Consider the following 54051-nt stretch of genomic DNA (forward strand, 5'->3'; position numbering starts at 1 on the left):
GCGTTGATCTCGGCCACGGGCTGGCCGAAATACAGGTTCGCGGCCGGCTGGATCGTGTCGGCGAGCCAGGCCTCGGCCTCGGTCAGCGCCGGGCAGGCCAGGGTGACGCGCTGCTTCAGGGCGACGGTGCCCTTGCCGAGGCGGGTGACGCGGTAGGGTTGCAGCATGCCGCAGACGCCCGGCCCGCTGATCTCCTTCGACGGGGTGACGAACTCGGTCGTCTCCACGAGGCGCTTGGCGTTGCAGGCCTGCTCGGTCTGATCACGCCATGCCTCGCGCTGCTCAAACTTGTTGAGTGCACAGCCGGTGAGGCCCGCGCCGAACAGCGTGAGGGCCGAGAACGCGAATACGCTACGCCACATGACCGCGAAGATGCGCAGGGTTACGTAAACGATGCGTCAACGATGCGGTGCGGGCCCGCCGCCTGTGGACGGGTGTTGACAGGAGCCGGCCGAGACCGGACCAAGCCTCCATGCTCTCCCTCGTCGATCTCCGCACCCGCATCATTGCCGGCACCCTCGACCCCGCCGGCGCCATCCGCCTCGCCGAGGCCGCCATCGCGGCCCGCGACCCCGGCATCGGGGCGATCGTCAGCCGAAATCCCGCACCCGCGATCGCCGGCTCGGGGCCGCTGGCGGGCATCGCCGTCGGGGTCAAGGACATCATCGACACCGCCGACCTGCCCACGCAGATGGGTTCGCCGATCTATGCCGGCTGGCAGCCCAAGGCGGATGCCGCCATCGTGGCGCGCCTGCGGGCGCTGGGCGCCGTGCCCCTGATCAAGACCACGACCTCGCCCTTCGCGAGCCACGACCCCACCGCGACGGTGAACCCGCGCGACCCCGGCCACACGCCGGGCGGCTCCTCGGCGGGCTCGGCCGCGGCCGTCGCCGCCGGGATGGTGCCTCTGGCCCTCGGTACCCAGACCGGCGGCTCGGTGATCCGGCCGGCGGCCTTCTGCGGGGTGGCGGCGATCAAGCCGTCCTTCCGCCTCCTGCCGACGGTCGGCGTGAAGACCTTCTCCTGGGCGCTCGACACCGTCGGGCTGTTCGGGGCCGGCATCCGCGACATCGCCCAGGGCCTGAGCCTGATCGCCGACCGGCCCGCCCTCGACCTCGATCTCGACGTAGCCCCGCAGGCCCCGCGCATCGGCCTCTGCCTCCAGGGATTCGCGGATGCCCCCGATGCGGACGCCCTCGCCGCCTTGACCCGGGCCGCCCGCGCGGCGGAGGCCGCCGGCGCGCGGGTCGTCGACCTCGTCCTGCCGTCGCCGCTGCCGGAGGCCTGGGCGTGCCACGCGATCATCCAGGATTACGAGGCCCGTCAGGCGCTGGCCTGGGAATACGCGCACCATCGGGCGCAGCTCAGCCCGGAACTCGGCGCGCAGCTCGACGCGGCGCAGGATCTCGTGGCCGCCCAGTACGACGCGGCGCGCCGCTCCGCCCACCGGGCTCGGCGCGTCCTCAAGGATCTGTTCGGGGAGTTCGACGCGATCCTCACCCTGTCGGCCCCGGGCCGCGCGCCGGCCAGCCTCGGCACCACGGGCGACGCGCGCTTCAACCGCCTCTGGACCCTGATGGGCGTGCCCTGCGTCACCGTCCCGGTCCCCGGCGACGGCCTGCCGCTGGGCGTCCAGGTCGTCGCCCGCTTCGGCGACGACGGACGCGCGCTCGCCGTGGCGGGGATGATCGAGCGGGCCCTGGCGGCGTAGCGCTCGGAACACCTTGAGCCGACGAGACCCAGGGGCTATCGCCCCGCTCGTCCCCAACCCGTGCCACCGACGGTCGCCCCGATGCATCCCTGGAAACAGGCCGTGGCCCGGGCCTTCGACGGGGCCGAGGGCTATGACGGGGCGGCGGCGATCCAGGCCGCGGTGGCGGACCGTCTCGCGCGTCGGATCGGCGGCGAGGTCCTTGCGCCGGCGCCGCGCATCCTCGAGGTCGGCTGCGGCACCGGATTGCTGACCGAGGCTCTGCGCCGTCGCGTCCCGGACGGCGACGTCGTCGCTTCCGACATCGCCCCCGCCATGGTGCGGCGCTGCCGTGCCCGCTTCACCGGGGCCGCCAGCCCGACCTTCGTCGTCATGGATGCGGAGCGGCCCGCCCTGGCGCCCGGCTTCGACCTGATCGCATCGAGCCTCGCCGCGCAATGGTTCGAGGATCTACCCGGAACCCTGGCGGCTCTCGCCGCCCTCCTGGCCCCCGGCGGCTTGCTCGCGGTGGCGACCCTCGGCGCGGGCACCTTCGCCGAGTGGCGGGCGGCGCACGCGGCGCTCGGCTTGGAGGCGGCCACACCGACCTATCCGACCCTGGGGGAGCTTGCCGCGCTGACGGTCCCGGGCTGCACCCTCGCGGTCTCCGCCGAGCCCCTGGTCGAGACTCATGCGGACGGCCGCGCCTTCCTCAACGCGCTGCGGGCCATCGGCGCCGGGACGCCCGGCACGTCCGAACCCCTCTCGCCCGGCGCGATGCGGCGCGTGCTGCGGGGTTTCGAGGTGGGGGGCTCGCGGGTGACCTACGAGGTTGCGACCCTGCTCATCCGACGCGCCGAACAGGGTTAAGAGTTTTCACGTGCAACAGGCCGAACCGGACCCTGCTCAGGGGGCAGACCCGGCCGCACCCCGGCGCAGCAGGAACACACCCTGCGCGCCCATCAGGTTCCAGACCCACCAGGGCATCGCGAAGCGCATCGGCCGGCCGCTGGCATCCAGGGCGGTGGCCTTCTCGATCTCGGCGTTCACCGTCCGGCACAGGCCGACGAAGTCGCGGATCGTGCAATGGTGGATGTTCTGGGTCTCGTACCATTCCTCCGGCATCAGGGCCGTGACCGGCATGCGCCCGCGCAAAGCGAGTTCCGAGCGCACACGCCAATGGCCGAAATTCGGGAACGAGATGATGACCTGCCGGCCGATGCGCAGAAGATGCTCCAGCACGATGCGCGGGTTGCGGGTCGCCTGAATGGTCTGGGACAGGACCACCACGTCGAAGGCGTCGTCGGGATAGTTCGCCAGATCGGTGTCGGCATCGCCCTGGATCACCGGCAGGCCGCGAGCGAGGCAGGCGTTCACCCCCTCCCGCGACAGCTCGATGCCGCGCCCGTCGACGCCGCGCCGGTCGCGCAGCAGGGCCAGCAGAGCGCCGTCGCCGCAGCCGATATCGAGGACCCGGGCATTGGCCGGCACCAGGTCGAGCACCACGAGGTGGTCGACGCGGGTGTCGCCCGCTTCCGCGCGCGGCAGCGTCTCCGCCGTCTCCCAGGGCCTGTGGGCCTGCGCCACGGGTCCCGTCACAGGCCGCGGGCCCGGGCGGCGGCGTCGATGAAGCCGCGGGCGGCGGCGAACATCGCCGGCTCGTCGAGGAGGAAGGCGTCGTGGCCCTTGTCGCTCTCGACCTCCACGAACGCCACCGGGGCCGAGGCCGCGTTCAGGGCGTGGACGATGGCGCGGGATTCGGAGGTCGGGAACAGCCAGTCGGAAGTGAAGGACATCACGCAGAACCGGGTCTTGGTGCCCTTGAAGGCGTTGGCGAGTACGCCGCCCTGGTCGGCGGCGAGGTCGAAGTAGTCCATCGCCCGGGTGAGGTAGAGATAGGCGTTGGCGTCGAAGCGCTCGACGAAGCTGAGGCCCTGGTGGCGCAGGTAGCTCTCGATCTGAAAGTCGGCGTTGAACGAGAAGGTCGGCGCCGAGCCGCCCTGGAAGCGGCGCCCGAACTTGCGGTGCAGGGCCGGCTCCGACAGGTAGGTGATGTGCGCGCCCATGCGGGCCACACCCAGGCCCTTGGCCGGGCGGGTGCCGGCCTCGAGGTAGCGCCCCTCGGCCCAGGCCGGATCGGCCATGATCGCCTGCCGGCCGACCTCGTGGAAGGCGATGTTCTGCGCCGAGTGGCGCGGACCGGTGGCGATCGGCATCGCGGCGAAGACCCGCTCGGGGTAGCTCGCCGCCCATTGCAGCACCTGCATGCCGCCCATGGAGCCGCCGATACAGAGGAACAGATCGCGGATGCCGAGCCGGTCGAGCAGCATCGCCTGGGCGCGGACCATGTCGCGGATGGTCACCAGGGGGAAGTCGAGTCCGTAGGCGCGGCCTGTCGCCGGATCGATCGAAGCCGGGCCGGTGGAGCCCATGCACGAGCCGACGACGTTCGAACACACGACGAAGTAGCGGTCGGTGTCCACGGGCTTGCCCGGCCCCACCAGGGTCTCCCACCAGCCGCGCTTGCCCGTCACCGGATGCGTGTGGGCGAAGTGCTGGTCGCCGGTGAGCGCGTGGCAGATCAGCACGGCGTTGGAGCGGTCCGCGTTGAGGGTGCCGGCGGTCTGGTAGGCGATCTGGAACGGCGCGAGCTGCACGCCGGCATCCATCGCCAGGGGCTCGTCCGGCCCGAACCGCGCCACGAGGCCCTTCGGCTCGTGGGCCTGGGAAACCTCGGCACCCGGCGCGTCGGCGCGGGCCGATACGTCTTCGGGCGTGCCGACTTTCAGGGCGGTATCCAGCGACATGGTGATGAAACGGGTTGGAGGAGACGGCGCGTCGGTCCGGGGCGGGACGGCTCGGCGTGCCATCCGAGGATCAGGACCATGCGTCCGTGAGGCGTTGAGGTAGTGTGCGCTTCCTCACGCGTCAACGAAAGGGCGCGGCTGCAACGCGGTGCTCTGGCCCTTCGGCCCGCGCGATCGTAGACCGTTCGGCGGCGGCGGGGAGGCGAGACCCCGGCGACGGCCCTTCCCTTAACCACCGCACCCTCGCGAGCCCCCGATGCGCTTCACGACGAGACCCGCGCCGCCCCTCGACAACCTCGGCGACCTGCGCGCCGAGATCGACCGGATCGACGCCGAGATGCACGCCCTGCTGATCCAGCGCGGGTCGATCATCGACCGGCTGATCGCGGTCAAGCGCACCTCGGCCAGCGGCTCGGCCTTCCGCCCCGGGCGCGAGGCCTCGATGATGCGGCGCGTGGCCGAGCGCCATCGCGGGCTCCTGCCCCTCGACACCGTGGAGGGCATCTGGCGGGTCATCATCGCGACCTTCACCTACGTGCAGGCACCGTTCTCGGTGCATGCCGACATCTCGGGCGGGGATGCGCCGATGCGCGATTCCGCCCGCTTCCACTTCGGCTTCACGGTGCCCTACCGGCCGCACCCCACCTGCCTCGCGGTGATCGAGGCGGTGGCCGCCTCCCGCGGCGACCTCGGCATCTTCCGCCTCGATCCGGACGGCTCGGGTCCCTCCACCGACGCGGCGCCCTGGTGGGAAGGGCTCGTCGGCGAGGGCCGCCCCAAGGTCATCGCGCGCCTGCCCTTCATCGAGCGCCCGACCCACCCGGCCGGCACACCCGTCTTCGTGGTCTCGAATCCGCTGGACGATCCGGCCGCCGCCCAGCGCGACTGGGTGCTGCACGCCACCCGCGTCGCGGCCTGGGAGCCGGAGGCCATGCGCGCCCTGCAGGACCTCTACGGCGAGGTCGTCGCCCGCGCGCCCGGGCCGGGCGGGCACGGCCTCCTCCTCGCCGTCCCGGGCGGTGTCAGCGCCCGGCAGCTGCACGAGGCCCTGACCCGGGCCGGCGCCGCGCCCGAGACCCTCGACGAGATCGGCAGCCACGCCGCCCGCTTCCGGGTCTGAAGCAAGAGGCTTCGGAGCATGGGGTCGGCTCGCAAAGCCGAGCGAGCTTTGTTAGACGGGCGCTTCGCCGACGAACCGGCGGCCTCCAGGTCTCCTCCTCATGTCCTCTGCCCCCCTCGCCCCCTCGCGCCCGGTGCCCCGCCCCGGTGTTCTCGCCATCGAGGCCTACGTGCCCGGCAAGAGCGGGGCGCCCGGCCTGGCCAAGGTCCACAAGCTCTCCTCGAACGAGACGCCGCTGGGCCCGAGCCCGAAGGCGGTAGCGGCGATGCGGGCGGAAGCCGCCAAGCTCGAACTCTATCCGGACGGCACCGCGACCCGCCTGCGCGAGGCGATCGCGACCCGCTACGGCCTCGATCCGGCGCGGATCGTCTGCGGCGCCGGCTCGGACGAGCTGCTGTCCTTCCTGGCCTACGCCTATCTCGGCCCCGGCGACGAGGGGATCTTCACCGAGCACGGCTTCCTGGTCTACCGGATCGCCATCCTGGCCGCGGGCGGCACCCCGGTGGTAGTGAAGGAGCGGGATCTCCGCGCCGACGTCGACGCGCTGCTCGCCGCCGTCACAGCCCGCACCAAGATCGTCTACCTCGCCAACCCCAACAACCCGACCGGCACCTACCTGCCGTTCGACGAGGTGCGGCGCCTGCAGGCGGGCCTGCCGCCCCACGTCCTCCTCGTCCTCGACGGGGCCTATGCCGAGTACGTGCGGGCGAACGACTACAGCGCCGGCCTCGACCTCGTGCTCGAGGCCAACAACGTCGTGATGACCCGGACCTTCTCGAAGATCCACGGGCTCGCGGCCCTGCGCGTCGGCTGGATGGTCGCGCCTTCCGAGGTGGCCGACGCGGTCAACCGCATCCGGGGGCCATTCAACCTGTCGGGGGCCGGCATCGCGGCGGGCGCGGCCGCCATCGCGGACGACGCGCATGTGGCCGCGGCGGTGGCCCACAACGACACCTGGCTCGCCACGATGACGGACGCGGTTCGCGACCTCGGCCTCGCGGTGACGCCGAGCGTCGCCAACTTCATCCTCGTCCACTTCCCCGCCGAGCCCGGCCGGAGCGCGGCGGAGGCCGACGCCTTCCTCACCACGCGGGGCGTCATCACCCGCCGGGTCTCCTCCTATGGCCTGCCGGATGCCTTACGGGTCACCATCGGCGGCGAGGAGGCGAACCGCGCCTTCCTCGATGCCCTGACCGCCTTCGTGCGGGGCGAGACCCGTGGCTGAGATCGACGCGCGTCCCCTGGACACCCTGGCCATCGTCGGCCTCGGGCTGATCGGCTCCTCGATCGCCCGCGGCGCGCGGCAGTTCGGCCTCGCCCGGCGCATCGTCGCCATCGACCGCGATGAAGCGGTGCTGGAGCGGGTGCGGGCGCTGAACCTCGCCGACGCGGCCACGGACGACCTCGCCGCCGGCGTGGCGGGGGCGGACCTCGTCATCCTGTGCGTGCCCGTGGGCGCGGTCGGGGCGGTGGCCGAACGCATGGGTCCGGCCCTGAAACCCGGCGCCATCGTATCGGATGTCGGCTCGGTCAAGGCCTCGGTGGTCGCTGCCGTCGCGCCGCATCTGCCGGTCGGCGTGCATTTCGTGCCCGCGCACCCCGTGGCCGGCACCGAGTATTCCGGACCGGATGCCGGGTTCTCGACCCTGTTCTCCGGGCGCTGGTGCATCCTCACCCCGGCCGAGGACACCGACCCAGCGGCGACCGCGCGGGTCCAGGTCTTCTGGGAGGGCCTGCGCGCCATCGTCGAGACGATGACGCCGGAGCATCACGACCTCGTCCTGGCGATCACCAGCCACGTGCCGCACCTCATCGCCTACAACATCGTGGGCACGGCGGCCGACCTGGAGGCCGTGACGCAATCCGAGGTGATAAAGTTCTCGGCCGGCGGCTTTCGCGACTTCACCCGCATCGCCGCCTCCGACCCGACCATGTGGCGGGACGTGTTCCTGACCAACAAGGACGCGGTGCTGGAGATGCTCGGGCGCTTTAACGAGGATCTCGCCGCCCTCGCCCGGGCGATCCGCTGGGGCGACGGCGAGGCTCTGCACGACCTGTTCACGCGCACCCGGGCCATCCGCCGCGGCATCGTCGCCATGGGCCAGGAGACGGCGGAGGCCGATTTCGGCCGCGGCCGGCCGAGCGACCCGGCGGCCTGACGGCGCGACGCCGCTCAGTAGAGCGGCGGCAGCTGCACGTTGGGGATCGGGAACGGACCGAGCATCAGCCGGCCGTCCGCGAGCCGCAGGGGCGGCAGCGCCTTGAGGGCGTCGTTGGCCGGCGCGGCCACGCCCGCCTCGGCGCTGGCCTGGTTCCGGCGGCCGACGAGGAGCTGGCCGACGAGGCTTCCGATGAGCGCCCCTTTCTCCGCGCCGAAGCGCTGGCCCATGATCTGACCGACCAGGGCCTCGACGCCAGCGGCGCGCAGGTCGAGCTGCCCTTGCGGCCGGTGGGCCGCATCGAGGTCGAGGCTACCCTTGGCCTGGAGCCGGCGCTCGCCCTTGGCCAGCGACAGGAGGGCGAGGTCGAGACTGCCGCCGGCCCGGCGCCAATCGTCGAGTTCCTTCGCCACCGTGCCGGTGCCGAGCGCGGTCGCCCGGTTGACCGTGGCATCCACGGCGAGGTCGGCCGGATCGGTATTGCCCAGCGCCGCGTCCGCGAGCGGCAAGCGGATGCCGGTCACGCGCAGGCTGGTGTCGACGGCGCCATCCGTGGCGAAGCGGCCGGGCGTCGGGCGGGCGTGGAATTCGAGATGCTTCGTGTCGAAGTCGATCGGGTCCGGCCCGGCCCCGCGCACGCTGCCCTTGGCGTCGTTCGCCACCAGGGAGGCGCGCACGAAGCCCTCGGAGGCGCCGTGGAAGCTGCCCACCAGGGAGGTCCAGGTGGCGTCCGCGACGAGGTCGCCCTGCTCCACGTGGAAGGGGCCGCCGACTTCGAGGATCCCCTGGCGCGGCTGGTAGACCTGAACCACCGCCGTGACCGGCCCGAGGGTGAAGCGGCTGTCGGACCGGCTGAAGGCGAGGGCGGAACAGCGCAGCTCGATGCGGAACGGGTAGCCGGTGATGCTGCGGTCCGCGCAAGTCCAGCTGCGGCCGGCGGCCTGCTCGCGGGTGAGCCAGGCATCCATCTCGGATGCGGCGCGATGGCGGATGAAGAACCAGCCGATCGACCAGGCGACCACCAGGACGGCGAGGAGGATGTAGGGAAGGAATAGCCCCTTGCGCGAGTGGGGCTTAGGCGACGGGGAACTGGCCGGGATCGGACTCTGCGCCATCGGGTCTTCGTATCCTGCGCTCGCATCGGGGACCGCGACCGGATCGGGCGTCCCGCCTTACGCTTGGCAGGGTCTCGACGGCGAAAGCATGGCGGACATCGAAGTCCTGCCGTTGCGGAAGTCCTGCCGTTCCGGAAGTCTCGCCGATCGTAAGTCCCGTTCTTCGACGCCGCGCTCAGTGCGCGGCGTCGGCCTTCTGCTCGGCGCCGAGATCGGCGACGATCGCCTCGCGCTCGGCCTCGCCCTCGGCGAGGCGGTGCACGTGCATCTCGGTGGCGCCCTTGTGGCGCGCCCGGGCGACCCAGTTGCGGTGAAGGCGCTCGCGCGGGCTCTGCCCGGCGGAGGCCACCGAGACCAGTTCGCCGGTGCCGGAGGCGTCCCGGCGCACCGCCAGCACCACGGCCTCGCCCATGTCGTCGAGTTCCGGCTCGGCGAGTTCGTGGATGCCGACCACGTAGCGCCGGCCCGAGCGTCCACGCCAGGCGCTCAGCACCAGGGCGGGCGTGCCGCGAAGGCCGGCCGTCGTCCTCAGGCGTTCTTCCCGCACTTCCTGTCTCCGTGCTCGATCGTCCTTCAGGTCGCGGAGTGCGGCCGACCAGGACAGGGCTCTCTTGTTCGCCATTTGTTCCACATTAGTCTTAACGTTTCGTTGGCGTCAAGGACGACGCCCCGCGTCCTTTCAAATGGGGTTCGGGCGAGTTATCCACAAGCGCCGGAGCGCCCGGGCGGGCCGTCCGCGGGGCGCGGTCAGGCGACGCGGGAGTCGGTCTCGCGGGCTTCCGTCGGGACTTCCGGGACCACATGACCGCGGGCGGCGAGCGCGGCCCGGCTGTCGGCCAGGAGCCTGTCCGAGGCGGTCTCGATGCGCTCCTGGACGACCTCGAGGAAGCGGGCCCGGTCGAGGCCGGGCGGGATCGGGGGCATGAACTCGATCACGGTGGTTCCGGGCCGCCGCACGAGTCTGCGGCGCGGCCAGTACAGGCCGGTATCGAGGGCCACCGGCACGCAGGGCACGCCGAGGGCGGCGTAAAGGTGGGTGAGGCCGAGCTTGTAGGCGGGGGGCGCACCGGGGGGACGGCGCGTGCCCTCGGGGAAGATGATGAGCTGGCGCCGGTCACGGATGGCGTCGGCGGCCGCCTCGTTCATGGCGCTCATGGCTCGCGCGCCCTTGCTCCGATCGATGGCGACCATACCGGAGCGCGAGAGATACCAGCCGATCAGCGGGATCCAGAGCAGTTCGCGCTTCAGGATGTAGGCGAAATCCGGAAAGCAGGTGACGAGGGCCAGGGTCTCCAGGGCCGACTGGTGCTTGGCCGCCACCAGCAGCGGCCCCGGTGGAATGTTCTCGACGCCCCGGAACTCCACCGTGATGCCGCCCACGATCTGCAGCAGCCGGAGGGTCACGCGCGCCCAGAACTGCGCCAGCCGGATCACCGCGCGGCGGGAGACGAGGGTCGGCAGACCGCCGATCGCGATGAGCGTGGTGGCAACGTAGAAGGCGAGGTTGAACGCGAGTGAACGAACGAGAAGCATCGGGAACCCGGATGAGACAGCCCGGAACGGGGCGCGGCCCAAATCTCCTGTAGCGTGCGCCGCCGCCGCAGGCCATCCGGACGCGGGAATGCCTGAGCCTCAGTAGCCGTCGGCGAGGGTTCCGCGCTGGCGCGGGTCGGCGGCACCGGCCAGCAGGCCGTCGGCGGCCTGGATCGAGTTGGCCGAGCCGGAGGTCGCCCCGACCTTGATGCGGTGGCCGCGCGCCCGCAGCAGCGCCAGGGTGTCGGGGGACAGGCCCTCCTCGGCCATCAGCACATCGGGCTGCCACTGGTGGTGGATGCGCGGCGCGGCGACCGCCTCCGCGAGATTCATGCGGAAGTCGAGCACGTTGACGATGACCTGCAGCACCGTCGAGATGATGCGGCTGCCCCCCGGGCTCCCCGTGACCAGGACGAGCCGGCCGTCCCGGAACACGAAGGCGGGCGTCATCGAGGAGAGAGGCCGGGCGCCGGGCGAGACCGCGTTGGCGACGCTGCCGACGAGGCCGTAGGCGTTGAGGGCGCCGGGCTTGGCCGAGAAATCGTCCATCTCGTTGTTCAGCAGCACGCCCGTGCCCTCGGCCACGAGGCCGAGCCCGTACGAGAAGTTCAGGGTCGTGGTGTTCGAGACCGCGTTGCCGGCGCCGTCGACCACCGAGAAATGCGTGGTCTGGTCGGATTCGAAGGGGAGGGGATCACCGGCCTTCACCTCGGCGGCGGGCCGGGCGCGGGCAGGGTCGATCCCGGCCCGCAGGCGCGCCGCGTAGGGCTTGGCGATCAGGCCCTCCACCGGCACCTGCGTGCGGGCGGGGTCGCCGAGCCAGGTCGCCCGGTCGGCATAGGCCGGCTTCATCGCCTCGGTTAAGGTGTGGAGCGCGTCGGCGCTGCCTGCGCCCATGCCGGCGAGGTCGAAGCCTTCCAGCACGTTCAGGATCTCGATGAGGTGGATGCCGCCCGAACTCGGCGGCGGCATCGAGGCGATGGCATAGCCCCGATAGGTGCCCCGCACGGGCTCGCGGACCACCGGACGATAGGCGGCCAGATCCGCAGCCGTCATCACGCCGCCGGCCTCGTGGACGGCGGCCGCGATGCGCTCCGCGATGGCGCCGGTGTGGAACGCGTCCGGCCCGTCCCTGGCGATGTGGGCCAGGGTGTCGGCGAGATCCGCCTGGACCAGCCGGTCGCCGCGCTGGAGGGGTTTGTCGCCCGAGAAGAAGATCTTTCGCGATGAGGGCCAGCGGCCCAGCAGACCGGCGGCGCGGGGCAGGGAATCCGCCAGCCCCGATTCCACCGGGATGCCCGCGCGGGCGAGCTTTTCCGCCGGGGCGATGAGGTCGGCCAGGGTGAACCGGCCCGATCCGTAGAGGCGGTGCGCCTCGGCGAGACCCCGCACGGTGCCGGGCACCCCCACCGCCTTGCCGGTGCGGGTGGAGGCGGCGCGATCCGGCTCGCCCTTCCCGTCGAGGAACATGTCGGAGCGGGCGGCCGCCGGGGCGGTCTCGCGGTAATCGAGGGCGACCGTCTCGTCGCCCTCGGCGCGGTGGATCATCATGAAGCCGCCGCCGCCGAGGTTGCCGGCGCGCGGCAGCGTCACCGCGAGGGCAAAGCCCACCGCCACGGCAGCGTCGACGGCGTTGCCGCCGGCCTTGAGGATCTCGACGCCGACGCGGGTGGCCTGCGCCTCCTGCGACGAGACCATGCCGTGGGCACCCAGCACCGGCAGCAGGCGTGCGTCGTCGGATTGGATCGGCGGCGGCTCGGGCACACCCTGCGCAAAACTCGGAGCGAGACCCGACCCCGTGGCAGCCAGAACCAACGCGAGGGCAATGCGCGAGGGGGTGAGCCGCATGTCAGGCGCGTCCGTTCTCGGATGGTGCACCGGCATGCCGGCCGGCGATCAACCAGTAGACGAGGCCCGAGGCCGCGCCGGTGAGGAACAGCACCGCCGTGATGCGCCCCTCCAGGACCAGGGCGTCCGCGCTCGGCCCGGTCCGGGTGAGACCGCGCGCGAGCCAGGGCACCAGGGCGGTGAGGAGGCCGGTGCCGGCGCCGTACCAGGTCGCGGCGCGCCAGCCGAGAACCGCACCCAGCACGGCCACCAGGGCGGGCGGCACCACCAGGAGCACGAACAGGGCACGGCCGATGGCGGCGAGGGCGAACAGCAGGGTCTCGGGACCGATCCCGGAGGCGAGGTCCTCGAGGCCCGTGAACAGGCCTACGAGGCCGAGCCGCGAGAGCGTCTCGCTGGTGGCCGGGTCCAGCATCGCCCCGAGGGTGAGCACGGCGGCTCCGCACGGGATCGCCAGGACCAGGGCGAGGCCCGCGACGAAGAGAAACCCGAGGACGCGCACGCGCGCCTCAGTCCTCGTCGCCGTCGTCGGCACCCGCGTAGACGCCTTCGGCGCCGATGCCGTCCTCCAGCATCATCCGCGCGCGGGCGCGCAGCTTCTCGGTCTCGCTCTTGAGCTGGCCGCAGGCGGCCAGGATGTCGCGCCCGCGCGGGGTGCGGACGGGCGACGCATAGCCGGCTTCATAGATGATTTCCGAGAAGCGCTCGATGCGCTCCCAGTCGGAACATTCGTAGGCGCTGCCCGGCCAGGGGTTGAACGGGATCAGGTTGATCTTGGCCGGGATTCCCTTGAGCAGGCGGACCAGCTCCCGCGCGTCGGCATCGCTGTCGTTGACGCCCTTCAGCATCACGTACTCGAAGGTGATACGGCGGGCGTTGTTGAGGCCGGGGTAGGACCGGCAGGCGGCCAGCAGCTCGGCCAGCGGATACTTGCGGTTCAGGGGCACGAGGGTGTCGCGGATATCGTCGCGCACCGCGTGCAGGGAGATCGCCAGCATGGCGTGGGCCTCGTCGCCGAGGCGCTGCATCTGCGGCACGACGCCGGAGGTCGAGACGGTGATGCGCCGGCGCGAGAGCCCGAGACCCTCCTGGTCGGCCATGACGCCGACCGCGTCGACGACGTTATCGAGGTTGTAGAGCGGCTCACCCATGCCCATGAAAACGATGTTGGTGACCTTGCGCCGGGTCTCGTCCTCGCCCGGTGCCGTCGGGTTCTGGCCGGCCCAGTCGTTGAGCTGGTCGCGGGCCACCACGACCTGGGCCGTGATCTCGGCCGCCGTCAGGTTACGCACGAGGCGCTGCGTGCCGGTGTGGCAGAACGAGCAGGTGAGGGTGCAGCCGACTTGGCTCGAGACGCAGAGCGTGCCGCGCCCGCGCCCCGGAATGTAGACGCACTCGATCTCGGCGCCCCGGTTGTGGTCGTGCTTGCCGGTGGGCGCCATCCGCATCAGCCACTTGCGGGTACCGTCCCGCGAGACCTGCTCGGTGATCACCTCGGGCCGGTCGAGGGTGTAGGCCTGCGCCAACTGGGCTTTCAGGCCCTTGCCGACATTGGTCATGTCGTCGAAGGCCTTGGCGCCGCGCACGTTGAGCCAGTGCCAGATCTGGCCCGAGCGCATGCGCTGCTCGCGCTCGGAGACGCCGATGGCGCCGAGCCGACCCTTCAGCTGCTCGCGGGTGAGCCCCACCAGTGACGAGCGCCCCAGGGATGTGGCCGCGTTGTCGATCTGGGGCTCGAACTCGGGCCGCTTCTCGATTGCGGGAACGGCGCTCGCGTCGCGCCGGGCGGTGTCGAACGACGCCGTCGCCATGATGTTGAATAACCTTCGGACTTGGAATGGGTCCGATATAGGCGATTCAGGGCCGAAACGCGAATGCGGGCCCGAACTGTCCCTGGATCATGCCCTGGATCACGGGACGCGCCCGATGCCGACCGATCCACCACGCCGGCTGCCATCGCTCGCTTTCGCGCAGGCGATGGTTAATTTCCGTCAGAAAGTTTTTACTGCGCCGGCTTCGCATCGGCCGGCGGTGCGGGCGCGTCGGTGGCGGCTGCCGGCAGCAGCACGTTCTTGGTCACGTTGCCCTCGGGGCCGTACTCGCCGGCGACCGCCTGACAGGCCTTCTCGCGGTTGAGCTGCATCTGGTTCGACATCAGGGCGAACATGGTCTGCACCTTCGCTCCGAAGGGACCGCGTGGGCTGACATCGGCGGCGCGAACGTTCTGCTTCTCCAGCAGCGCGTCGAATTCCTCGGTACCGATGCGGTAGCCGCAGACATTGGCGGCGGCGAAGATGTAGGCCGCGAATTCCAGCGCGTGGGGGGAGGGCGCGTTGCGGATCTGGCCTTGCGCGGGAAGCATCTGGGCTGGGAGCGCGAGGCACGCGGCGAGGCCGGCGGCCAGCAGGGGACGGGTGAGCATGGAGGGCGTTCCTTACGCGCGGATTCTGAGGCTCCGCTTAGGGGCCTCACATAGATCGCGCCGGCGCCTCGTCAAATCGCGCCGCCCGCCTCAGCCGAGGCGCCAGTCGACGGGGCTCAGCCCGCGCGCCGCGCGCCAGGCGTTGGCAGCCGCGAAGGGGCGGCTGCCGGGAAAGTCCCGCGCGCGATTGAGCGGGGACGGATGCCCCGATTCGATGAGCCCGTGTCGCTCGGCGTCGACAAGGGCGGCACGGGCCTTCGCCTGGGCGCCCCAGAGCAGGAAGACCGCCGGCTCGGGCCGGGCGGAGACGGCCGCGACGGCCTGGTCGGTCAGGTCCGACCAGCCGAAGCGCAGATGCGCTCCCGCCTTGCCAGCCTCCACCGTGAGGGCGGCGTTGAGGAGGAGGACGCCCTGGCGCGCCCACGGCGTCAGGTCGCCCCGCGTCGGCTTGACCGGCGGGGCCCCCGGCTCGGCGAGTTCGGCCAGGATCACCTTGAGGGAGGCGGGCAGGCGCCGCGGACCCACATACGAAAAGGCGAGGCCGTTGGCGTCGCCCGGGGTCGGGTAGGGGTCCTGGCCGAGGATGACGATCTTCACGCGCTCCAGGGGCGTGAGGGTCAGCGCGTTGAAGATGGACTCCGGCGCCGGCAGCACCTGCGCGCCGGCCGCGATGCGGGCATCGACCCGGGCGGCCACCGCGTCGGCGGCGCCGCCTGCGAAGAAAGGCAGGGCGAGCCAGGACGAGCCGGAGGCGCGGAAGCGCGCGAGGGCATCGGCGACGGGGGTGTCGGACATCAGCGGACCAGGATGCGCCCTTCGGCGGGGGCGGGAAGGGGTGCGTGGGCCCGGATATAGGCGATGACTTCGTTGGCCACGAGCTTTCCGTCGCTCCGGCCCACCAGGGTGCGGCCACGGGCGAGTTCTCCGTAGCCGTTGCCGCCTTCGTAGAGGAAGTCGTTCGCCGCCACCGTGTAGCTGCGCTCCGGCTCGATCGGTGCGCCATCCACGGTCAGAGCGGCGATCCGCCGGCCCATCGGCGCGGCGGGATCGACGGTCACGACAAGGCCGGAGACGTGTGGGAAGCGCCCGGCCGGGCGGCCCCAGTCGGCGAGCGCCCCCTCCAGCAGCGTGCGCACCTGCGCGCCGGTCAGCGAGACCATCACGATGGTGTTGCCGAAGGGCAGTTCGCTGAGGATGTCGCGCCGGGTCAGCATCGTCTGCGCGGGGTAGAGCTGGTTGCCCCGGATGCCGCCACCGTTGATGACCGCGATCTCGGCGCCGGTCGAGGCCCGCATCGCATCCGCCACGAGGTTGCCGAAGCTCGCCTCCCGGACCCGGACCGACGCCGTCCGGCTGTCGAGGGGATCGCGGATCTGTCCCACCGGCAGGGCGAGCTCGCGGGAGAGCGAGGCCTCCAGGCGCCGCACCACGGCCAGGGTCTCGGGATCGGGGGTGACTTGAGCGGAATCGTGGATGCGGAAGCTCGGGCGCCACGCGACGCTGCGCGTCCGGCCGCTACCACTCACGGTGGCGGTGACATCGATGGCGGTGACGTACTGGGCGTCGTAGCCGGATTCGGCCATGGCCGTCTGGCCGTCGTAGCGCAGCACAAGGTCGTGGTCGTGTCCCGAGAGCAGGATGTCCACGAGGCGCGCGGCCACGATGGCGTCGTCCGTGGCCCGGTCGGTGTGGCCGATGCCGACGACGAGGTCGACGCCCTCCATGCGCAGGGCCTGGACCTGACGGGACAGTGTCTCGATCTCGGGCTCGAAGCGTAAGCTGCCGGCCTGCGATTTTTCGGGCGTGCTCGCCAGCGCGATCCCGACCAGCCCGACCCGGAGGCCCCCGAGGGGCACCACCATGCGGTCGCGCAGGCCGGGCAGCGGGCGACCGCCCTCGTCCCGCAGGTTGGCGGCCAGCACCGGGAAGGTCGCCTCGCCCATGCGTTGGGCGAAGATGGCCGGGCCGAAATCGAACTCGTGGTTGCCCGGCACGAAGACGTCCGGGGGAGCGATGTTGAGGAGTTCGATGATGTGCGCCCCCCGGTCGATCCCCGACATCAGCGAGGGCGAGAGCGTGTCGCCGGCGTGGACGTAGAGCAGCGGCACGCCGCGGGCCCGCTCCGCATTCACGATGGCGGCGAGGCGCGCGAAGCCGCCCCGGCCGTCGGATTCGGCCATCTGGTAGAGGTCGTTGACGAGGAGCAGGGTGAAGGTCGGGTCGGATGCCGGGGCCGGTGCGGCTACGGCCGTGCCGCCGAGGCCGGCGGTCAGGCCCGCCCCGAGGCCGAGGCCGAGCGTCTGGCGGCGGTTGGGGCTCGTCATGGCAGGCATCTCGCGGGGCGGGCGGCGCGATGCCGCCACGGGGCACCCTGTATTTAAGATACCGTCGACGAAGGTGCTACGACGACGGGGCGATCGCGCGCGAGGCCCGCGACCACCTGTCAGCCTTTCCGCCCAGCCTTAACGCGACACGCAGTTGTTCAGCGCGACACGAAGGTGTCGCGCACGGCCTTCGCGTTGCGGCGAAGCATCGGCCAGAGCCAGGCGCCGGAGACGAGGAAGACCACGGGCGGCGTCGGCTTCAGCTCGACGGCGAGGCGCCGGGCGAGGCCGGGGCAGGCCAGGGCGACCGGCGGCGCGTCGGTCTTGGCGTAGACCACGGTGGTGTCCTCGCGCGGGTAGTCCGGGTGCGGCACGAGGCCGGCCCGGCGCGCCATGAGGTCGAAGGTCTCGCGCACGAAGCCGTGGACGTGGGCGAAGTGGAAGCGCTCGTGCGGCGGCTTGCCGGTGGTGGCCATGTCGGGCACGGCCGCGAAGAGCACGCCGTCGGGTTTGAGCCAGCGGGACAGGCGTTCCATCACGTCGGCCGGGTCGCGCAGGTGTTCGAGCACGTGCCGTGTCGTGACGACGTCGAAATGTCCTTCCGGAAAGCGCTCGTCGCCGGCATCGTCCAGCACCTCGACCCCGTGATGGGTGCGGGCGTAGTTGGCGTAGTCCCGGCCCGGCTCGATGCCGATGGCTTCGCAGCCCCGCGCGCGGGCCTCGGCCAGGAACTCGCCCGAGCCCGAGCCGAAATCGAGCACGCGAGCGCCCGGCTTCAGCTTGGGAGCCAGGAGCTCGGCGCGGCCGGCGGCCTCGCGGGCCGAGCGCTTGAGGTGGACGCGGGGCGGGCCGCCCGCGAAGGCGAGCTGGTAATCGGCCCGGTAGGCGTCGGCGTAGTAGGCGGACAGCTCGGCCGGGGTCGGCATCGGATCGGTGCGGATCAGGCCGCACTGGGTGCAGGCGACGGAGGTCAGGCGCTTCAGCCGGCGGTCGCTCTCGGCGATCGTCACGGAATCCGCCGAGCCACAGAGATTGCAGGCGGTCGGCCCCCCCGTATAGGGATAGCCGGTGAAGGGCATGAAGTGGTTGAGGAAGTACCGGGGAGACGGCATGTCGCGCCTTCATCCATCGCGTGATCGCTGGAAGGCTCCGTGCTCTAGATAGATATCCCCAACGACACAACCTTTGTGAACCCGCCGCTCTCAAGCGCTCACCTCCAGAGCGATACGGAAACCCGATGAACGAACGCGTCGCACCGCCGCTCCCGCAGGACGGCCTGTCGCTCCAGACCCAGGCATCCCTGCCGCAGGGCGCGCCCCTGCCGACCGAGCATCCGCCCGTGCGCTGGGGCCGCGTCGGCGTGCTCCTGATGAATCTCGGCACGCCCGAGGGCACGAGCTACTGGCCGATGCGCCGCTACCTGAAGGAGTTCCTCTCCGACCGCCGGGTGATCGAGGTCCCGCGCCTGATCTGGTGGCCGCTCCTCAACCTCGTCATCCTGACGAAGCGCCCGGGGCCGAAGGGCCGCGACTACGCGTCCGTCTGGAACAACGAGCGCGACGAGGGTCCCCTGAAGACCATCACGCGCGGCCAGGCCGAGCGCCTGCAGGCGGCGATGGGTGATTCGGTCGTGGTCGACTGGGCCATGCGCTACGGCAAGCCGGAGGTTTCGGTGCGCATCCAGGCGCTCCTCGACCAGGGCTGCGACCGTATCCTTCTGGTGCCGCTCTATCCCCAGTACGCCGCCGCGACCTCGGCCACCGCCTGCGACCAGGCCTTCAAGGCCCTGATGCAGATGCGCTGGCAGCCGACGGTCCGCGTCTCGCCGCCCTATCACGACGACCCGGTCTACATCGACGCGATGGCGACCTCGATCCGCGAGGGCCTGGCCAAGCTCGACTTCGAACCCGAGGTGATCCTGACCTCGTTCCACGGGGTGCCGAAGAGCTACCTCCTCAAGGGCGACCCCTACCATTGCCAGTGCGTGAAGACGGGCCGCCTGATCCGCGAGGCGCTCGGCTTCTCGACCGAGAAGATGCGCACCACCTTCCAGTCGCGCTTCGGAAACGAGGAATGGCTACGGCCCTACACCGACGAGACGGTGCAGAATCTGGCCAAGAGCGGGGTCAAGCGCATGGCGATCGTGGCGCCCGGCTTCACCGCCGACTGCCTCGAGACCCTTGAGGAACTCGACGGCGAGAACCGCCACTACTTTGAGGACAATGGCGGCGAGCGCTTCGCCTACATCCCCTGTCTGAACGACAGCGACCTCGGCATGCGGGTGATCGAGACCGTGGTCCGGCGCGAGTTGCAGGGCTGGGTCTAGGCATCCGTGAGTGGGGGCAGTCGCCAAGCGCGAGGGCGGTTGCTACTAGGGCCGGCGACGAAGCGGCAGGCGATACGATGACGAGACCGGAGGCAGGCGGGGGAACCGCCGGCGAACAATCGCAGGATCACCTGCGCCTGCTCAGCCATTTCCAGGAGGCCGGCTACGGCGCCGTGACGCCGCCGGTGCTGCAGCCGGTGGAGCCCTTCCTCGAATTGTCGGGCGAGGACATCCGCCGGCGCATCTTCGTGACGCAGGACGCCTCGGGCGCCGAGCTCTGCCTCAGGCCGGAATTCACGATCCCGGTCTGCCGCCACCACCTCGCGCGCACTCCGAAGGGTTCGCCGCAGGGCGCCGACTACAGCTATCTCGGACCCGTCTTCCGGCTGGCCGGCGACGAGCCGGACGAGTTCCTCCAGGCCGGCATCGAGTCGGTCGGGCGCACCGACACGCCGGCCGCCGACGCGGAAGTGATCGGCCTCGCCCTGGAAGGCCTCGCCCTGATGGGCCGCAGCGACATCGCGATCCGCCTTGGCGACATGGGCCTCGTCGACGCCCTGCTCGACGCCCTCGGCGTGCCTCCCACCGCCAAGCGCCGGACGCTGCGCGCCCTGGCGGCGGGCCGCTCCCTCGACGCGATCACTAACGGCCTGCGCGCGGAGGACCCGCATGCAGGTCTGCTGGCCGCGATCCAGGGCCAGGACCCCAAGGGCGTGCGCGCCTTCGTGGAGGACGTGCTGTCGATCGCCGGCATCTCCCGCGTCGGCGGCCGCAGCGCCGGCGAGATCGCCGAGCGCTTCCTCGCCAAGGCCGCCGCGCAGGCGAGCGGCGGCTCCGGCCTGAATTCCGAGAACCGCGCCGTCATCGAGCGCTACCGCGCCATCGCGGGCGATCCCGACAGCGCGGCGGCGGCGGTGCGCGCCCTGGTGAAGGAGGCCGGCCTCGACCATCCGCCCCTCGATGCGGCCCTCGACCTGTTCGAGGAGCGCACCGGCTTCATGGCCGCCCGGGGCCTCGCCGTGGACCGCTTCCGCTTCTCCGGCGGCTTCGCGCGCAACCTCGACTACTACACCGGCTTCATCTTCGAGGGCACGGCGCCGGGCACGACGGCGCCCCTGGTGGGCGGCGGCCGCTACGACGGGCTGCTCCAGCACCTCGGCAGCCCCGTGCCGGTGCCCGCCGTCGGCTGCGCCGTCTGGCTCTCGCGGGTGGCGGCCGATGCCTCGAACCCGAAGGACGCGACCGTTGGCTGAACCGGATTCCCTCGTCCTGGCGGTTCCCTCGAAGGGACGGCTGCAGGAGAACGCCGCCGCCTTCTTCGCCCGCGCCGGTCTCAAGCTCGCCCAGAACACCGGCGCCCGCGACTATCGCGGAAAACTCGTCGGCGTGCCCGGCGTCGAGGTGCGCTACCTCTCGGCCTCCGAGATCGCGGCGCAGCTCGCCAGCGGCGCCGCCCATCTCGGCATCACCGGCGAGGACCTGATCCGCGAGTCGCTGCCCGACGCGCGCGGCCAGGTCGAACTCCTGACGCCGCTCGGCTTCGGCCAGGCTACGGTCGTCGTCGCCGTGCCCCAGGCCTGGATCGACGTGCGCGCCATGAGCGACCTCGACGAGGTCGCGGCCGAGATGCGGGTGCGCCACGGCCAGCGCCTGCGCATCGCCACGAAGTACATCAACCTCACCCGCCGGTTCTTCGCCGAGCACGGGGTCGCGGATTACCGCATCGTCGAGAGCCTGGGCGCCACCGAGGGCGCGCCGGCGGCGGGCTCGGCCGAGATCATCGTCGACATCACCACCACGGGGGCGACGCTGGCCGCCAACGCCCTGAAGATCCTGGAGGACGGGATCATTCTGCGCTCGGAGGCGAACCTCGTCGCCTCCCTGAACGCGCCCTGGGGCGAGCCCCAGCGCCGGGCCCTGCGGGCCGTCCTCGGCCGCATCCAGGCCGAGGAGCGGGCGCGGACCACCCGCGAGGTCCGCGCGGCCATGCCGGACGACGGCGACATCGATCTGGCCGGCATCGCCGCCCTACACGATGCCGCGCTGCCCTACGGCGCCCCCGAGGGCCGGGGCGGCGAGATGGTGCTGCACTGCCCCGTCGACGCGGTGTTCGATCTCGCCGACGCCTTGGTCAAGGCCGGCGCGGGGGCCGTGAACGTGCGCAAGATCGACTACGCCTTCACGCCGGACAACCCGCTGATGGACCGGTTGCTGAGCCGGCTAGGATGAGGCGACGAGGTCGATACGTGCCCTCAGCGCGCACCGTCCCGAGATAAAGCGGCCCCCCGCAGGACGAGCAACCAAACGATCAACACCGCCATGTGCGGAAACCAGACATAATCGTACCAAGACTTCGGATCGACGACGTCACGCACGATCAGAGACGCCAGATAGATCGCGGGACCTCCGAGAGCGATGGACCAGAGGGTCGATAGGATCGGCCGGCACCCGCTCCAGCTCCAGAGGCGAAACGGGCCGGTCTTGAAGACCAGGGCGAGCTTCGTCAGGCCGAGCATCGGGACGGCCGTGATCAGGGCGCCGATCAGGTCGGCGAAGATCGGAATGCCGATGCTGTCCGCATCGTGCGGCAAGACGCCCGTATCCAGCATGATGCCCCAATAGAAAGAGCTCGTGAGGGGGTGTCCGATGATCACCAACCACGTGAGGAACCAGATCAGCGCGCGCGCCGAGGGCCGGAGGCGATCGCTGATCCGGCTGGTTGCGCCGACGGGGACACCCACGATACGAGACTCGGCGTCCAGAGAAGATCGGATCGGGCGCAGCCTTGCCGAGAATCCGTCAACCTTGCAACTACAGCGGACCCTGCTTGGCGAACTCCGAGAACACCGCCCGCAGGGTTTTCAGCCGGCCCTCGTAGGATTGCTTGAGGCAGGCGGTGTCGGCGCCGCAGGTGCGGCGCTCCGTGAGCCAGGTCTCCTGGTCCTCGCGCAGCTTGGCGTTGCCGCCCATGGGGAGCATGGCCCGCAGGATCTCGAAGCGCGTCGCCATCTCGACGTCGAGGTCGTTGAGGGGGAGGTGCGCGCAGATCGCCTTCTCGTCGGGCGTCTCGGCCTTGTCGCAGGGGAAGCTCGCGGCGGAAGCCGGGGCGGAGGCCAGCGTCAGCAGAAGGGTGCCGAGGAGGAAGCGGGGGAATCGGGTCATGCCGGGCCTCATGGGGTGAAGTCGATCCTGAGCAGGGTTCGCAAAAGTTGTCGCCGGTCTTGCGGCCAAAACCTGCGACATATCAAAGAGCTGAGCAGGGTGAAGCGTTGGCTTGCCAGCGCGGACCTGCTTAGAAAGCGAGCAAACCCCGGTTCCGCAGCCGCGCCAGGAGCGGGAGCAGCGGCAGGCCGAGGATCGTGGAATGGTCGCCCGCGATCTCCGAGAACAGGTGGATGCCGAGGCCTTCGAGCTGGTAGCCGCCGACGCTGGCCTGGACCTTGTCCGCGCCCGCCAGATCCACGTAGGCCGCGATCTGTCCCGGATCGAGGGGCCGCATGGTGAGGCGAGCCGTCGCCACGAAGCGCTCGGCCACGGCGCCGTCCACCGCCAGGGCCACGGCGGAATGCAGGGCGTGGCTTCGCCCGGCGAGGCGCCCGATCTGGTCGCGGGCCGCGGCGAGGTCCGCCGGCTTGTGGAACAGCGTCCCGTCGCAATCGAGCACCTGATCGGCGCCGATCACCACGCGGCCGGGGTGACGCGCCGCCACGGCGCCCGCCTTCGCCTCCGCCAGTCGCAGCGCCAGGGCGTCGGGCGCCAGGCCGGCGCAGGCCGCCTCCACGGCGCGCTCGTCCACCCCCGGCGCCTCGGTCTCCACGATGAGGCCCGATCCTTCGAGGAGGCCGCGCCGGGTCGGGCTGGTGGAGGCGAGCAGCAGGGGCTGGGCCCCGCGCCAGAGGGTCGCGCTCATGGGAGCCGTGGTCATGGGAGCCCCGGTTTCAGGATGCGATGAACTTGAGGCGGTGCTCGCGGTGCAGATCGACGATGGCGGCGGCCGTCTCCTCGATGGAGCGCCGCGTCACGTCGATGGTCGGCCAGCGGTGCTTGGCGCAGAGCCGGCGGCAGGCCGCGATCTCGTCAGCCACGGCGCTGCGGTCGACATAGAGCGAGGAATCGTCGGCCTTCAGGCTGAGGAGGCGGTTCTGGCGGATCTGCACGATGCGCTCGGGGCTGGCCAGCAGCCCGACGAGGAGGGGTTTTCGCGCGTTCTCGAGGCTCTCGGGCAGGGGCATGCCCGGCACCAGGGGGAAGTTCGCGGTCTTCAGGCCGCGATTGGCGAGGTAGATCGCGGTCGGGGTCTTCGAGGTGCGGCTGACGCCGATGAGGATCACGTCCGCCTCGTCCACGTTGGGCGGCAGGTTGCCGTCGTCGTGCAGGAGCGTGAAGTTCATCGCGTCGATGCGCTTGAAGTACTCGGCGTTGAGCATGTGCTGGGCGCCGGGCCGGGCCGTCGAATCCGCGCCGAGATAGGATTGCAGCAGGGCATGCACCGGCTGCAGCACCGAGAGGCAGGGCGAGCCGGTCTCGCGGCAGGCCGCCTCCAGGCGCTCGGTGAGGTCGTGCCCCACCAGGGTGTAGAGCACGAGGCCGGGCGCGGCCTCGATCTCGGAGATCACCCGCTCCAGCTGCGGCCCCGAGCGCACCAGGGGATAGACGTGCTCGATCGCCGAGATGCCCTCGTACTGGGCGGCGGCCGCGCGACCCACGTTGATGAGGGTCTCCCCTGTCGAATCCGACACGAGGTGCAGGTGGAAATAGCTACGGCTCATCGAGGGGCAGTCTCCTCCGGCCTCGCGGCCAGGACCGCGTGCGGTCTTGTCCACCGGGCACGGTCAGGGGAGTCGATAAGGGTGGATAAGCCGGCTTCGTCGAGGGGTCCAGCCGGTCCCTGCCCCGTCTTGTCGACTCCGGCGTCAACACGCCGTCGAACCGGCGCCGTTCCGGCGCGGGTTTGGGAGAATCCGGGAGCGCGGGGCGCACCTCGTCCGTTGGGCGCACGCAAGGCACTGTTGCACATCGCCTATCCGGGATATTGGACCCAATCCGTTAAAGCCTGCTTAACGCCGTGGCGGCGGGGATGCCCTGTGGACGGTTTTCCGCTCCCGCACTGAGCCCCTCTAAAAGAAAAAACAGAGTCCTAGAATCTATCTTTCCTTTTAGAAGGCCGGTGTGGGGACGACGTCCGGAGCGCCTCTGCGACGAACCGAAGGGAAGGGGTTTTCGAGGGGAGGACATCCGACGCTTCGGTGCTACAACCCGCTCCCAAGGGATCGGGACGTCGGAGATCGGATGAGCCAGGCTGTTGCAGAGGACCGCGGTGAAACCGACCGCGTGGTCCTGCGGGTTCTCGCAGGCGAGGCGCAGAGCCGCCCCCCCGCCTGGATGATGCGCCAGGCCGGGCGCTACCTGCCGGAATACCGTGAGGTCCGGGCCCGGGCCGGCTCCTTCCTCGACCTCTGCTACAATCCGGACTTCGCCACCGAGGTGACGCTGCAGCCGATCCGGCGCTTCGGCTTCGAGGCCTCGATCCTGTTCTCCGACATTCTCGTGATCCCCGACGCGCTCGGTCAGAACGTGCGCTTCGTCGAAGGGGAGGGGCCGCGCCTCGACGCCATGGCGGGCCGGGCCGAGTTCGAGCGCCTGCGCGAGGCCGGCGACCCGGCGATTTTCGCGCACTTGGCACCGGTCTTCGAGACCGTTCGGCGCCTGCGTGCCGAGCTGCCGAACGAGACCACGCTGCTCGGCTTCTGCGGCGCGCCCTGGACGGTGGCGAGCTACATGATCGGCGGGCGCGGCACGCCGGACCTCGCCCCCGCCCGGGCGCTCGCCCGGCACGACACCGCCCTGGTGGAGGCGCTGATCGACCGCCTCGTCACGGTGCAGACCGAGTATCTCGTGCGCCAGCTCGAGGCCGGGGCCGACGCGGTGCAGATCTTCGAATCCCATGCCGGCGCCCTGCCCGATGCGCGCGGCGCGGGTGAGCCCTCCGAGGAGGCGGTCAACGACGTCTCCGAGAGCGCTCTGCCCGAAGCCGGCGAGCGCGATGCCCTGACGCGCTGGTCGCTCCAGCCCATCGCCCGGATGATCGCCGGGGTCCGGGCCCGCGTGCCGGGCGCGAAGATCATCGTGTTCGCGCGGGGCTCCGGCCTCGACGGCCATGCCCGCGTGGTGCCCGAGACCGCCGCCGACGCGGTCGGCGTCGACTGGTCGGTGGACCTCAAGGCCCTGCGCGACAGGGTGCCCGCCACCACGGTGACCCAGGGCAACGTCCATCCCGAGACCCTGATCGAGGGGGGCGCGGCCCTCGACGCGGCGGTGGACGGGGTGCTGGCCGCCACGGACGGCCTGCCGCACATCTTCAACCTCGGCCACGGCATCACGCCGCAGACGCCGATCGCGCATGTCGAGCGCATGCTGGCCCGGCTCCGGGGCTGAGGGGTGGACAGCCTTTACCCCTGGCTCAAGGCCGGGCACCTCGTCTCGCTCATCTCCTGGATGGCGGCGATGCTCTACCTGCCGCGCCTGTTCGTCTATCACGCCGCCCTGGTGCCGGGGCCGCACGCAGCGGCCCAGTCCGAGACCTTCAAGGTCATGGAGCGGCGCCTGCTGAAGGCGATCATGACCCCGGCGATGATCGCCACCTGGATCTTCGGGCTGATCCTGGCCTGGATGAGCGGCTACTACGCGGCCGGCTGGCTCCAGGCGAAGTTTGTCCTGGTGCTGGCCATGAGCGGCGTCCACGGCTGGCTCGCCCGGATGGTCAAGGACTTCGCGGCCGACCGGAACACGCGGGGCCACAAGTTTTACCGGGTGCTCAACGAGGTGCCGACGCTCCTCATGATCGTGATCGTGATCCTGGCCGCCGTGAAGCCGAGTTTCGGGTGAGCGGTCCCAATCAGCGCGTTTCCCGCGAGGGAGGACGCGTTCCCCGCCCCGCACGGGGGAGGGAAAGGACTGAACCGAGGCGGACCTGATGGCCGAGCACGCGCACGATCGTCACGACCATAGCCACGCGCACGGCGGCGGTGGGCATTCCCATGGGGGCCATTCCCATGCGCCGGCCACTTTCGGGCGGGCCTTCGCCATCGGCATCTCCCTGAACATCGCCTTCGTGATCATCGAGGCGATCTACGGCTTTGCCAGCGAGTCCATGGCCCTGGTGGCGGATGCCGGCCACAACCTCTCGGACGTGCTCGGGCTCATCGTCGCCTGGATCGCCTCGGTGCTGGTCAAGCGCGCGCCCACCGCCCGCTTCACCTACGGCCTGCGCGGTTCGTCGATCCTCGCCGCCCTGTTCAACGCGGTCTTCCTGCTGGTGGCCACCGGCGCCATCGCTTGGGAGGCCGTCGCCCGCCTGATCGCCCCCGAGCCGCAGCCGGTGGCGGGCCTGACCGTGATGGTGGTGGCCGGCATCGGCATCCTCATCAACGGGGCCACCGCTTGGCTCTTCGCCTCGGGCAGCAGCGACATCAACATCCGGGGTGCCTACCTGCACATGGTGGCGGATGCCGCCGTCTCGGCCGGCGTGGTGATCACCGGTCTGATCATCGTGCTGACGGGGGCGGCCTGGATCGACCCCGTGGTCAGCCTCGTCATCGCCGGCCTGATCGTCTGGGCGACCTGGGGCCTGCTGCGCGACAGCGTGGTGATGTCCCTCTCGGCGGTGCCCCCCGGCATCGACCCGGCGGCGGTGGGCGCCTACCTGCGGGGGCGCCCCGGCGTCGCCGACCTGCACGACCTCCACATCTGGTCGATGAGCACCACCGACATCGCCCTGACGGCCCACCTCGTCATGGCGGAACGCCATCCGGGCAACGCCTTCCTCAACACCGCCGCCGCCGAGCTGAAGGCCCGCTTCGGCATCGCGCACGCCACGCTTCAGATCGAGGAAGCGGGCGGCCCCGCCTGCATCCTGGCCGGAGACTGCACCCCATGACCCGCGCCTTCGTCGTCGGCCACCCGATCGGGCATTCCCGCTCGCCCCTGATTCACGGCCACTGGCTGCACGAACACGGCATCGCGGGCAGCTACGAGCGGATCGACGTGACGCCCGAGGCCTTTCCGGGCTTCCTGGCCTCCTTGCGCGAGAACGGATTCGCCGGCGGCAACGTCACCATCCCGCACAAGGAGGCAGCCTTCCGGCTGGTGGAGTCGCTCACTCCGCGCGCGGCAAAAATCGGGGCGGTCAACACCCTGTTCTTCGACGGGTCCGAGCGCCTCTGCGGCGACAACACCGACGCGCCAGGCTTCATCGCCCATCTCGACCAGACCCTCGGGTCGAACTGGACCGAACGGGGCGCCGGTACCGCCCTGGTGCTCGGCGCCGGGGGAGCCGCCCGCGCCATCGTAGTCGGCCTGCTGGAGCGCGGCCTGTCCCGCATCCGGGTCGCCAACCGCACACTGGACCGGGCCGAGGCCCTGGCGGCCCTCGATCCCGCGCGGGTCGAGGCGGTGGCGTGGCGGGACCTGCCCACCGCCCTGGCGCATACGGGGCTCCTCGTGAACACCACCTCCCTCGGCATGGTCGGTCATCCGCCCCTCACCCTGGACCTCATCGACCTGCCCGAGGACGCCGCCGTCGCCGATATCGTCTACGCGCCCCTGGAGACGCCGCTGCTGGCCGCCGCGCGGGCGCGCGGCCTGTCGGCGGTGGACGGCCTCGGCATGCTGCTGCATCAGGCGGTGCCGGGCTTCGCCCGCTGGTTCCGGGTCACCCCGAGCGTGACGCCGGAGCTGCGCGCCCGCATCGTCGCGGACCTCGCATGACCCGCCCCCGCATCCTCGGCCTCACCGGCTCGATCGGCATGGGCAAGTCCGCCACCGCCGCGATGTTCGCCCGCCACGGCGTGCCGGTGCACGATGCGGATGCCGCCGTGCACACCCTCTACGCGGCCGGCGGCGCGGCGGCGCCCGCCATCGGTGCGGCCTTTCCCGGCACTTTGGCGCCGGACGGCGCGGTGGACCGGACGCGCCTTCGCGAGGCCGTCCTCGGTGCGCCGGATCGCTTGGCCGCTCTGGAGGCCCTGGTCCACCCCCTGGCCCAGGCGGCGGCGAGCGACTTCCTCGCCCGCCACGCCGACGCGCCCCTGGTGCTCCTCGACATCCCGCTGCTGTTCGAGACCGGCGCCGAGGCGCGCTGCGACGCGGTGCTGGTCGTCACCGCGCCCCTGGAGGTGCAGCGCGCCCGGGTGCTCGCCCGCCCCGGCATGGATGCGGCGACCTTCGAGGCGATCCGCGCCAAGCAGCTGCCCGATGCCGAGAAGCGCGCGCGGGCCGACTTCGTCCTCGACACCAGCCTCGGCTTCGCGCACGCCGAGGCGGAGGTCGCGGCGATCATCCGGCGCCTGGGCGGGAACACGAGCGCGCCTTGACGCCGTCTTAGGAGGGCGCATGGTCCGGTGGCGGAACGCCACCTGTCAGGACCCTTCGATGCTGCGCGAGATCGTTCTCGACACCGAGACCACCGGCACGGACGCCAAGAACGGCGACCGCCTGATCGAGATCGGCTGCGTCGAGCTGATCAACCACGTCCAGACCGGACGCTCCTACCACCAGTTCGTCAACCCGACCCGGCCGGTCTCCCAGGGCGCCTTCGCGGTGCACGGGATCTCCGACGCCTTCCTGGCCGACAAGCCGCGCTTCGCCGACATCGTCGACGCGTTCCGCGACTTCTGCGGCGACGCGCCCCTGGTGATCCACAACGCGCCCTTCGACGTCGGCTTCCTCAACATGGAATACGCCCGCCTCGGGGCGGCCGCCCCCCCGCCCATCGACCTCGCCGACGTGGTCGACACCCTCCAGCTCGCCCGCCGCAAGCACACGGGGGCGGCCAACAACCTCGACGCCCTGTGTTCGCGCTACGGCATCGACACGACGCGGCGGACCAAGCACGGCGCTCTCCTCGACGCGCAGATCCTGGCGGAGGTCTACGTCGAGCTCCTCGGCGGCAAACAGACCAGCCTCGGGCTCTCCATGGTCGAGACCCACGATCCGGTCGCCCTCCTGGACGGCGCCGGAGAGAGCCTGCCGGCGGGGCCGCGCCGGCTGCGCCACCGCCTGACGGAGGCCGAGCGCGCCGCCCACGAGGCGTTCATCGCCACCCTCGGCGGCAACGCGGTCTGGCGCACCTATCTCGGCGAGGACGGGGCGGCGTGATGCCGAGCGAACATTCCTCGCGGCCCGGGGTTAATGAGTCCGAGGGAACCAAGCCCCGCCACACCATCGTCACGCCCGACGATTGTGCGATGCAAAACAATTCATATTGCAACGCGGGATGAGCCTCCCATATACCATCCAGCTGGATGGTACTGGGAAGGTGTGATGTTGGATCTCGTCGACAAGCCGAAGGCCGCGATCCGGGTCGGCGATACCGAGAAGGTCACGATCAATCTCGGCTTCGTAGACCTTGGTCACATCGACCTGCTCGTCTCGGAAAGCGTCTACGCCAACCGGAGCGACTTCATCCGCACCGCCGTGCGCAACCAGATCGCGCGCCACGGCGAAGTCACGCGCCAATCCGTGGCCCGCAAGGGCGTCGAACTCGGGTTGCGCCGCTACGACAAGGCCGAACTCGAGGCGGCTCGCGCGAGCGGCATCCGCCTCGACATCCGTGTGTTGGGCCTGGCCAGCATCGCCCCCGACGTCACCCCCGAACTCGCCCGCGCTGCCATCGCGTCGATCGAGGTGATGGGCAGCCTGCAGGCGACGCCGGACGTGAAGGCCGCCCTGGCCGATCGGTTCCTCTGAAGGCGAGGCCGATGCGGCCGGTCGATCCCTGAGCGAAACCGAACCCCGTCGCTTCGAAGGAAATCTTCGGGGTTCGTAAGACAGCGTGTCTCCCCGCGTTCCCGACCTCGCATGGTTCGGCCTCGCGCCGAATTGGAAAGCGAAACCCATGACCGATCCTTCGAACCGGCTGCAGGACCGCCTCGCCGACATGATGGAGGCGACACGCCTTACGGCCGCCGGGCGCCTGCAGGACGCCACGGATCTTCTCCAGCGCGGCTTGAACGGGATGGGCCAGCCCGGCGCCCATTCCGCCGGATCGCCGACGCCCGGCTCCGGGCACGCGGCAGTAAATGCCCCCCACACCATCGACCTGGTAGCCGAGCGCATCGAGACCGGCTCGGGTCCGGAGCGCACAGGCGCCAAGGCGAAGGCGGCACCGGCCGCCACACCGGAGGAGGCGCCCCTCGCCGCGATCCTCCCCGAGAAGCTGCGCAAGGTCGTCGAGACCGTGACGCGCGGCATCGCCCCCGTGCTCGGGGGCCTCGGTAAGGCCGGGCGCGGGGGGAGCCAGAACGCGGGTTTCGGGTCCGGGCTTGGCGGCTCGGGTCTCAGTGGTTCGGGACTTGGTGGTTCGAGCTTCGGCGCGGGCCTCCCCGGCGGCCTGGGCGGGATCGGCGGCTTCAATCAGAAGCGCGCGCCTCTCACCGAGGGCGGCAGCTTCACCGAGCACAGCTTCTCCAACGCGGCCGGAGGGCGGGACTACAAGCTGTTCGTCCCCAGCGACGCCCGGCCGAACCTGCCCCTGGTGGTGATGCTGCACGGCTGCACGCAGGGGCCCGACGATTTCGCCGCCGGCACGGGCATGAACGCCCTGGCCGAGGCGGAGGGTTTCCTCGTGGCCTATCCGGCTCAGAGCGGGCGGGCCAACGGCCAGCGCTGCTGGAACTGGTTCCAGCCGGGCGACCAGGGCCGCGATTCCGGCGAGGCCGGCATCATCGCGGGGCTGACCCGGGCGATCATCGCCGAGCACCGGGTCGACCCGGCGCGGGTCTACATCGCCGGCCTGTCGGCGGGCGGTGCGGCGGCGGTGAACATCGCGCGGGTCTACCCCGACCTCTACGCGGCGGTGGGTATCCATTCGGGTCTCGCCGCCGGCTGCGCCCGCGATGTCTCGACGGCCCTGAGCGTCATGCGCCTCGGGCCCGTGGCGCCGGCCGACTGCACGATGTCCGAAGTCCGCGTGCCCACCATCGTGTTCCACGGCGAGAGCGACGGCACGGTCAACCTGCGCAACGGCGAGCAGGCTCTGGCCCAGGCCGGTATCGACGGCCTGACGCCCGAGAGCGCCGAGGCGGTGAGCCCGGGCGGACTGTCCTACACCCGCACCCGCTACACGGACGGGACCGGCCGGGTCGCGGTGGAGGGCTGGATCGTGCGCGGTCTCGGCCATGCCTGGTCCGGCGGCAACTCGGCCGGCAGCTACACCGATCCGCGCGGACCCGACGCCTCGCGGGCGATGCTCGACTTCTTCCGGGCGAACCCGCTCGGAGCCGGCCGGGCCTAGCCCACCGGCACGTTGTCGATGAGGCGCGTGCGGCCGAGATAGGCCGCCGCCAGCACCCGGGCGGGCCGCGTGGCCCGCTCCATCGGGGCCAGGGTCTCGGCGTCGCGGACCTCGAGGTACTGCACCGGATCGAAGCCCGCCGCAGCGAGTTCGGCGCGGCCCTGCTTCAGAAGGGGACCCGCCTCCGCACCGTCCGCCAGGCCGGCGGCGATGTCGGACAGGACCGCGTGCAGGCGTGGCGCTCGGGCCCGCGCCTCGGCGTCGAGGTAGCGGTTGCGCGAGGACAGGGCGAGGCCGTCAGCCTCCCGCAGGGTCGGCACGCCCTGGATCTCCACCGGCAGGTCGAGATCGCGCACCGCCCGCCGGATCACGAGGAGCTGCTGGAAATCCTTCTCGCCGAACAGCGCGAGGTCCGGCTGGACCTGGTTGAGGAGCTTCGTCACGACGGTGGCGACCCCGGAGAAGTGCCCCGGCCGGTAGGCCCCGCACAGGCCCTCGGTGACGCCGCCGACCTCGATCCGGGTCGAGAAATGCGCGGGGTACATCTCCGAGACCTCCGGCAGGTAGGCTGCGTCGACCCCCGCCTCGGCGAGAAGTCTGAGGTCGGCTTCGGTGTCGCGCGGATACTGCGAGAAATCCTCGGTGGGGCCGAACTGCGTCGGGTTGACGAAGATGCTCGCCACCACGCGCTCCCCCAGCGCCTTCGCCCGCGCCATCAGGGTGAGGTGGCCCGCATGCAGGGCGCCCATGGTGGGCACCAGCACCACGCGGTCGCCGGCCCCGCGCCAGGCGGCGACCGTGGCGCGCAAGGGGGTGACCGCCGTGAACCGGGAGAGGGAAGTGTGGGACAAGGGGTGACCTCGTGAATGCGTCCGGCGAACGGCGCCAGACCTAATCACCTGGACGCTCCGGCGCCAGCCGTCAGGGACAGTAGGGCAGCAGGGGACGGCCGTAGGGATCGTCCACTCCCAGCGGTGGCGTGAACCCGTAATAGCTCGGCTTGCCCAGGCCGTAGGCCGAGCCGACATAGCTCGGATCGTCGGGCGCGTCGGTAGGGATCGGAACCCGTCGCACCCGGCAGCGCAGGACCTGACGGCGGACGGGTGCCAAGCGCGCGCCGCTGGATTCCTCGCCCTCCGCGCGCGGAAAGTAACGGGGCATCGGCGCGAGGTCCGGACCGCGCGCGGTGCCCGGCAGCGGTGCGAACGGCTCCACGAGGTCGGCCGCACCCACCGGCAGCAGGCCCGCGAGCAATCCCGCCGCCGCGAGCCTGAACCGTGCCGTCATGCCCCGTCGCATTACCGAACCCTCTGATCCCCCAGCCGTCGCCGATCAGGGTAAACGCAAGGTTAAGCGAGACTGGTGTCGACGCCCGTGGTGCCGGGCGGCCGCTGCGGAAATACCGGGCGAGTTGTGAAACGCCGGTCCCGCCGCTACGAAGCCCGGGACCAGCGACGGGAAGATCCCCAGGTGAAGCCTGATCCGGCCCTACGACGACCCGTTACGTGCACGATCATCACGAAGAACGAGGCCGACCGCATCCTGCGCTGCCTCGAGAGCGTGCGGGGCCTCGTCTCCGAGATCATCGTGGTCGATTCCGGAAGCACCGACGGAACCCTAGAGATCTGCCGGGATTTCGGCGCGACCTGCCTCCACCGCGATTGGGAAGGCTACGGCCAGCAGAAGCGCTTCGCCGAGACGATGGCGAGCCACGATTGGATCCTCAATCTCGACGCGGACGAATGGCTCACCGAGGCGACCCGCGCAGAGCTGTCGCGCCTGCTTTCAGCGCCGATCCGCGAGGACCTCCACGGCTTCGAGTTCAGGATCACCCAGGTCTATCCCGGCGATGCGCGGCCGCGCCCTTTCGCCGACTACCACACCTATGTCCGCCTCTATGACCGGACCCGCTGCCGTTTCCCCGACAGCGCCGTCTTCGACGAGGTGAAGATCCCGGCCGCCCACAAGGGCCGGATCCGTGCGCCGATCTTTCACCAGTCGATCCGCTCGATCGCACATCTGGTAGAAAAGAATATTCTCTATTATCGGTTGCAGACCGGGGAAATTAAGAAGAAATCGCCTTTGACCCCCGTGCGGATCGCCTTCGAGCCGCTGCTGGTCTTCTTCAAGTACTATTTCATGAAGCGGCACGTCACCGGCGGCGTGTACGGGTTTATCGTGGCCATCACCATCGCCATGCTGCGGACCTATCGCCTGGCGATCCTGCACTTCCCCAAGGAACGGACGCGCTGAGGATCGGCCGGATCATGCCGCGATGGGGTCGAGGCCGGGACTACGAGCGCCGCAACGTGGAGCGTCTGGCCCGGATCGCCCGCTGGGAGCGGCCCATCGCCGGGCGCGGCGACCGCTTGCGGGCCTGGGCGAACATGCTCCTCCGGGATCACGGCCTGTTCCGGCTGGTCTACCTCAACCGGCACCGGGTCGGCGCCGGCCGCCTCTGGCGCTCAGGCCAGCCCGCCCCCCACCAGATCACCCGCATGGCCCGGGACGGCATCCGGACGCTCGTCTGCCTGCGCGGCGAGCCGGAATACGGCTCTTGGCCGCTGGCGCAGGAGCGCTGCCGGGCCCTGGGCCTCGACCTCCGGACCATCACCCTGCGCTCCCGCGCGGCGCCCGAGCCCCAAACCATCCTCGAACTCAAGGGGATCTTCGAGACGATCCAGTATCCGGCCCTGATCCACTGCAAGTCCGGCGCCGACCGCGCGGGCCTCGCCGCCGCCCTCTACCTCGTGTTCCAGGAGCAGGTGCCGCCCGCCCGGGCCATGCGCCAGCTCGCGCTGCGCTACGGCCATGTCCGGCAGGCCAAGACCGGCATCCTGGGACAGTTCTTCAGGGCCTATCTCGACGCGGCCGCCCAGGCGCCCATCGGCTTCGAGGACTGGGTCCGAACCCGCTACGACCCCGCCGCCCTCGAAGCCTCCATGAAGGACCGGCGCTGGTCGAACCTCATCGTCGACCGACTCCTGCGGCGGGAATAGCCGCCCTCACCGGCGCGGGGCGGCGGGACCGTCGAGGGGGGCGAGGCGATCCGGCGGATGAGCGGCCGTCGTCGGCATCCTGACGGGCCGCGACAGTCCCGCCGCGAGCCCGGCGAGATCGGGGCCCGGACCCTGCGTCTCCCCGGCACCGGGCGCGAAGAGCGACCGGTCGAGGGCATCGAGTCCGGCGGCGATGCCGGGCTGCCCGCGCCAGGCCCGCGCGAGGTCCGGGTCTCCCTGGAGGGCGGGTGCGAGCGCGGCGCGAAAGGCGCGGGGGTCGCGCGCCGTGGCGGCCCGGCGCAGGGCGCGCCGGGTGCGTGCGTCGAGGCGCCGGCGCCCGGTGCCCCCGGAGCCGAAGCCGAGCAGGGCGAGACCGAGGCCGAAGGCCGTCAGGGCGGCGGAGGCGACGACGACCGGGGAGGCCGCGAGGACGGGTTTCGCCTCGTCGTCCCGGTCGGGCAGTCCACCGCCGATCTGGCGGGCGGGGATCTCGGCCTCGCGCAGGGTGCGCGAGACGGTGTCGAACCACGGGATGACGATCGCGTCGAGGGGGATGATCTCCTCGATTGCGGGACGCACGTCCCATTGGTAGGTCACGCGGGCCACGGGTCCCGAGGGGGTGATCAGGGTCTCGCGGGTGACCGGCCCGGCGAAGGTGAGGATGCCGCGCGTGCGCATCACGGGCCGCGGCGGCAGTCCCTCGGCGACCATGCCCTGCGCCTCCAGGGTGACGATGCGCCGGGTGGTCTCGCCGAGCTTCACCGTCTCGGGGTCGGGGCTCCAGGAATCCGTGATCGTCACGTCCTTGGCCGGCAGCCACCAGGGCTCCTTGGCGTCCGGCCCGCCCACCGGCTTCGTCCAGGTGGCGACGGGCAGGGTCACCGGGGCGGACGGCACGTCGACCACGACCCGCTTGCCGCCGTCGTTGACGGTGAGGCGGTGCAGGAAGGGATCGATGGTGAAGTCGCCCGGATGGTGCGGGAAGATCGCCACCACGCGGTCGAAGGCGATGGCGACCTGCCCGTCTGGCAGGCGGGTCTTCGACCAGGCGTCGCGGCCGAGCTGGGTCCAGCTGAAATTGGCCAGCGACGGCTGGATCACCTCCTCCAGCAGGATCGGCTGGCGGTAGACCCCGTGGATGCGCAGCAGCACCATCTCGCGGGAGAACGGATCGGCGTTGCCGTTGCGCTCCGGCGTCACCGTGAGGGTGAGGTCGCCGGGGCCGATCTCGGCGCGGAGGGGGAGGGGGGCGAGGAGGACGAAGGCGAGGCCGGCCGCGAGGACGCCACGCCGATGCCGAAACGCGGACCGAACGCTCACCATGGATTGCTCCCACCGGGCACCGCCGTGCCGGCCTCGACGCGGGCCGCATGCTCCGCCTTCAGGCGCAGCTTGAGATAGCGTCCGGGATCGTCCGGCAGGGTCTGCAGCCAGAGGCGGTCGGGGCGGATCTCGTGGGCCTCGAAGCTCTTCGTCACCCGGCGCACCTCGCGCTCGGGCGCCGCCGCGACCATGGCGGAGCCCGCCCCCGTGCGGCCACGGCCCGCCGCGTCACTGGCCGAGCCGCGCGCCTCGCCCTTGCCGGAATCCACCGAGACCTGCTCGGCCTTGCCGCGCCGGGCCACCTTGCTATTGCCGGGCGTCGAGGAGGTGGTGCCGCCCTCCTTGTTGCCGGCCAGGCCCTCGCCGCTGGAGGTGGCCTGGGTATCGTCGTTGGGGTCCTGGTTCGAAGTCTTGTTGTAGCGCGCGCCCACCGTGGCGGTGGCGTTGGCCACGCCGCCGCCCTTGCCGGGATCGCCGGCGCCCTCGTCCACGAGGCGGGCGATCAGCGAGCGGTTGGCCTGTGCGTCGGCATCGCGCGGATTGTACTGGAGCGCGGCGTCGTAGGCGTCGAGCGCCCCCTGCAGGTCGCCGGATTTCGCGAGCGCGTTTCCGAGGTTGTAGGCGTTGCGCCGGCCGCCGTTGCGGAACAGGGCGGCGGCTTCCGTGTAGCGCCCGGCCTGGTAGAGGGCCGGGCCGCGCCAAGCCGGATCGTCGAGCACCCAGGCGGCGGCCCCGGGCAGCCCGGCCCCCATCAGGGCACGGCCGAGGCTGGTGCGCGGCTGCGCCGTGGCGGTGAGGCCGAGGATGCCCGCGCCCGCGAGCCCGAGGGCGCCCAGGCGCGCCCAGCGGGTCCATCCGCGGGGGAGCACGGGCAGGCGGGCGGACAACGAACCGATCGCCATCAGGCGCTCCTGCGGAACAGGACGAGGGCCGGCAGCAGGGCCAGCAGCACGAGCCAGCGCCCGAGATCGGCGAAGGCCAGCACGGTATAGCCCCCGGCGGCAAGGTGCTGGGCGGTGCTGGCGCCGACCGCGTCGAGGACCGGGGCGGGGCTGTCGAGGAGGGCGAAGCGGCCCGCGCCCGCGTCGGTCAGGCGCTCGAGGGCGCCCCGGTCTGGCTTGGGCGAGCCCGCCGGCAGGCCGGGCCCGGCGGGCACGAAGAGCCCGTGCAGATGCCAGCCCTTGGCCCGGATCGCGGTGGCCTCGCGCAAGGCCGCGTCGCCGATGCCGTCGCCGTCGGTGACGAGAACCACGTCGCCCGCGATCACGCCGGCCTCCTCCAGGGTGCGGCGGGCCAGCGCGAGACCGCGCTCGGGATGGGTGCCACGGTCCGGCACGGTGTCGCCGTCGAGGGCGAAGAGGGTCGAGGCGAGGGCGTCCCGGTCGGTGGTGGGCGGGGCGGCGAGGTAGCTGTCTCCGGCATAGACCACCACGGCGACGCTGCGGGTGCCGGCGGCCTCGGCCACGCCCTGCGCCACCTGGCGCACGTCCTTCAGGTGCCCGCCCTCCGCGATGGAGCGCGACAGGTCGACCACCACCACGGTGGCGTCGAGGTTGCGGAAGGTGGCGGCGTCCGGGCGCTCCACCGCCGGGCCGGTGAGGGCCAGGGCGACGAGCCCGGCCGCGATCGCCGCGGCGAGGTTCGCCTGGCGCCTGCCGCCCAGCACCGCCCCGCGCCGGGCGAGCAGCGCCATCAGGCCGGGATCGACGGCCCGGGTCCAGTCGCCGAGCGGTGCCGAGCGCCAGGCGGCGCGCAGCGCCAGGGCGGCCACGAGGGGAATCGCCACCAGCCACCAGGGCCGCAGGATAGCGCAGGTCCCGAGGAATGTGTCGAGGAGGCTCATGCGGTCCGCCGCGACGCGAGGAGGCCGGCCGCGGCCAGGAAGGCGAGGGCGGCGGGCCAGGGCCAGAGGTCTTTCCGCAGCGGCACCGGCGGCGCCTTGGCGCGTCCGCCCTCGATCTCGTCGATGGCGTTGGCCATGGCGACGAGATCCTCGGTGGTTTTCACGCGAAACATACGGCCGCCCGTGAGGTCCGCGATGTCCCGCAGCGTCTCGGTGTCGACCACGTCCTGCTCGCCCTCGGCGTTGGAGAGGTCGCGGGGGCCCAGCGCGATGGTGTGGACGCGGACGCCGAGCTCCTTGGCGAGGCCGGCCACGTCCCGGGGCGTGGTCTGGCCGGCATTGTTGGCGCCGTCGGTCATCAGGATCACCACCTTGGCGGTGGCGGGCGGCGCGCCCTCGGCCTCCGGCCCGGCCGGGGTCAGACGCCTGAGGGCGAGGCCGAGACCGTCGCCGATGCCGGTGGAGCGGCCAACGAGGCCGATGGTGGCCTCGTCGAGGGCGCGGGCGACGGTGGCGGTGTCGAAGCTCGGGCTCGCGGCCACGTAGGATTCGTTGGCGAAGATGACGAGGCCGATGCGGTCGCCGGCCCGGCGGCGGATGAAGTCTGTGCCGACCCGCTTGACCGCGGCGAGCCGGTTCACGGTCTGGCCGTCGAGGGCGAAGTCGCGCCGCTCCATCGAGCCGGAGAGATCCATCACCAGCATGATCTCGCGGCCCGAGGCCGGCAGGGCGGTGGCCGGCAGGACGAGGCGTGGCCCCGCCAGGGCGACCACCAGGGCCGCCCACAACGTCCAGACCAGGATGGCGCGGCCGCGCCCGCGCGCCGCCACGCTGTCGCCCCGGGCGGCCTCGGCCACCAGGGAGGGCGGCACCCGCAGGGCGCCGCTCGCCCCGACCCGTTCGGGCGGCATCAGCCGGGCCGCCAGGAGCGGCAGGGGCAGGAGCAACAGGGCGTAGGGGCTCGCGAGGTCGAAGGCCGAGACGAGGGCGGTGAGCCAGTGGGGTACTAAACCCGTCAGCATGTCAGGCCCCGATCCGGGCGAAGAGCCGCGCCAGTTCGGCGTCCACCGGCCCGGGCTCGGGCGCGCCGCGCTGATAGAGCCCCTCGGCGAAGATCCGGCCCGCGCCGGCGGTGAAGAAGGTGGTGGCGAAGAGCCGGTCGAGGGTGGCGGCCCAGGCTGTCCCCTGCGCATCCGCCGCCGCGTCGCCCTGGAGGGTGCGGGCGAGGCGGCGCAGGAGCTGCGCCTGCGCCACCCGGCGGCGCTCCGGCGGCAGGGCGTTGGCGGCGGCGAGATCGGCCAGGGCCGCGCGCCGGACGGAGCCGCGCCGGCGCGCCCGCAGCCAGCGCATCAGGCCGAGGGCCAGGGCCGCGGTGAAGCCGAGCGCGATGGCGAGCATGACCGCGCCCTGGGCCCCGCCCGTCTCGGCGGGCAGGTGCAGGCCGCGCAGCTGGTCGAGGCCGGCCGGGGCGTCGGGCGTCACCGGGCCCCTCCCTGGCGGATGGGCGCCCTACAGCATCGCATCGAGGCGCTCCATCAGCGGCGCGTAGGCTTCCGGACCGGCTTCGACGTCGAGGCGCAGGCCCACGATGCCGCGCTGGGCATAGGCGACGAGGCGGGCATCGGTGCCCGAGGATGTCCGGTCGGCCCGGCTCGCCTGCACGGTGCCGCGCCGGCCGTCCGGCGTGGCGAAGGGGTAGAAGCCCGGCGGCCGGGCGCGCTCGAAGGCGTCGCTCACGAGCACGAGGCGGATCGACAGGCGCTCGGCCATGATCGTCAGGAGCGGGTCGAAATCCTCCCCCGGCGCGTCGAGGGCGCTGCCGATGACGAGGTGGCCGCCCGAGGGCAGCAGGCTCTGGGCCAGGGTCAGGGCGGGCGCGAGGGGCGGGTCCGCGCGGGTGTCGTCGGCCAGCGCCCGGGCGTGGGCCAGCGCCAGGGCGCCCGTGAGGGCGGTCATCGCCCGCTCGCCGCCGGCCGGGCGCACCACCACGGGCTCGCCAGCCCCCGCCGCCACGAGGCCGATGCGGCCGCCGTCGCCGACGATGCGCCAGCCGAGCAGGACCAATGCCTCGGCCGCCGCCACCGAGCGCAGGGCGCGGCGGGTGCCGAACAGCATCGAGGGTCTGACGTCGGCGAGGAGCACCACGGCGCGGTCGCGCTCGTCGTGGTGGGTGCGGACGTGCAGGATGCCGGTGCGGGCGGTGGCGTTGCGGTCGATGTGCCGGCGGTCGTCGCCCTCCGACCAGAGGCGCACGTCGTCCGGCTCGGAGCCGCGTCCGCGCCGCCGCGTCACGATCCCGCCGGGCAGGCCCGCCAGCGTCCGGGTGGCCGGGCCGGTTCCGCGCCGGGCGAGGTGGCGCAGGCCCATCAGCGCCTCGCCGGAGAGGTGGATGCCCGGCGCCATCAGCGGGTCGGTGTCCGGCAGGGCGACTGCGGCTGCGGCTTGGGCCGGGCTCGGCACGGTCATGATCCGCTCAGAGCGCCCGCACCCGCTGGACGAGGCCGCGGATGATGCCCCGCGCCGTCTGGCCCTCGGCGGCGGCGCGCCAAGTCAGGCCGATGCGGTGGGCCAGCGCGTCCGGGGCGAGCTCCGCCACGTCCTCGGGGATGACGTGGTCGCGGCCGCGCAGGTAGGCCCGGGCCTTGCCGGCGACCATCAGCGCCAGGGTGCCGCGCGGGGAAGCCGGGTGCTCGATGGCGGCGCGCAGATCCGGAGCCGCCGCATCGGTGCGGGTGCCGGCCACCAGCCGCACGAGATAATCCTTGAGCGCCGGTGAGACGTAGACGCCGAGGGCCGCCTCGCGGGCGGCGCGGATCTCCTCCACGGAGAGCCGCACCGGCATCGCCTCGGCGTGGTGGTTGAGCTCGCCCTCCACGAGGTCGAGGATGCGGCGCTCGGCGGCCTCGTCGGGCATCTCCACCAGGACGTGGAGGAGGAAGCGGTCGAGCTGTGCCTCCGGCAGCGGGAAGGTGCCCGCGTGCTCGATCGGGTTCTGGGTGGCCACCACCATGAATGGGTCGGGCAGGGCATGGGTGTGGCCCGAGACCGTGATCTGCCCCTCCGCCATGGCCTCGAGCAGGGCCGACTGCACCTTCGGCGGCGCGCGGTTCACCTCGTCGACGAGGACGAGGGAATGGAACAGGGGACCAGGCAGGAACTCGAAGTCGCCGGCATCCTGGCGCCACACGGTGGTGCCGGTGAGATCGGCGGGCATCAGGTCGGGGGTGCACTGGATGCGGGCGAAGCTGCCGTCGAGCCCGTCCGAGAGGCGCTTGACCGCGCGGGTCTTGGCGAGACCGGGCGCACCCTCGATGAGGAGGTGGCCACCGGTGAGGAGACCAATGAGGAGGCGCTCGACCATGGCGTCGGCGCCGATGAGCCCGTGCAGAAGGCCGTCGCGGAGCGCGAGGATGCGCCCGCGCAGGGCGGCATCGACGGGCTGAGCGCTGGTCGCCGGCCGTTCGGCAAGGACCGCGCCGCTCATGCGGAGATACCCGTCACGCGGGCCGTGCGGGTCGCCTGCGGGGCAGGAACGGTGGGCCGGTCCATGCGCGTCTCCTCGTGAATTTTTTCGGTGCGGATTCTTGAGCGATCCACGGTGGTTGGGTGTGCCCGCTGCGCGGGCCGGGCGTCAATCCCGAGGCGGCATCCGTGAGGCCGCAGGGCGCGCGGCCGGACATTTTGCCCGGACACTTTTTTGCGGGCTGACGGCAATGTTTTGATGCCAGCCGCCCACCGGCGAGAGCGCTGTTCGCCCTGGTCGATGCCATTTCATCGAAGGACCGCACATCAACTCGTGCAATCTGGCAATTGCGTATCAAAAGTATGCCTCCCGCAATATGAACAATCTGTGGTAGGCGAAGCATTTGAGGAGTTACACCATGCCAATCATGTTCAACTCTCTGCTTGTTGAGGCCGGGGTCGAGCCCAATACGGTTCGCTTGGTCCGCCATCACACCAACGCAGCGAATGTGATCCGATCGCCCTATCGTCTTTGGCGCGAGAACGTCGCAGCATTTGAGCAATATCAGAACGTTCAAGGGCAGGACCGATTTGAGGTTGGGCGCAAAGTCGCGAGTTTTGTAAGGTCGCCAGCGGGTGAAACGCTGTTTGTGGGATTATACGACGTGACCGCTCTTGGAGTTGCACCAGAGGGATTTTTAGATCCCGTAACGGGCGCAAATCTCGAAGGTTATCACCTTTATGAAATGGAAATATGTGAACAACTTTCAGAGTTTAGAGGCCGCTTATCAATCGAATGGGGCCTTGGGGCTCTGGCGTGGGTCCAATTGGCTCACAGGCAAAATAAGGCTGTTCGCGAGATACGCATTGCTTTTCAAGACGAGCCATACCCAGGGCATTTTCTGTTCCGTTGTAGACTTAGTGATGTATCAAGTCTACCTTCGGTTTGGATTGAACGTCTACGAGAAGCAAAGGGTGTGTATGTCTTAACATCAGCAGACTCGGGGGAGCACTACGTTGGATCGGCAGCTGGGACCGGCGGTTTTCACCAACGTTGGCTTCAACATGCCGCGATTGGTGGTGCGGCGGTGGGTCTACAAGCTCACGCAGCACCAGATTATCAGGTTGCAATTCTACAGGTAGCCGCCGGGTTTGAATCAGAAGCAGATATTGTTCGAATTGAAAACGAATGGATGCGCAAAATTCAAAGCCGAACGATGGGCCTTAATCGTCAGCCACAGACCGCTTTGCCGCCTGAGGGGGTAGAACAGACTTGATAAGCTTGACGTTGCACTTTGCAAATTGGCCCGCCTCTATCGAAAGGTTCGTGTTCATCAAGACTTCACCCTACCGCGAACCGGCGCTACGCCCCGCGCGTTCCCCCGGCCCCTGCCGGAGGCGCCGCTCGTGACCACCGATCTCTTCCCTGATTTCGCAGCCCGCTGGATCGACATTCCGGCCGGGCGCTTCTTCGCCCGCGTCGGCGGACCGGAGGAGGCAAGTCCGGTGCTCCTCCTCCACGGCTTTCCCCAGAGCCATGCCTGCTGGCACCGGATCGCGCCGGCGCTGGCCGAGCGTCACCGCGTGGTCTGCCTCGACCTCAAGGGCTACGGCTGGTCGGCCGCGCCGAAAGGCGACCCGCGCCACGAGGCCTATGCCAAGCGGACGCTGGCGGCCGAGGTGGTGGCGGTGATGGAATCGCTCGGCCACGTCCACTTCGCCCTCGTCGGGCACGACCGGGGCGCCCGCGTCGGCTACCGCCTCGCCCTCGACGAGCCGGGGCGGATCGCCCGGCTCGCCCTCCTCGACATCCTGCCGACCCTGGTCCAGTGGGAGCGGATCGAGGCCAACCCGCGCAAGCCCTCGCACTGGAACTTCCTGGCCGAGGCCGCGCCGGGGCCCGAGCAGGCCATCGGCCGCGACGCGGACACCTATTTCGAGGGGCTCCTGCGCGACTGGAGCGGGGACAAATCTCTCAAGGTCTTCGCGCCCGCGGCCCTGCACCTCTACCGGCAGGCCTGGAACGTGCCCGAGCGCATCCACGCCTTCTGCGAGGATTACCGCGCGGGAGCCACCCGCGACCGCGAGGCCGACCTCGCGGACCTCGCCGCCGGGCGCGAACTGACCTGCCCGACGCTGATCCTCACCGGCGACAGCTATCTCGACCGCAGCACGGAGACGCCGCTGGCCGCCTGGCAGCGCACCTTCGCGCCGAAGGCCGTCGCCGCCGAGGTCACGTCCGGCCATTTCCTCGCCGAGGAGAACGCCGAAGCGACCCTGGCGGCGCTGCGGACCTTCCTGGCCTGAGGGCCGCGTGCCGGGAGAGTCCCAGGGTTGACGCCCCGGACGGTTGGCGGGAAGGAGAACCCTCCCTTCAGACGGACGCGAGGCCCCTTCCGGAAACGGAAGCCCGCGCCCGCCGCCCGCACGAGAGCGAACCCGCGCATGACGACTTCCTTCCTGCCGATCGACCGCGCCGTGATCGCCCGCGAGGCGGCCAAGATGCTTCTCGAGATCAAGGCGGTGCATTTCTACCAGGACAAGCCCTTCACCTTCACCTCGGGCTGGGCGAGCCCGGTCTACATCGACTGCCGCAAGATCATCTCCTATCCGCGCCTGCGCTCGACGCTCAACGACTTCGCCGCCGCCACCATCGTGCGCGACATCGGCTACGAGTCGATCACCCATGTCGCCGGCGGCGAGACGGCGGGCATCCCCTTCGCGGCCTGGATCTCCGACCGGCTGATGCTGCCGATGCAGTACGTGCGCAAGAAGGCCAAGGGTTTTGGCCGCAACGCCCAGATCGAGGGCGAGGTGGTGGAGGGCGCTCGCACGCTGCTGGTGGAGGATCTGGCCACCGACGGGCGCAGCAAGGCGCTGTTCTGCAAGGCCCTGCGCGATGCCGGCGCCCAGGTCGACCACTGCTTCGTGATGTTCTTCTACGACATCTTCCCCAACAGCCGCGAACTCATGGCCGACCTCGGCATCCAGCTCCACTACCTCACCACCTGGTGGGACGTGCTCAACGTCGCCAAGGAGAGCGGCCACTTCGACCCGAAAGTCCTGGCCGAGGTCGAGAGCTTCCTGCACGAGCCCGCCAAGTGGTCGGCGGCGCATGGCGGCATTTCCGATTACCCGCAGGCCTGATCCGGCTCGCACCGTCATGGTCCCGTCACGGGACGGCGTCACGGCAGGGCGATGATCCCCTTCCTGTCCGGGCCGCTGCCCGAAGCCGTCAACTCGGCGGTCAGCCTCCTCGTCGCCTTCGCGCTCGGCACCCTGATCGGGGCCGAGCGCCAGTACCGCCAGCGTACGGCGGGCCTGCGCACCAACGTCCTCGTGGCGGTGGGCGCGGCCGCCTTCGTCGACCTCGGCATGCGGTTGGAAGGTTCCCGCGGGGCGGTGAGCACCGTGGCCTACGTGATCTCGGGCGTCGGCTTCCTCGGCGCCGGCGTGATCATGAAGGAGGGCATGAACGTGCGCGGTCTCAACACCGCCGCGACTCTCTGGTGCTCGGCGGCCGTCGGCGCCTTCGCGGGGGCCGACCTGCCCCTGGAGGCGGCCTTCGTCACGGCGGCGGTGCTCGCCGGCAACACCCTGCTGCGACCCCTCGTCAACGCCATCAACCGCGCGCCCATCGACGAGAGCCAGACCGAGGCGACTTACGAGGTGCAGGTGACGGTGCAGGCGGAGGCCGCCGGCCCCACCCGCGACCTTCTGGTCGAGCGCCTGGAGGCGGCGCAGTACCCCGTCGGCGGCATCGAAGTGGTGGAGCGCGGCGAGGGCACCGTCGAGGTGGTGGCGACCCTGGTGGCGACGGCCGTGGCCGGCGCCGAGCTCGACGCCGTGGTGGCGGCCCTGGCGCGGATGCCCGGGATCGAGCACGCGACCTGGTCGGTGCAGACGGCGGATTGAGGGATGCGCGGGTGCGCCGGCGCACCTCGGCGAAAGCAGCGCGGATTGCCGGACCCGCTCTTCCGTACACCTCCTCCTCAAGGGATGGGCGGCGCTGCCTCCGGGTGGCCGGCCCTTTCGCCAACCGAGGATACGGATCAGCATGACAGCCCAGAAGAACGCCCTCGTCGTGGGGGCCTCGCGCGGCCTCGGGCTCGGCCTCGTCGAGACCTTCCTGCAGCGCGGTTGGCGGGTGACCGCGACCCAGCGCTCGGCCTCCCCGGGCCTCGCCGCGCTGAGTTCCGATGCCCTGACGGTCGAGACGGCCGACATCGACGACGACCACGCGGTGACCGGCCTGCACGACCGCCTGGCTGGCCAGAGCTTCGACCTGATCTTCGTGGTAGCCGGGGTGGCGACGCAGGCCCACGAGCCGCTGCACCGGGTGCCGCGCGAGGTCGCCGCCCAGGTCTATCTCACCAACGCGGTGAGCCCGGTGCGCTTCGCCGAGACCTTCCTCGACCGGCTCGCGCCGAACGGCCTCGTCGCCTTCATGAGTTCGATCCTCGGCAGCGTCGCCCTGAACGAGTCCGGCGGCTGGGAAACCTACCGGGCGAGCAAGGCCGCCCTCAACACCCTGGTACGCAGCTTCGAGATCCGCCACCGCGAGGCCGGCTTCGGCGTGCTGGTGCTGCATCCGGGCTGGGTCCGCACCGAGATGGGCGGGGCCGATGCCGATATCGACGTCGCCACCAGCGTGACCGGCATGGTGGAGGTCATCGAGGGCCGGTTCGGACGAACCGGAACGGCTTATCTCGACTACACGGGCAAGACGTTGGACTGGTGAGGTTTGGAAACCCGGGGCCGGACCAGATCCGGCCCTCGGGTCAAGGGCGCCCGATCGGCGGGCGTCCGCGCCGCTCGACGATCACCGGCGGCCGGGTCCGGCGTTCGACGATGACCGTGCGGGGCGCCCGGCTCGGGCTGGCGGCGGTGAGGATGCGCTCCGGCATTCGCTCGGAAGGGCGCTCGGGCTTGGCCTTGGCGGCGGCGACGACGTGTTCGCGCACCGCATCCGGCGGCAGGCCGATGAGGCCAGCGGCGATCTCGACCTGCTGCTCGATGTCGTCGGCGAGGTCCTGGGCCGCGGCGACGGCCTCGGGGATGGTCGGGGGCTCGCGCCGCACACGGATCGGCGGGAGATCCTGGAAGGATTTCGAGGTCTTCTTCACGGCGCGACTCGCATGGGGCATCGCCCGAACATAGGCGCGATTCGGTGGTTTGTGCAGCGCACACATTCGCGGGCGACCCACGCGTCGGATGCATCGCGGTGGCGTGATGGATTTTCAATCAGGCTCGCGGGCAGGCCCGCGAAGAGACCTGCATGAGCGAGAAGCGCTCTGCCGGTGGATTGGGCAGATTCGAGCGTCGAAATGCCGCGCGCGTCGCGGGCCTGCGCAGCCTGTTGCGATCGGGTCGCCAGGGGCGGATAGTCGGAGCCATGCAGGCTTGTCCCTTCGATCTCTCCGATCCCCGACTCGTTCCGGCCCGGCCCGAGATCGCCGATGCGCGCCTGCGCGGCCATGTCGAGGCCGACCGCTACGTCGTGGGTGAGGAACGCTCCGTCGTCGTGCCCGCCGCGCCGTTGCGCCGGACGCCCCGCTTCGATGCCGGTCTCGAGACCGAGGCGGTGATGGGCGACACGGTGACCGCCTACGGCGCCGAGGAGGGCTTCGTCTTCGTCCAGTTCGCCCATGACGGCTATGTCGGCTACCTGCCCGAGGCGGCCCTCGGCCTTGCCGTGGCGCCGACGCACCGCGTCACGGCCCTGCGCAGTTTCCTCTATCCCGGCCCCGACCTGAAGCAACCCGCCAGCGGCTGGCTGACCCTGGGCGCCCGCATCCGCGTGACGGAGACCGTCGGCGACTATCTCCGGCTCGCGAGCGGCGGCTACGTCTTCGCCGGCCATTGCGCGCCCCTCGCGGCAGTCGAGCCCGATTACGCGGCCACGGCCGAGCGCCTCGTCGGCACCCCCTATCTCTGGGGTGGGCGCACCAGCCTCGGCCTCGACTGCTCCGGGCTTCTCCAACTCTGCCTCGCGCAGGCCGGGATCGCGGCGCCGCGGGATGCGGACCAGCAGGAGCGCGGGCTCGGCGAGGCCCTGCCCCTGGACTTCGACGGTTTGCGACGCGGCGATGTCGTGTTCTGGCGCGGCCATGTCGGACTGATGCTCGACGCAACCCGCCTGATCCACGCCAACGGCCACCACATGGCGGTGGCGGTGGAGCCCTTGCGCGAGGCCGTCGCCCGCATCCAGGAGAAGAGCTACGGCCCGGTGACGTCGATCCGGCGGCTTATCTCGGAAGCGCAGATTCGGGTTTGAGTTCTCACCGATCGCTGTTCGTTTCCGCGCCGGCCGCTTTCAAAGCGTCCGAATCCGATTGCTCGTCGGCGGCAACTCGTACATCGAGCCTGCTGCGCTGCGCTCGCCGAAGGTCACGATGTCGTCCCAGAGGGCCAGGATGCGCTCTGCCTTCTTGACCAGGGGAGCCTTGTTAAGCCCTGCCGACAGGAAGAAACCCACGAGGCGGGATGTTCGGAATGCCTGAAACTCGGCCCGCGTTTTCCTGATCCTGCGATCGGCCGAGAGAACGACCCAGCGTCCCTCGTGGCCGAGTTCCGGTATCCACTGAAGGTCCTTCACGCCGGACCCGTAGCGGTCCCGAATGTGGATGATGTCGTGCTCACCGGCGAACAGGGCGTGCAGGGCGCGGGCGAGGGCAGGCGGAAGGTTTTCGTCGACGACGAACTTCACGCGGCCCGCAGGGATTCTTCGAAGCGAACGGCGTCGCGAACCACTGCGGGCGAGACCTCGTAGAGGCGCGCCACACGGTCCACCGATCTTTCCGCCACCACGGCTTCGGCCAGGGCGATCGTCGGAACACCGGATTCAGCGGCGATCGGCTGCCCGAATGACCGCTGCGGGTCGATGACAATGGTGTCCTTGCCGCCGAACGGTCGCCACCGAGCGACAACGGCATCGTCGAGATCCAGATCCCTGAACGTCCGCTCGATGACGGATCGGATGACGAACTGGCCTCGCTTCAGGTCCAGAAGTTCGGTCTCGCCGGTCGCCTTCAGGGTGTCGAGAAAGATCGTGCGGCCGTCCGTCCGAAATCGCCGGGTGGAGAACGGCCGTGGGTCCTGAACAGCCGCGCGCGCCTGCTCCAGGCAACTCCGGATGATCCGCAGATCGAGTCCTGCCTCAACGAATGCGTGGACGAAGCGAAGCTCGATAAGATCTCGGAAGCCGAGTTCCAGATACGCATCGGTTGACGGCAACTCGGGAGCCCAGAGCGGTGGCATACGGCCAGGCTTGCCACCTGATGTGAACGCGTAGCCGCCGAGCCAGCGCTGGATGTTGACCCTCGGCATGCGGATGAGCCGTGCCGCCTCGGGAACGGTGTAGTATCCGATCCCCAGAGGGGGCGCGTCAGGCGCAGCCGTTGATTTCACGCGCTCCAGCATCACATCGACCGTACGCGTCCGAGCCAGGCGCCGCTACGGGAATCCGCATGGATCATCGCCGTATGGAATGCGCAGTCCCGACCACCGGCCATTGTGCGTCGTCGCGGCTCAGCCCTTCAGCCGCATCTTGATCCGGTAGACCAGCCCGTCGCGCACATCGCGGTAGGCGTCGAGGCGCTGCTCCCGGGTGCCGTCCTGGATGATGGTCGGATCGGGCGTCGGCCAGTACTCGACCTCGACCGCGTTGGTGCGGGTCAGCTCCAGGGCGGCGTGATGGGCCTCCGGCGCCAGGGTGACGATGAGGTCGAAGTTCAGGCCCTCCCACTCCTCGAGTTGGGCGAGGGTGCGCGGCTTATGGCGCGCCGCGTCGATGCCGATCTCGTCGAGGGCCGCCACCATGAACGGGTCGGCCGGCTCGCCGGAGCGCACCCCGGCCGACTGCACGTAGATCGACTTGCCGAAATAGTGGCGCGCGACCGCCTCCGCCGCGAGCGAGCGCACGGCGTTGAAGTTGCACATGAACAGGACCGACTGCACGCGCGTTTTCTTCGGGCCGGTCGGATCCGCCATCCGGTCTTCTTCTCAGCCTCGCGCTGCGGGAGGGGTCGCGACTCTAAGCCTTCCAGTGCAAGGCGAAGACCAGGGTGAAGAGGCGCCGCGCGGTGTCGTGGTCGAGGTCGACCTTGCCCTCAAGACGCTGGCGCAGCAGGTCGGAGGCCTCGTTGTGCAGGCCTCGCCGTCCCATGTCGATCGCCTCGATCTGGGTCGGCGAGGCGGTGCGGATGGCGTTGTAGTAGCTCTCGCAGATCATCTCGTAGTCGCGGATCACCCGGCGGAACGGGGTCAGCGACAGGAGGTGGGTCATCACCGCCTCACCGTCCTCCCGCTTGATGACGAAGGCGAGCTTGCTCTCCACGAGCCCGAGGGTGAGGGCGTAGGGGCCCTCGCGGCCGGGTACCGTGAAGCTGTTGTCCTCCAGGATGTCGAAGATCGCGATGGCGCGCTCGTGCTCCTGGTCCGGGTTGCCCCGCCCGATCGATTCCTCGTCGAGGGTCACCACCGTGAGGCGGTGGGGGGATTTGGGCTCGCTCGATTTGGCCGCGCCGGACATCAGGCCCTCACAGGTTCAGGCGGATCGCCACCGAGCGGGCGTGGCCCTCCAGGCCCTCCGACCGTCCGAGCGCGATGGCCGAGGGTCCCAGGGCCCGCAGGGCCGCCGGGTCACAGCGCAGGATCGTGGTGCGCTTCATGAAGTCGAGCACGCCGAGCCCGGAGGAGAACCGCGCCGAGCGGGCGGTGGGCAGGACGTGGTTGGGGCCGCCGACATAGTCGCCGATGGCCTCCGGCGTGTGCGAGCCGAGGAAGATCGCCCCCGCGTTGCGCACCTTGGCGGCCAACGCCTCCGCGTCGGCGGTCTCGATCTCCAGGTGTTCCGGGGCGAGGCGGTCGACGAGCGGCACCGCCTCGTCGAAGTCGCGCACCACCACGATGGCGCCGTAGTCGCGCCAGCTCGCCCGGGCGATCTCGGCCCGGGGCAGGGTGGCCAGCGCGCGCTCCACCGCTTGCGCCACGTCGTCGGCGAGCCTCGCGGAATCGGTGATCAGGATCGACTGGGCCGCGGCGTCGTGCTCGGCCTGGGCCAGGAGGTCGGCCGCCACCCAGTCGGGATTGGCGTGGGCGTCGGCCAGGATCAGCACCTCGGAGGGGCCGGCGATCATGTCGATGCCGACCTGCCCGAAGACCCGGCGCTTGGCCGCCGCCACCCAGGCATTGCCCGGACCGACGATCTTGGCCACTGGCGCGATCGTGTCGGTGCCGTAGGCGAGTGCCGCCACCGCCTGGGCGCCCCCGACCCGATAGACCTCGTCGACGCCGGCGAGCTGCGCGGCGGCGAGCACCAGCGGGTTCATCGTGCCTTCCGGCATCGGCACCACCATGACGACGCGCGGCACTCCGGCGACGCGGGCCGGAATGGCGTTCATCAGCACCGAGGAGGGATAGCTCGCGGTTCCACCGGGCACGTAGAGGCCGACGGATTCCAGCGCCGTCCAGCGCCAGCCGGCCGTGACGCCCAGGCTGTCGGTGGCCATGTGGTCGCCCGGCACCTGGGCGGCGTGGAACGCCTCGATGCGTCCGGCCGCGAAGCGCAGCGCCTCCAGGGCATCCGCCGGGCAGGCCGCGACGGCGGCCTCGATCTCGGCCGGGGTCACCCGCAGGGATGCGACGGTGAAATCCTCGCCGAACCGGTCGAAGCGGCGGGTGTAGTCGACCAGCGCCGCGTCGCCGCCCGCGACCACGCCGGCGATGATGCCCCGCACGGTCTCGTCGACATCCTCCGAGATCTCGCGCTTGACGCTGAGCAGGCGCGTGAAGGCGGCGGCGAAGTCTTCGTCGCGGGAATCGAGGCGGACCATCAGGCTGTTCCCTTGCCGGTGTTTCCCTCGGAGAGGTTTCCCGCGATCGCGGCGCGGCCGGCCGCCACGGCCTCGTGGTCGGGCCGACCCTCCACCTCCCAGACCGGCCCGAGATCCTTGAGCTGCACCTCGATGCATTCGAGGTCGAGCTGAATCGCCGCGCCACCGGCGAAGACCAGGGTGGCGGTGCCGGAGGGGGCCTCGGTGGGCTCGAAGGTGATGGCGAGGAGTTCGAGGGGCGAATCGGACTCCGTCCCCGGGCGGATGCCACGGCTGCGCACCCGCAGCACCCGGTCGAAATGCATGCCGGTGAGGCGGCGGCGCGGCGGCGCCCCTTCCTCCGCCGACCAGTCGAAGCGGCGCGCCACCAGGACGAAGCGGTGCTGGCCCCCGAGATAGGCAAGGTCGCTCGCCTTCAGGATCGCATCCTGCAGATGGGCGGAGATGACGCCCAGGTCTTCGGCGTCGAGGGCGGCGAGCCTGAGAAGCTCCATGATCGGGTGTCGCGCTCCTGTCGGTGGGTCGGCCCGGATGCGGGCTCAGCCGTTCGCGGTCTGGGAGCCGTAGGTAGCGAGACGGCCCGCTCACGGCAACAGGCGGGTGGACTTCGCGGATTCGCGCGCCGCCATTGTCCCGCTCGGCTAACCTGCTACGGACGCGACGCTGCGCCGGACCTTGGCCGGCGAACGGAGCCGTGACGTGTCGACCGCATCCCTGTCCCTTCCCGGGTCCCTTCCCGGCGAGGTCTGTCCGCCACCCGAGGCCGCCGTCGCGGTCCGTGCGGTGGTCGCGATCCCCGTGCGCAACGAGGCCGAGCGCATCGCCGCCTGCCTGCATGCGATCGATGCCCAGACCGGCATCCCGCCGGGGAGCCTCGGCGTGGTGCTGTTCCTCAACAACTGTACCGACGCCACCGAAGCCATCGTCGCCGACCTCGTGCCGGGGATGTCGGTGCCGGTCCGCGTCGCCCACGTCACCTATGCCGGCGCCCATGCGGGCTGGGCCCGGCGCGAGGCGATGAACCGGGCGGCCGAGTGGCTCGGCGAGGACGGCATGATCCTCTCGACCGATGCCGACAGCCGGGTTCCGCCCGACTGGGTCGCGCGCAACCGGGCGGCCCTCGACCGGGGCGCCGACGCGGTGGCCGGACGCATCCAGCTCGATCCGGAGGAGCGCGCCCTGCTGCCGCCCTCCCTGCACTGGCGCGGCGATCGGGAGGACATCTACAGCGACCTCCTCACCGAGGCCGAGGCGCGCATCGACCCCGATCCGCACGATCCCTGGCCCTGCCATCGCACCACCATCGGCGCCACCTTGAGCGTCAGCGTCGCGGCCTACCGGGCGGTGGGCGGCATGCCCGCGATCGCGCTGGGCGAGGACGGCGCCTTCGTGGCGCTGCTGCTGGCGCAGGGACTGCACGTCCGGCACGATCCGTCGATCCTCGTCACGGTGTCGGGGCGCCTCGTGGGCCGGGCGCCGGGCGGTGTCGCCGACACCATCCGGGCGCGTTGCGAGAAGCCCGACAGCCTGTGTGACGCCCGCCTCGAGCCGGTGCCACGGGCGCTGTTCCGCTACGTCTGGCGCCGCCGCCTGCGCCGGCTGCACGCGGCGGGCCGCCTCGGCACCGAGCGCGGCTGGGCCCGGGCCCTGCGAATTCCGCCGGACGCGATCGCCCGCATCGTCGCCCATCCGCTCGCGGGCCATGCGGTGGCCGAGGCCGAGCGCGCCAGCCCGCGCCTGGTCCATCGTCCCCTGGGACCCCGGCAGCTGCCCGGCCAGATCCGCCTCGCCCGGGTGGTGCTCCCGGTAGTCCGCGTCGTGACGCGCCTGCTCGCTTGAGGAGCGCGCTCCTCAGGGATCGTTCAGGGCGCCGCCGCTAGATCTCGCGCGACCGCCAGAAGCAATCGAGGGGAGTATCCCATGCAGCGCACCACGATCAGAAACGCCATCCTGGCGCTCGCCACCGCGGCGAGCCTCGGCACCGGCCTCGGCGCCTTCGAGGCCAGCGCCCAGTATTACGGCGACGACGACCGTCCCCGCCGCTTCGAGCGCCGCTACGAGGAGGATCGCTACGAGCGCCGCCGCGACTTCGAGGACCGCTACGATCGCGGCCCCCGCCGTGGCTACGGCGAGCGCTTCGGTCGCCTCTGCCTGACGCAGCGCGGCAACTGCATCACCGAGCCGCAGCCCTGGGGTTCGCAGTGCCGCTGCATGATTCCCGGCTTCGGCCCCAAGCGCGGCGAGATCCGCGGCTGATCCAGCTTCGCTCTCCTCCCAGACCGGGAGGAGAGCCCGCGCGTCAGCTGCGGACGCGGGTGATTTCCGCGCCGCAGCGGGCGAGCTTGGCCTCCAGGGCCTCGAAGCCGCGGTCGAGGTGGTAGACCCGGTTGATGCTGGTCTCGCCCTCGGCCGCCAGACCCGCGATGACGAGGGAGACGGAGGCCCGCAGGTCCGTGGCCATCACGGGCGCGCCCTTGAGGCGCTCGACGCCCTCGACGATGGCGAGATCGCCCTCCAGCCGGATCTTGGCGCCGAGACGGGCCAGCTCCTGCACGTGCATGAAGCGGTTCTCGAAGATCGTCTCGCGAATGTTGGACTGGCCCTTGGCGAGCGTCATCAGCGCCATGAACTGCGCCTGCAGGTCGGTGGGGAAGCCCGGGAATGGATCGGTGGTCACATCGACCGCGGCGATGCCGCCGCCGTTGCGGCGGATGCGGATCGTGTCGACGCCGCTCGTGATCTCGGCGCCCGTGGTGGCGAGGATATCGAGGGCCGAATGCAGCAGGTCGGCGCGGGTGTTCTCCAGGGTGACGTCGCCGCCGGTCATGGCCACCGCCATGGCGTAGGTGCCGGTCTCGATCCGGTCAGGCAGCACGTCGTGGCGGGCGCCGTGCAGGCGCGAGACGCCCTCGATCGTGATGCGGGGCGTGCCGGCGCCCTCGATGCGGGCGC

60 protein-coding genes are annotated in these 54051 nt (G+C 71.1%); 26 read left to right on the top strand and 34 right to left on the bottom strand.

Features of this window, described 5'->3' with window-relative positions:
- Positions 1–362: extensin family protein (locus MFF30_RS19520; RefSeq protein WP_238281293.1), on the bottom strand; the 362-nt coding region annotated here is incomplete at its 3' end.
- Between the two features lie 110 nt (positions 363–472).
- Between MFF30_RS19520 and MFF30_RS19525 the strand changes: the two genes are divergently transcribed.
- Positions 473–1711 (top strand): amidase, encoded by a 1239-nt coding sequence (locus MFF30_RS19525; RefSeq protein ID WP_238281295.1) that lies wholly within the window; start codon positions 473–475, stop codon positions 1709–1711.
- A gap of 81 nt (positions 1712–1792) precedes the next feature.
- The gene (locus tag MFF30_RS19530) at positions 1793–2560 is read left to right on the top strand and encodes a methyltransferase domain-containing protein (protein WP_238281297.1); all 768 of its coding nucleotides are present in this window, start codon (positions 1793–1795) and stop codon (positions 2558–2560) included.
- A gap of 36 nt (positions 2561–2596) precedes the next feature.
- On the opposite strand, the gene metW is transcribed toward MFF30_RS19530, so the two are convergent.
- Together metW and metX are read right to left on the bottom strand one after the other, a co-directional pair.
- Complete coding sequence (gene metW / locus MFF30_RS19535; RefSeq protein ID WP_238281299.1) at positions 2597–3277, bottom strand: methionine biosynthesis protein MetW; 681 nt, start codon at positions 3275–3277, stop codon at positions 2597–2599.
- An 8-nt stretch (positions 3278–3285) separates the two neighbouring features.
- Complete coding sequence (gene metX / locus MFF30_RS19540; RefSeq protein WP_373320947.1) at positions 3286–4497, bottom strand: homoserine O-acetyltransferase MetX; 1212 nt, start codon at positions 4495–4497, stop codon at positions 3286–3288.
- Positions 4498–4753: 256 nt separating this feature from the next.
- Between metX and MFF30_RS19545 the strand changes: the two genes are divergently transcribed.
- The 3 genes from MFF30_RS19545 to MFF30_RS19555 all read left to right on the top strand — a co-directional run bounded on the left by MFF30_RS19545 (position 4754) and on the right by MFF30_RS19555 (position 7776).
- A complete protein-coding gene (locus tag MFF30_RS19545; protein WP_238281301.1) occupies positions 4754–5617 on the top strand; it encodes a chorismate mutase in 864 nt (287 codons plus the stop codon).
- Between the two features lie 100 nt (positions 5618–5717).
- Positions 5718–6842 carry a pyridoxal phosphate-dependent aminotransferase gene (locus tag MFF30_RS19550; protein WP_238281303.1) on the top strand — a complete coding sequence of 375 codons (1125 nt, stop codon included), beginning with the start codon at positions 5718–5720 and terminating at the stop codon, positions 6840–6842.
- 1 nt (position 6843) lies between these two features.
- Entirely contained in the window at positions 6844–7776 is a 933-nt protein-coding gene (locus MFF30_RS19555; RefSeq protein ID WP_238281410.1) for a prephenate/arogenate dehydrogenase family protein, read from the top strand.
- 14 nt (positions 7777–7790) lie between these two features.
- Here the strand turns inward: MFF30_RS19555 and MFF30_RS19560 are convergent, their stop codons facing one another.
- From MFF30_RS19560 to MFF30_RS19605, 10 genes are all read right to left on the bottom strand, one after another.
- Positions 7791–8891 (bottom strand): DUF2125 domain-containing protein, encoded by a 1101-nt coding sequence (locus MFF30_RS19560; RefSeq protein ID WP_238281305.1) that lies wholly within the window; start codon positions 8889–8891, stop codon positions 7791–7793.
- 175 nt (positions 8892–9066) lie between these two features.
- Positions 9067–9438, bottom strand: a complete 372-nt coding sequence (locus tag MFF30_RS19565; RefSeq protein ID WP_373320948.1) for a hypothetical protein — start codon at positions 9436–9438, stop codon at positions 9067–9069.
- A 200-nt stretch (positions 9439–9638) separates the two neighbouring features.
- Entirely contained in the window at positions 9639–10424 is a 786-nt protein-coding gene (locus MFF30_RS19570; RefSeq protein ID WP_238281310.1) for a lysophospholipid acyltransferase family protein, read from the bottom strand.
- Positions 10425–10523: 99 nt separating this feature from the next.
- Entirely contained in the window at positions 10524–12272 is a 1749-nt protein-coding gene (gene ggt, locus MFF30_RS19575; protein ID WP_238281312.1) for a gamma-glutamyltransferase, read from the bottom strand.
- 1 nt (position 12273) lies between these two features.
- Positions 12274–12774: a hypothetical protein gene (locus tag MFF30_RS19580; RefSeq protein WP_238281314.1), complete on the bottom strand. Its 501-nt coding sequence runs from the start codon at positions 12772–12774 to the stop codon at positions 12274–12276.
- A gap of 7 nt (positions 12775–12781) precedes the next feature.
- Complete coding sequence (gene rlmN, locus MFF30_RS19585) at positions 12782–14083, bottom strand: dual-specificity RNA methyltransferase RlmN (RefSeq protein ID WP_238281316.1); 1302 nt, start codon at positions 14081–14083, stop codon at positions 12782–12784.
- 191 nt (positions 14084–14274) lie between these two features.
- Positions 14275–14694 (bottom strand): hypothetical protein, encoded by a 420-nt coding sequence (locus tag MFF30_RS19590; RefSeq protein ID WP_238281318.1) that lies wholly within the window; start codon positions 14692–14694, stop codon positions 14275–14277.
- Positions 14695–14784: 90 nt separating this feature from the next.
- Positions 14785–15489, bottom strand: a complete 705-nt coding sequence (locus MFF30_RS19595) for a uracil-DNA glycosylase (RefSeq protein WP_238281321.1) — start codon at positions 15487–15489, stop codon at positions 14785–14787.
- The gene (locus tag MFF30_RS19600) at positions 15489–17018 is read right to left on the bottom strand and encodes a bifunctional metallophosphatase/5'-nucleotidase (RefSeq protein WP_238281323.1); all 1530 of its coding nucleotides are present in this window, start codon (positions 17016–17018) and stop codon (positions 15489–15491) included. Before MFF30_RS19600 ends, MFF30_RS19595 begins: the two co-directional genes overlap by 1 nt.
- 158 nt (positions 17019–17176) lie before the next feature.
- Positions 17177–18130, bottom strand: coding sequence for a class I SAM-dependent methyltransferase (locus MFF30_RS19605; protein ID WP_238281325.1), 954 nt, complete (start codon positions 18128–18130; stop codon positions 17177–17179).
- Between the two features lie 125 nt (positions 18131–18255).
- Here MFF30_RS19605 and hemH point away from each other — a divergent pair, with 125 nt between their 5' ends.
- The 3 genes from hemH to hisG all read left to right on the top strand — a co-directional run bounded on the left by hemH (position 18256) and on the right by hisG (position 21573).
- Complete coding sequence (hemH, locus tag MFF30_RS19610; RefSeq protein WP_238281326.1) at positions 18256–19344, top strand: ferrochelatase; 1089 nt, start codon at positions 18256–18258, stop codon at positions 19342–19344.
- Between the two features lie 77 nt (positions 19345–19421).
- The gene (locus MFF30_RS19615; protein WP_238281328.1) at positions 19422–20597 is read left to right on the top strand and encodes an ATP phosphoribosyltransferase regulatory subunit; all 1176 of its coding nucleotides are present in this window, start codon (positions 19422–19424) and stop codon (positions 20595–20597) included.
- Positions 20590–21573, top strand: coding sequence for an ATP phosphoribosyltransferase (hisG, locus tag MFF30_RS19620; RefSeq protein WP_238281330.1), 984 nt, complete (start codon positions 20590–20592; stop codon positions 21571–21573). The genes MFF30_RS19615 and hisG overlap by 8 nt, the downstream gene beginning before the upstream one ends.
- A 23-nt stretch (positions 21574–21596) precedes the next feature.
- Here hisG and MFF30_RS19625 read toward each other — a convergent pair whose 3' ends face one another.
- The 4 genes from MFF30_RS19625 to MFF30_RS19640 all read right to left on the bottom strand — a co-directional run bounded on the left by MFF30_RS19625 (position 21597) and on the right by MFF30_RS19640 (position 24113).
- The gene (locus MFF30_RS19625) at positions 21597–22085 is read right to left on the bottom strand and encodes a hypothetical protein (protein ID WP_238281332.1); all 489 of its coding nucleotides are present in this window, start codon (positions 22083–22085) and stop codon (positions 21597–21599) included.
- Between the two features lie 70 nt (positions 22086–22155).
- A complete protein-coding gene (locus MFF30_RS19630; RefSeq protein WP_238281335.1) occupies positions 22156–22506 on the bottom strand; it encodes a lysozyme inhibitor LprI family protein in 351 nt (116 codons plus the stop codon).
- A 130-nt stretch (positions 22507–22636) separates the two neighbouring features.
- The gene (locus tag MFF30_RS19635; protein ID WP_238281412.1) at positions 22637–23254 is read right to left on the bottom strand and encodes a Maf family protein; all 618 of its coding nucleotides are present in this window, start codon (positions 23252–23254) and stop codon (positions 22637–22639) included.
- A gap of 28 nt (positions 23255–23282) precedes the next feature.
- Positions 23283–24113: a pyruvate, water dikinase regulatory protein gene (locus MFF30_RS19640; protein ID WP_238281337.1), complete on the bottom strand. Its 831-nt coding sequence runs from the start codon at positions 24111–24113 to the stop codon at positions 23283–23285.
- 520 nt (positions 24114–24633) lie between these two features.
- On the opposite strand from MFF30_RS19640, the gene MFF30_RS19645 reads away from it, so the two are divergent.
- The 8 genes from MFF30_RS19645 (at position 24634) to MFF30_RS19680 (ending at position 31636) form a co-directional block, all read left to right on the top strand.
- Positions 24634–25779 (top strand): uroporphyrinogen decarboxylase, encoded by a 1146-nt coding sequence (locus MFF30_RS19645; protein WP_238281339.1) that lies wholly within the window; start codon positions 24634–24636, stop codon positions 25777–25779.
- A 3-nt stretch (positions 25780–25782) separates the two neighbouring features.
- Entirely contained in the window at positions 25783–26229 is a 447-nt protein-coding gene (hemJ, locus tag MFF30_RS19650) for a protoporphyrinogen oxidase HemJ (protein ID WP_373320949.1), read from the top strand.
- A gap of 88 nt (positions 26230–26317) precedes the next feature.
- Positions 26318–27280 carry a cation diffusion facilitator family transporter gene (locus MFF30_RS19655; protein WP_238281341.1) on the top strand — a complete coding sequence of 321 codons (963 nt, stop codon included), beginning with the start codon at positions 26318–26320 and terminating at the stop codon, positions 27278–27280.
- Positions 27277–28110, top strand: coding sequence for a shikimate dehydrogenase (locus MFF30_RS19660; RefSeq protein ID WP_238281343.1), 834 nt, complete (start codon positions 27277–27279; stop codon positions 28108–28110). The genes MFF30_RS19655 and MFF30_RS19660 overlap by 4 nt, the downstream gene beginning before the upstream one ends.
- Entirely contained in the window at positions 28107–28715 is a 609-nt protein-coding gene (coaE, locus tag MFF30_RS19665) for a dephospho-CoA kinase (protein ID WP_238281345.1), read from the top strand. Before MFF30_RS19660 ends, coaE begins: the two co-directional genes overlap by 4 nt.
- 58 nt (positions 28716–28773) lie before the next feature.
- A complete protein-coding gene (gene dnaQ, locus MFF30_RS19670; RefSeq protein ID WP_238281347.1) occupies positions 28774–29499 on the top strand; it encodes a DNA polymerase III subunit epsilon in 726 nt (241 codons plus the stop codon).
- Positions 29500–29664: 165 nt separating this feature from the next.
- Positions 29665–30090, top strand: coding sequence for a ribbon-helix-helix domain-containing protein (locus tag MFF30_RS19675; protein ID WP_238281349.1), 426 nt, complete (start codon positions 29665–29667; stop codon positions 30088–30090).
- Positions 30091–30238: 148 nt separating this feature from the next.
- A complete protein-coding gene (locus MFF30_RS19680) occupies positions 30239–31636 on the top strand; it encodes an extracellular catalytic domain type 1 short-chain-length polyhydroxyalkanoate depolymerase (protein ID WP_238281351.1) in 1398 nt (465 codons plus the stop codon).
- On the opposite strand, the gene panC is transcribed toward MFF30_RS19680, so the two are convergent.
- Positions 31633–32487, bottom strand: a complete 855-nt coding sequence (panC, locus tag MFF30_RS19685; RefSeq protein ID WP_238281354.1) for a pantoate--beta-alanine ligase — start codon at positions 32485–32487, stop codon at positions 31633–31635. The two genes, MFF30_RS19680 and panC, sit on opposite strands and share 4 nt — an antisense overlap.
- A 70-nt stretch (positions 32488–32557) precedes the next feature.
- Entirely contained in the window at positions 32558–32923 is a 366-nt protein-coding gene (locus MFF30_RS19690; RefSeq protein WP_238281356.1) for a hypothetical protein, read from the bottom strand.
- A 183-nt stretch (positions 32924–33106) separates the two neighbouring features.
- On the opposite strand from MFF30_RS19690, the gene MFF30_RS19695 reads away from it, so the two are divergent.
- Together MFF30_RS19695 and MFF30_RS19700 are read left to right on the top strand one after the other, a co-directional pair.
- Positions 33107–33889: a glycosyltransferase family 2 protein gene (locus MFF30_RS19695; protein WP_238281358.1), complete on the top strand. Its 783-nt coding sequence runs from the start codon at positions 33107–33109 to the stop codon at positions 33887–33889.
- Positions 33890–33903: 14 nt separating this feature from the next.
- Positions 33904–34635 (top strand): tyrosine-protein phosphatase, encoded by a 732-nt coding sequence (locus MFF30_RS19700; protein WP_238281360.1) that lies wholly within the window; start codon positions 33904–33906, stop codon positions 34633–34635.
- 6 nt (positions 34636–34641) lie between these two features.
- Here MFF30_RS19700 and MFF30_RS19705 read toward each other — a convergent pair whose 3' ends face one another.
- The 7 genes from MFF30_RS19705 to MFF30_RS19735 all read right to left on the bottom strand — a co-directional run bounded on the left by MFF30_RS19705 (position 34642) and on the right by MFF30_RS19735 (position 41285).
- Positions 34642–35958 (bottom strand): hypothetical protein, encoded by a 1317-nt coding sequence (locus MFF30_RS19705; protein ID WP_238281362.1) that lies wholly within the window; start codon positions 35956–35958, stop codon positions 34642–34644.
- The gene (locus tag MFF30_RS19710; RefSeq protein ID WP_238281364.1) at positions 35952–36860 is read right to left on the bottom strand and encodes a tetratricopeptide repeat protein; all 909 of its coding nucleotides are present in this window, start codon (positions 36858–36860) and stop codon (positions 35952–35954) included. The genes MFF30_RS19705 and MFF30_RS19710 overlap by 7 nt, the downstream gene beginning before the upstream one ends.
- Entirely contained in the window at positions 36860–37801 is a 942-nt protein-coding gene (locus MFF30_RS19715; protein ID WP_238281366.1) for a vWA domain-containing protein, read from the bottom strand. Before MFF30_RS19715 ends, MFF30_RS19710 begins: the two co-directional genes overlap by 1 nt.
- A complete protein-coding gene (locus tag MFF30_RS19720) occupies positions 37798–38823 on the bottom strand; it encodes a VWA domain-containing protein (protein ID WP_238281368.1) in 1026 nt (341 codons plus the stop codon). The genes MFF30_RS19715 and MFF30_RS19720 overlap by 4 nt, the downstream gene beginning before the upstream one ends.
- A 1-nt stretch (position 38824) precedes the next feature.
- Positions 38825–39283 carry a DUF4381 family protein gene (locus MFF30_RS19725; RefSeq protein WP_238281370.1) on the bottom strand — a complete coding sequence of 153 codons (459 nt, stop codon included), beginning with the start codon at positions 39281–39283 and terminating at the stop codon, positions 38825–38827.
- Positions 39284–39310: 27 nt separating this feature from the next.
- Positions 39311–40204, bottom strand: coding sequence for a DUF58 domain-containing protein (locus MFF30_RS19730; RefSeq protein ID WP_238281416.1), 894 nt, complete (start codon positions 40202–40204; stop codon positions 39311–39313).
- A gap of 70 nt (positions 40205–40274) precedes the next feature.
- Positions 40275–41285 carry an AAA family ATPase gene (locus MFF30_RS19735; RefSeq protein WP_238281372.1) on the bottom strand — a complete coding sequence of 337 codons (1011 nt, stop codon included), beginning with the start codon at positions 41283–41285 and terminating at the stop codon, positions 40275–40277.
- A gap of 397 nt (positions 41286–41682) precedes the next feature.
- On the opposite strand from MFF30_RS19735, the gene MFF30_RS19740 reads away from it, so the two are divergent.
- From MFF30_RS19740 to MFF30_RS19760, 5 genes are all read left to right on the top strand, one after another.
- Positions 41683–42540 (top strand): GIY-YIG nuclease family protein, encoded by an 858-nt coding sequence (locus tag MFF30_RS19740; RefSeq protein WP_238281374.1) that lies wholly within the window; start codon positions 41683–41685, stop codon positions 42538–42540.
- 130 nt (positions 42541–42670) lie between these two features.
- Complete coding sequence (locus MFF30_RS19745) at positions 42671–43570, top strand: alpha/beta fold hydrolase (protein ID WP_238281376.1); 900 nt, start codon at positions 42671–42673, stop codon at positions 43568–43570.
- Between the two features lie 138 nt (positions 43571–43708).
- Positions 43709–44410 carry an orotate phosphoribosyltransferase gene (locus MFF30_RS19750; RefSeq protein ID WP_238281380.1) on the top strand — a complete coding sequence of 234 codons (702 nt, stop codon included), beginning with the start codon at positions 43709–43711 and terminating at the stop codon, positions 44408–44410.
- Positions 44411–44461: 51 nt separating this feature from the next.
- The gene (locus tag MFF30_RS19755) at positions 44462–45178 is read left to right on the top strand and encodes an MgtC/SapB family protein (RefSeq protein WP_238281382.1); all 717 of its coding nucleotides are present in this window, start codon (positions 44462–44464) and stop codon (positions 45176–45178) included.
- A gap of 142 nt (positions 45179–45320) precedes the next feature.
- Positions 45321–46004: an SDR family oxidoreductase gene (locus MFF30_RS19760; protein ID WP_238281384.1), complete on the top strand. Its 684-nt coding sequence runs from the start codon at positions 45321–45323 to the stop codon at positions 46002–46004.
- Between the two features lie 40 nt (positions 46005–46044).
- Here the strand turns inward: MFF30_RS19760 and MFF30_RS19765 are convergent, their stop codons facing one another.
- Positions 46045–46410: a hypothetical protein gene (locus MFF30_RS19765; RefSeq protein WP_354465501.1), complete on the bottom strand. Its 366-nt coding sequence runs from the start codon at positions 46408–46410 to the stop codon at positions 46045–46047.
- A 248-nt stretch (positions 46411–46658) separates the two neighbouring features.
- Between MFF30_RS19765 and MFF30_RS19770 the strand changes: the two genes are divergently transcribed.
- Positions 46659–47540: a C40 family peptidase gene (locus tag MFF30_RS19770; protein ID WP_238281388.1), complete on the top strand. Its 882-nt coding sequence runs from the start codon at positions 46659–46661 to the stop codon at positions 47538–47540.
- 39 nt (positions 47541–47579) lie between these two features.
- On the opposite strand, the gene MFF30_RS19775 is transcribed toward MFF30_RS19770, so the two are convergent.
- The 6 genes from MFF30_RS19775 to MFF30_RS19800 form a co-directional block, all read right to left on the bottom strand.
- Positions 47580–47972 (bottom strand): PIN-like domain-containing protein, encoded by a 393-nt coding sequence (locus MFF30_RS19775; RefSeq protein ID WP_238281390.1) that lies wholly within the window; start codon positions 47970–47972, stop codon positions 47580–47582.
- On the bottom strand, positions 47969–48685 hold the full coding sequence (locus MFF30_RS19780; protein ID WP_238281393.1) for a DUF433 domain-containing protein: 717 nt from the start codon (positions 48683–48685) through the stop codon (positions 47969–47971). The genes MFF30_RS19775 and MFF30_RS19780 overlap by 4 nt, the downstream gene beginning before the upstream one ends.
- A 108-nt stretch (positions 48686–48793) precedes the next feature.
- On the bottom strand, positions 48794–49255 hold the full coding sequence (locus tag MFF30_RS19785) for an arsenate-mycothiol transferase ArsC (protein ID WP_238281395.1): 462 nt from the start codon (positions 49253–49255) through the stop codon (positions 48794–48796).
- A gap of 43 nt (positions 49256–49298) precedes the next feature.
- Complete coding sequence (locus tag MFF30_RS19790) at positions 49299–49796, bottom strand: UPF0262 family protein (protein ID WP_238281397.1); 498 nt, start codon at positions 49794–49796, stop codon at positions 49299–49301.
- A gap of 7 nt (positions 49797–49803) precedes the next feature.
- Positions 49804–51099 carry a histidinol dehydrogenase gene (hisD, locus tag MFF30_RS19795; protein WP_238281399.1) on the bottom strand — a complete coding sequence of 432 codons (1296 nt, stop codon included), beginning with the start codon at positions 51097–51099 and terminating at the stop codon, positions 49804–49806.
- On the bottom strand, positions 51099–51593 hold the full coding sequence (locus tag MFF30_RS19800) for a DUF2948 family protein (protein ID WP_238281401.1): 495 nt from the start codon (positions 51591–51593) through the stop codon (positions 51099–51101). The genes hisD and MFF30_RS19800 overlap by 1 nt, the downstream gene beginning before the upstream one ends.
- A 289-nt stretch (positions 51594–51882) precedes the next feature.
- Here MFF30_RS19800 and MFF30_RS19805 point away from each other — a divergent pair, with 289 nt between their 5' ends.
- Positions 51883–52938 (top strand): glycosyltransferase family 2 protein, encoded by a 1056-nt coding sequence (locus MFF30_RS19805; RefSeq protein ID WP_238281418.1) that lies wholly within the window; start codon positions 51883–51885, stop codon positions 52936–52938.
- Positions 52939–53019: 81 nt separating this feature from the next.
- A complete protein-coding gene (locus MFF30_RS19810; RefSeq protein WP_238281403.1) occupies positions 53020–53355 on the top strand; it encodes a hypothetical protein in 336 nt (111 codons plus the stop codon).
- Positions 53356–53398: 43 nt separating this feature from the next.
- On the opposite strand, the gene MFF30_RS19815 is transcribed toward MFF30_RS19810, so the two are convergent.
- On the bottom strand, positions 53399–54051 hold a 653-nt coding region (locus MFF30_RS19815), incomplete at its 5' end, for a UDP-N-acetylglucosamine 1-carboxyvinyltransferase (protein ID WP_238281405.1).

It is taken from the genome of Methylobacterium goesingense (genome assembly GCF_022179225.1).
Taxonomy (GTDB): Bacteria; Pseudomonadota; Alphaproteobacteria; order Rhizobiales; family Beijerinckiaceae; genus Methylobacterium; species Methylobacterium goesingense.

What these genes read in the sequence shown, in the direction of transcription:
- MFF30_RS19790 (WP_238281397.1), bottom strand. Translation starts at nt 49,796, where the DNA reads ATGTCCGGCGCGGCCAAATCGAGCGAGCCCAAATCCCCCCACCGCCTC.
- metX (WP_373320947.1), bottom strand. Translation starts at nt 4,497, where the DNA reads ATGTCGCTGGATACCGCCCTGAAAGTCGGCACGCCCGAAGACGTATCG.
- MFF30_RS19810 (WP_238281403.1), top strand. Translation starts at nt 53,020, where the DNA reads ATGCAGCGCACCACGATCAGAAACGCCATCCTGGCGCTCGCCACCGCG.
- hemH (WP_238281326.1), top strand. Translation starts at nt 18,256, where the DNA reads ATGAACGAACGCGTCGCACCGCCGCTCCCGCAGGACGGCCTGTCGCTC.
- MFF30_RS19715 (WP_238281366.1), bottom strand. Translation starts at nt 37,801, where the DNA reads ATGAGCCTCCTCGACACATTCCTCGGGACCTGCGCTATCCTGCGGCCC.
- MFF30_RS19530 (WP_238281297.1), top strand. Translation starts at nt 1,793, where the DNA reads ATGCATCCCTGGAAACAGGCCGTGGCCCGGGCCTTCGACGGGGCCGAG.
- ggt (WP_238281312.1), bottom strand. Translation starts at nt 12,272, where the DNA reads ATGCGGCTCACCCCCTCGCGCATTGCCCTCGCGTTGGTTCTGGCTGCC.
- MFF30_RS19590 (WP_238281318.1), bottom strand. Translation starts at nt 14,694, where the DNA reads ATGCTCACCCGTCCCCTGCTGGCCGCCGGCCTCGCCGCGTGCCTCGCG.
- MFF30_RS19525 (WP_238281295.1), top strand. Translation starts at nt 473, where the DNA reads ATGCTCTCCCTCGTCGATCTCCGCACCCGCATCATTGCCGGCACCCTC.
- MFF30_RS19690 (WP_238281356.1), bottom strand. Translation starts at nt 32,923, where the DNA reads ATGACGGCACGGTTCAGGCTCGCGGCGGCGGGATTGCTCGCGGGCCTG.
- coaE (WP_238281345.1), top strand. Translation starts at nt 28,107, where the DNA reads ATGACCCGCCCCCGCATCCTCGGCCTCACCGGCTCGATCGGCATGGGC.
- MFF30_RS19765 (WP_354465501.1), bottom strand. Translation starts at nt 46,410, where the DNA reads ATGCCCCATGCGAGTCGCGCCGTGAAGAAGACCTCGAAATCCTTCCAG.
- MFF30_RS19655 (WP_238281341.1), top strand. Translation starts at nt 26,318, where the DNA reads ATGGCCGAGCACGCGCACGATCGTCACGACCATAGCCACGCGCACGGC.
- MFF30_RS19740 (WP_238281374.1), top strand. Translation starts at nt 41,683, where the DNA reads ATGCCAATCATGTTCAACTCTCTGCTTGTTGAGGCCGGGGTCGAGCCC.
- MFF30_RS19770 (WP_238281388.1), top strand. Translation starts at nt 46,659, where the DNA reads ATGCAGGCTTGTCCCTTCGATCTCTCCGATCCCCGACTCGTTCCGGCC.
- MFF30_RS19705 (WP_238281362.1), bottom strand. Translation starts at nt 35,958, where the DNA reads ATGGTGAGCGTTCGGTCCGCGTTTCGGCATCGGCGTGGCGTCCTCGCG.
- MFF30_RS19755 (WP_238281382.1), top strand. Translation starts at nt 44,462, where the DNA reads ATGATCCCCTTCCTGTCCGGGCCGCTGCCCGAAGCCGTCAACTCGGCG.
- MFF30_RS19605 (WP_238281325.1), bottom strand. Translation starts at nt 18,130, where the DNA reads ATGCCGTCTCCCCGGTACTTCCTCAACCACTTCATGCCCTTCACCGGC.
- MFF30_RS19615 (WP_238281328.1), top strand. Translation starts at nt 19,422, where the DNA reads ATGACGAGACCGGAGGCAGGCGGGGGAACCGCCGGCGAACAATCGCAG.
- MFF30_RS19560 (WP_238281305.1), bottom strand. Translation starts at nt 8,891, where the DNA reads ATGGCGCAGAGTCCGATCCCGGCCAGTTCCCCGTCGCCTAAGCCCCAC.
- MFF30_RS19600 (WP_238281323.1), bottom strand. Translation starts at nt 17,018, where the DNA reads ATGACGAGCCCCAACCGCCGCCAGACGCTCGGCCTCGGCCTCGGGGCG.
- MFF30_RS19545 (WP_238281301.1), top strand. Translation starts at nt 4,754, where the DNA reads ATGCGCTTCACGACGAGACCCGCGCCGCCCCTCGACAACCTCGGCGAC.
- MFF30_RS19730 (WP_238281416.1), bottom strand. Translation starts at nt 40,204, where the DNA reads ATGGCGCCGGGCATCCACCTCTCCGGCGAGGCGCTGATGGGCCTGCGC.
- MFF30_RS19660 (WP_238281343.1), top strand. Translation starts at nt 27,277, where the DNA reads ATGACCCGCGCCTTCGTCGTCGGCCACCCGATCGGGCATTCCCGCTCG.
- MFF30_RS19700 (WP_238281360.1), top strand. Translation starts at nt 33,904, where the DNA reads ATGCCGCGATGGGGTCGAGGCCGGGACTACGAGCGCCGCAACGTGGAG.
- MFF30_RS19570 (WP_238281310.1), bottom strand. Translation starts at nt 10,424, where the DNA reads ATGCTTCTCGTTCGTTCACTCGCGTTCAACCTCGCCTTCTACGTTGCC.
- MFF30_RS19635 (WP_238281412.1), bottom strand. Translation starts at nt 23,254, where the DNA reads ATGAGCGCGACCCTCTGGCGCGGGGCCCAGCCCCTGCTGCTCGCCTCC.
- MFF30_RS19720 (WP_238281368.1), bottom strand. Translation starts at nt 38,823, where the DNA reads ATGCTGACGGGTTTAGTACCCCACTGGCTCACCGCCCTCGTCTCGGCC.
- MFF30_RS19710 (WP_238281364.1), bottom strand. Translation starts at nt 36,860, where the DNA reads ATGGCGATCGGTTCGTTGTCCGCCCGCCTGCCCGTGCTCCCCCGCGGA.
- MFF30_RS19760 (WP_238281384.1), top strand. Translation starts at nt 45,321, where the DNA reads ATGACAGCCCAGAAGAACGCCCTCGTCGTGGGGGCCTCGCGCGGCCTC.
- MFF30_RS19550 (WP_238281303.1), top strand. Translation starts at nt 5,718, where the DNA reads ATGTCCTCTGCCCCCCTCGCCCCCTCGCGCCCGGTGCCCCGCCCCGGT.
- MFF30_RS19780 (WP_238281393.1), bottom strand. Translation starts at nt 48,685, where the DNA reads ATGCTGGAGCGCGTGAAATCAACGGCTGCGCCTGACGCGCCCCCTCTG.
- MFF30_RS19785 (WP_238281395.1), bottom strand. Translation starts at nt 49,255, where the DNA reads ATGGCGGATCCGACCGGCCCGAAGAAAACGCGCGTGCAGTCGGTCCTG.
- MFF30_RS19675 (WP_238281349.1), top strand. Translation starts at nt 29,665, where the DNA reads ATGTTGGATCTCGTCGACAAGCCGAAGGCCGCGATCCGGGTCGGCGAT.
- dnaQ (WP_238281347.1), top strand. Translation starts at nt 28,774, where the DNA reads ATGCTGCGCGAGATCGTTCTCGACACCGAGACCACCGGCACGGACGCC.
- MFF30_RS19640 (WP_238281337.1), bottom strand. Translation starts at nt 24,113, where the DNA reads ATGAGCCGTAGCTATTTCCACCTGCACCTCGTGTCGGATTCGACAGGG.
- MFF30_RS19630 (WP_238281335.1), bottom strand. Translation starts at nt 22,506, where the DNA reads ATGACCCGATTCCCCCGCTTCCTCCTCGGCACCCTTCTGCTGACGCTG.
- MFF30_RS19750 (WP_238281380.1), top strand. Translation starts at nt 43,709, where the DNA reads ATGACGACTTCCTTCCTGCCGATCGACCGCGCCGTGATCGCCCGCGAG.
- MFF30_RS19735 (WP_238281372.1), bottom strand. Translation starts at nt 41,285, where the DNA reads ATGAGCGGCGCGGTCCTTGCCGAACGGCCGGCGACCAGCGCTCAGCCC.
- MFF30_RS19645 (WP_238281339.1), top strand. Translation starts at nt 24,634, where the DNA reads ATGAGCCAGGCTGTTGCAGAGGACCGCGGTGAAACCGACCGCGTGGTC.
- hisD (WP_238281399.1), bottom strand. Translation starts at nt 51,099, where the DNA reads ATGGTCCGCCTCGATTCCCGCGACGAAGACTTCGCCGCCGCCTTCACG.
- MFF30_RS19680 (WP_238281351.1), top strand. Translation starts at nt 30,239, where the DNA reads ATGACCGATCCTTCGAACCGGCTGCAGGACCGCCTCGCCGACATGATG.
- MFF30_RS19595 (WP_238281321.1), bottom strand. Translation starts at nt 15,489, where the DNA reads ATGTCCGACACCCCCGTCGCCGATGCCCTCGCGCGCTTCCGCGCCTCC.
- MFF30_RS19800 (WP_238281401.1), bottom strand. Translation starts at nt 51,593, where the DNA reads ATGGAGCTTCTCAGGCTCGCCGCCCTCGACGCCGAAGACCTGGGCGTC.
- rlmN (WP_238281316.1), bottom strand. Translation starts at nt 14,083, where the DNA reads ATGGCGACGGCGTCGTTCGACACCGCCCGGCGCGACGCGAGCGCCGTT.